At 35.9% G+C, this 57,671-nt stretch carries 53 protein-coding genes (1 of these 53 running past the window's edge); 15 read left to right on the top strand and 38 right to left on the bottom strand.

Features of this window, described 5'->3' with window-relative positions; all coding sequences use genetic code 11:
- Nucleotides 1–348 carry the 3' portion of an OsmC family protein gene (locus AQF98_RS08045; RefSeq protein WP_055132087.1) on the top strand. It extends 54 nt beyond the left edge of the window, so only the last 348 of its 402 coding nucleotides appear in the window; its start codon lies beyond the left edge, outside the window; its stop codon occupies nucleotides 346–348.
- Between the two features lie 45 nt (nucleotides 349–393).
- Here the strand turns inward: AQF98_RS08045 and AQF98_RS08040 are convergent, their stop codons facing one another.
- The 20 genes from AQF98_RS08040 to AQF98_RS07945 form a co-directional block, all read right to left on the bottom strand.
- Complete coding sequence (locus AQF98_RS08040; RefSeq protein ID WP_055131429.1) at nucleotides 394–1,404, bottom strand: LLM class flavin-dependent oxidoreductase; 1,011 nt, start codon at nucleotides 1,402–1,404, stop codon at nucleotides 394–396.
- Nucleotides 1,405–1,415: 11 nt separating this feature from the next.
- Nucleotides 1,416–1,715, bottom strand: coding sequence for a helix-turn-helix transcriptional regulator (locus AQF98_RS08035; RefSeq protein WP_055131428.1), 300 nt, complete (start codon nucleotides 1,713–1,715; stop codon nucleotides 1,416–1,418).
- Nucleotides 1,716–1,790: 75 nt separating this feature from the next.
- Entirely contained in the window at nucleotides 1,791–2,492 is a 702-nt protein-coding gene (locus AQF98_RS08030) for a sulfite exporter TauE/SafE family protein (protein WP_152969669.1), read from the bottom strand.
- A complete protein-coding gene (locus tag AQF98_RS08025) occupies nucleotides 2,489–2,917 on the bottom strand; it encodes a FixH family protein (protein WP_055131426.1) in 429 nt (142 codons plus the stop codon). The genes AQF98_RS08030 and AQF98_RS08025 overlap by 4 nt, the downstream gene beginning before the upstream one ends.
- A 32-nt stretch (nucleotides 2,918–2,949) precedes the next feature.
- Nucleotides 2,950–4,320, bottom strand: coding sequence for a cytochrome c oxidase accessory protein CcoG (ccoG, locus tag AQF98_RS08020; protein ID WP_055131425.1), 1,371 nt, complete (start codon nucleotides 4,318–4,320; stop codon nucleotides 2,950–2,952).
- Nucleotides 4,298–5,233 carry a cbb3-type cytochrome c oxidase N-terminal domain-containing protein gene (locus tag AQF98_RS08015; RefSeq protein ID WP_235524196.1) on the bottom strand — a complete coding sequence of 312 codons (936 nt, stop codon included), beginning with the start codon at nucleotides 5,231–5,233 and terminating at the stop codon, nucleotides 4,298–4,300. Before AQF98_RS08015 ends, ccoG begins: the two co-directional genes overlap by 23 nt.
- Nucleotides 5,220–5,402, bottom strand: a complete 183-nt coding sequence (locus AQF98_RS08010) for a hypothetical protein (RefSeq protein WP_055131424.1) — start codon at nucleotides 5,400–5,402, stop codon at nucleotides 5,220–5,222. The genes AQF98_RS08015 and AQF98_RS08010 overlap by 14 nt, the downstream gene beginning before the upstream one ends.
- Before the next feature lie 3 nt (nucleotides 5,403–5,405).
- Nucleotides 5,406–7,547: a cytochrome-c oxidase, cbb3-type subunit I gene (gene ccoN, locus AQF98_RS08005; RefSeq protein ID WP_055131423.1), complete on the bottom strand. Its 2,142-nt coding sequence runs from the start codon at nucleotides 7,545–7,547 to the stop codon at nucleotides 5,406–5,408.
- A gap of 61 nt (nucleotides 7,548–7,608) precedes the next feature.
- Nucleotides 7,609–7,788: a cbb3-type cytochrome oxidase assembly protein CcoS gene (gene ccoS, locus AQF98_RS08000; RefSeq protein WP_055131422.1), complete on the bottom strand. Its 180-nt coding sequence runs from the start codon at nucleotides 7,786–7,788 to the stop codon at nucleotides 7,609–7,611.
- On the bottom strand, nucleotides 7,785–10,226 hold the full coding sequence (locus AQF98_RS07995) for a heavy metal translocating P-type ATPase metal-binding domain-containing protein (RefSeq protein WP_235524195.1): 2,442 nt from the start codon (nucleotides 10,224–10,226) through the stop codon (nucleotides 7,785–7,787). Before AQF98_RS07995 ends, ccoS begins: the two co-directional genes overlap by 4 nt.
- The gene (hemN, locus tag AQF98_RS07990) at nucleotides 10,181–11,518 is read right to left on the bottom strand and encodes an oxygen-independent coproporphyrinogen III oxidase (protein WP_055131421.1); all 1,338 of its coding nucleotides are present in this window, start codon (nucleotides 11,516–11,518) and stop codon (nucleotides 10,181–10,183) included. Before hemN ends, AQF98_RS07995 begins: the two co-directional genes overlap by 46 nt.
- Nucleotides 11,518–11,943, bottom strand: coding sequence for a lactate dehydrogenase (locus tag AQF98_RS07985; RefSeq protein ID WP_161805855.1), 426 nt, complete (start codon nucleotides 11,941–11,943; stop codon nucleotides 11,518–11,520). The genes hemN and AQF98_RS07985 overlap by 1 nt, the downstream gene beginning before the upstream one ends.
- Before the next feature lie 106 nt (nucleotides 11,944–12,049).
- Nucleotides 12,050–13,078, bottom strand: coding sequence for a response regulator (locus AQF98_RS07980; RefSeq protein WP_055131419.1), 1,029 nt, complete (start codon nucleotides 13,076–13,078; stop codon nucleotides 12,050–12,052).
- A 23-nt stretch (nucleotides 13,079–13,101) separates the two neighbouring features.
- On the bottom strand, nucleotides 13,102–14,286 hold the full coding sequence (locus AQF98_RS07975; RefSeq protein WP_055131418.1) for a PAS domain-containing sensor histidine kinase: 1,185 nt from the start codon (nucleotides 14,284–14,286) through the stop codon (nucleotides 13,102–13,104).
- A 50-nt stretch (nucleotides 14,287–14,336) separates the two neighbouring features.
- Nucleotides 14,337–16,109 carry a hypothetical protein gene (locus AQF98_RS07970; protein ID WP_055131417.1) on the bottom strand — a complete coding sequence of 591 codons (1,773 nt, stop codon included), beginning with the start codon at nucleotides 16,107–16,109 and terminating at the stop codon, nucleotides 14,337–14,339.
- A gap of 168 nt (nucleotides 16,110–16,277) precedes the next feature.
- Complete coding sequence (locus AQF98_RS07965) at nucleotides 16,278–16,481, bottom strand: hypothetical protein (RefSeq protein ID WP_055131416.1); 204 nt, start codon at nucleotides 16,479–16,481, stop codon at nucleotides 16,278–16,280.
- A gap of 169 nt (nucleotides 16,482–16,650) precedes the next feature.
- Entirely contained in the window at nucleotides 16,651–17,502 is an 852-nt protein-coding gene (locus AQF98_RS07960) for an NAD(P)-dependent oxidoreductase (RefSeq protein WP_055131415.1), read from the bottom strand.
- Nucleotides 17,503–17,628: 126 nt separating this feature from the next.
- Nucleotides 17,629–20,076 carry an outer membrane beta-barrel protein gene (locus AQF98_RS07955; RefSeq protein ID WP_055131414.1) on the bottom strand — a complete coding sequence of 816 codons (2,448 nt, stop codon included), beginning with the start codon at nucleotides 20,074–20,076 and terminating at the stop codon, nucleotides 17,629–17,631.
- A 156-nt stretch (nucleotides 20,077–20,232) separates the two neighbouring features.
- The gene (locus tag AQF98_RS07950) at nucleotides 20,233–22,230 is read right to left on the bottom strand and encodes a M56 family metallopeptidase (protein WP_055131413.1); all 1,998 of its coding nucleotides are present in this window, start codon (nucleotides 22,228–22,230) and stop codon (nucleotides 20,233–20,235) included.
- Between the two features lie 27 nt (nucleotides 22,231–22,257).
- Complete coding sequence (locus tag AQF98_RS07945) at nucleotides 22,258–22,644, bottom strand: BlaI/MecI/CopY family transcriptional regulator (RefSeq protein ID WP_055131412.1); 387 nt, start codon at nucleotides 22,642–22,644, stop codon at nucleotides 22,258–22,260.
- 155 nt (nucleotides 22,645–22,799) lie between these two features.
- Here AQF98_RS07945 and AQF98_RS07940 point away from each other — a divergent pair, with 155 nt between their 5' ends.
- Together AQF98_RS07940 and AQF98_RS07935 are read left to right on the top strand one after the other, a co-directional pair.
- Nucleotides 22,800–23,609, top strand: a complete 810-nt coding sequence (locus AQF98_RS07940; protein ID WP_055131411.1) for a helix-turn-helix domain-containing protein — start codon at nucleotides 22,800–22,802, stop codon at nucleotides 23,607–23,609.
- A gap of 60 nt (nucleotides 23,610–23,669) precedes the next feature.
- The gene (locus tag AQF98_RS07935; protein ID WP_200911858.1) at nucleotides 23,670–25,112 is read left to right on the top strand and encodes an alpha/beta fold hydrolase; all 1,443 of its coding nucleotides are present in this window, start codon (nucleotides 23,670–23,672) and stop codon (nucleotides 25,110–25,112) included.
- A gap of 9 nt (nucleotides 25,113–25,121) precedes the next feature.
- Here AQF98_RS07935 and AQF98_RS07930 read toward each other — a convergent pair whose 3' ends face one another.
- The 3 genes from AQF98_RS07930 to AQF98_RS07920 all read right to left on the bottom strand — a co-directional run bounded on the left by AQF98_RS07930 (nucleotide 25,122) and on the right by AQF98_RS07920 (nucleotide 26,908).
- Nucleotides 25,122–25,844: an isoprenylcysteine carboxylmethyltransferase family protein gene (locus AQF98_RS07930; RefSeq protein ID WP_055131410.1), complete on the bottom strand. Its 723-nt coding sequence runs from the start codon at nucleotides 25,842–25,844 to the stop codon at nucleotides 25,122–25,124.
- Nucleotide 25,845: 1 nt separating this feature from the next.
- Complete coding sequence (gene cmoA, locus AQF98_RS07925; RefSeq protein ID WP_055131409.1) at nucleotides 25,846–26,586, bottom strand: carboxy-S-adenosyl-L-methionine synthase CmoA; 741 nt, start codon at nucleotides 26,584–26,586, stop codon at nucleotides 25,846–25,848.
- A 103-nt stretch (nucleotides 26,587–26,689) separates the two neighbouring features.
- A complete protein-coding gene (locus AQF98_RS07920; RefSeq protein WP_055131408.1) occupies nucleotides 26,690–26,908 on the bottom strand; it encodes a hypothetical protein in 219 nt (72 codons plus the stop codon).
- 109 nt (nucleotides 26,909–27,017) lie between these two features.
- Here AQF98_RS07920 and AQF98_RS07915 point away from each other — a divergent pair, with 109 nt between their 5' ends.
- Nucleotides 27,018–27,383, top strand: a complete 366-nt coding sequence (locus AQF98_RS07915; RefSeq protein WP_055131407.1) for a hypothetical protein — start codon at nucleotides 27,018–27,020, stop codon at nucleotides 27,381–27,383.
- Nucleotides 27,384–27,435: 52 nt separating this feature from the next.
- Here the strand turns inward: AQF98_RS07915 and AQF98_RS07910 are convergent, their stop codons facing one another.
- Nucleotides 27,436–28,185, bottom strand: coding sequence for a LytTR family DNA-binding domain-containing protein (locus tag AQF98_RS07910; protein WP_055131406.1), 750 nt, complete (start codon nucleotides 28,183–28,185; stop codon nucleotides 27,436–27,438).
- A gap of 284 nt (nucleotides 28,186–28,469) precedes the next feature.
- On the opposite strand from AQF98_RS07910, the gene AQF98_RS07905 reads away from it, so the two are divergent.
- The 6 genes from AQF98_RS07905 (at nucleotide 28,470) to AQF98_RS07880 (ending at nucleotide 35,144) form a co-directional block, all read left to right on the top strand.
- Nucleotides 28,470–28,724, top strand: coding sequence for a hypothetical protein (locus tag AQF98_RS07905; RefSeq protein ID WP_055131405.1), 255 nt, complete (start codon nucleotides 28,470–28,472; stop codon nucleotides 28,722–28,724).
- Between the two features lie 188 nt (nucleotides 28,725–28,912).
- Nucleotides 28,913–30,508, top strand: a complete 1,596-nt coding sequence (locus tag AQF98_RS07900) for a cysteine peptidase family C39 domain-containing protein (RefSeq protein ID WP_055131404.1) — start codon at nucleotides 28,913–28,915, stop codon at nucleotides 30,506–30,508.
- 221 nt (nucleotides 30,509–30,729) lie between these two features.
- Entirely contained in the window at nucleotides 30,730–32,913 is a 2,184-nt protein-coding gene (locus AQF98_RS07895; protein WP_082434944.1) for a peptidase domain-containing ABC transporter, read from the top strand.
- A gap of 38 nt (nucleotides 32,914–32,951) precedes the next feature.
- Nucleotides 32,952–34,271 (top strand): HlyD family secretion protein, encoded by a 1,320-nt coding sequence (locus AQF98_RS07890; RefSeq protein ID WP_055131402.1) that lies wholly within the window; start codon nucleotides 32,952–32,954, stop codon nucleotides 34,269–34,271.
- 377 nt (nucleotides 34,272–34,648) lie between these two features.
- A complete protein-coding gene (locus AQF98_RS07885) occupies nucleotides 34,649–34,897 on the top strand; it encodes a hypothetical protein (protein ID WP_152969668.1) in 249 nt (82 codons plus the stop codon).
- 34 nt (nucleotides 34,898–34,931) lie between these two features.
- The gene (locus tag AQF98_RS07880; RefSeq protein ID WP_055131400.1) at nucleotides 34,932–35,144 is read left to right on the top strand and encodes a hypothetical protein; all 213 of its coding nucleotides are present in this window, start codon (nucleotides 34,932–34,934) and stop codon (nucleotides 35,142–35,144) included.
- Between the two features lie 98 nt (nucleotides 35,145–35,242).
- Here AQF98_RS07880 and AQF98_RS07875 read toward each other — a convergent pair whose 3' ends face one another.
- On the bottom strand, nucleotides 35,243–36,046 hold the full coding sequence (locus AQF98_RS07875) for a LytTR family transcriptional regulator DNA-binding domain-containing protein (protein WP_235524193.1): 804 nt from the start codon (nucleotides 36,044–36,046) through the stop codon (nucleotides 35,243–35,245).
- A gap of 496 nt (nucleotides 36,047–36,542) precedes the next feature.
- Here AQF98_RS07875 and AQF98_RS07870 point away from each other — a divergent pair, with 496 nt between their 5' ends.
- Nucleotides 36,543–36,860, top strand: a complete 318-nt coding sequence (locus tag AQF98_RS07870) for a hypothetical protein (RefSeq protein WP_055131398.1) — start codon at nucleotides 36,543–36,545, stop codon at nucleotides 36,858–36,860.
- Nucleotides 36,861–36,901: 41 nt separating this feature from the next.
- Here AQF98_RS07870 and AQF98_RS07865 read toward each other — a convergent pair whose 3' ends face one another.
- Genes AQF98_RS07865 through AQF98_RS07855 form a run of 3 tightly spaced genes read right to left on the bottom strand, consistent with a single transcriptional unit; the run spans nucleotide 36,902 to nucleotide 42,044 of the window.
- The gene (locus AQF98_RS07865) at nucleotides 36,902–38,266 is read right to left on the bottom strand and encodes a RagB/SusD family nutrient uptake outer membrane protein (RefSeq protein ID WP_152969667.1); all 1,365 of its coding nucleotides are present in this window, start codon (nucleotides 38,264–38,266) and stop codon (nucleotides 36,902–36,904) included.
- Nucleotides 38,267–38,277: 11 nt separating this feature from the next.
- On the bottom strand, nucleotides 38,278–41,460 hold the full coding sequence (locus tag AQF98_RS07860; protein WP_055131396.1) for a SusC/RagA family TonB-linked outer membrane protein: 3,183 nt from the start codon (nucleotides 41,458–41,460) through the stop codon (nucleotides 38,278–38,280).
- Nucleotides 41,457–42,044, bottom strand: a complete 588-nt coding sequence (locus AQF98_RS07855; protein ID WP_082434943.1) for a TlpA disulfide reductase family protein — start codon at nucleotides 42,042–42,044, stop codon at nucleotides 41,457–41,459. Before AQF98_RS07855 ends, AQF98_RS07860 begins: the two co-directional genes overlap by 4 nt.
- 572 nt (nucleotides 42,045–42,616) lie before the next feature.
- Here AQF98_RS07855 and AQF98_RS07850 point away from each other — a divergent pair.
- Together AQF98_RS07850 and AQF98_RS07845 are read left to right on the top strand one after the other, a co-directional pair.
- The gene (locus tag AQF98_RS07850) at nucleotides 42,617–42,841 is read left to right on the top strand and encodes a helix-turn-helix domain-containing protein (RefSeq protein WP_055131394.1); all 225 of its coding nucleotides are present in this window, start codon (nucleotides 42,617–42,619) and stop codon (nucleotides 42,839–42,841) included.
- Between the two features lie 152 nt (nucleotides 42,842–42,993).
- Nucleotides 42,994–43,431: a DUF1579 family protein gene (locus AQF98_RS07845; protein ID WP_055131393.1), complete on the top strand. Its 438-nt coding sequence runs from the start codon at nucleotides 42,994–42,996 to the stop codon at nucleotides 43,429–43,431.
- Nucleotides 43,432–43,434: 3 nt separating this feature from the next.
- Here AQF98_RS07845 and AQF98_RS07840 read toward each other — a convergent pair whose 3' ends face one another.
- The gene (locus AQF98_RS07840) at nucleotides 43,435–43,746 is read right to left on the bottom strand and encodes a hypothetical protein (RefSeq protein WP_055131392.1); all 312 of its coding nucleotides are present in this window, start codon (nucleotides 43,744–43,746) and stop codon (nucleotides 43,435–43,437) included.
- A gap of 224 nt (nucleotides 43,747–43,970) precedes the next feature.
- Nucleotides 43,971–44,411: a GNAT family N-acetyltransferase gene (locus AQF98_RS07835; RefSeq protein ID WP_055131391.1), complete on the bottom strand. Its 441-nt coding sequence runs from the start codon at nucleotides 44,409–44,411 to the stop codon at nucleotides 43,971–43,973.
- A gap of 145 nt (nucleotides 44,412–44,556) precedes the next feature.
- Here AQF98_RS07835 and AQF98_RS07830 point away from each other — a divergent pair, with 145 nt between their 5' ends.
- The gene (locus AQF98_RS07830; protein ID WP_161805854.1) at nucleotides 44,557–47,379 is read left to right on the top strand and encodes a lantibiotic dehydratase; all 2,823 of its coding nucleotides are present in this window, start codon (nucleotides 44,557–44,559) and stop codon (nucleotides 47,377–47,379) included.
- Here the strand turns inward: AQF98_RS07830 and AQF98_RS07825 are convergent.
- The 3 genes from AQF98_RS07825 to AQF98_RS22330 are packed head-to-tail and all read right to left on the bottom strand — an operon-like array spanning nucleotide 47,351 to nucleotide 48,543.
- The gene (locus AQF98_RS07825) at nucleotides 47,351–47,686 is read right to left on the bottom strand and encodes a hypothetical protein (protein ID WP_055131389.1); all 336 of its coding nucleotides are present in this window, start codon (nucleotides 47,684–47,686) and stop codon (nucleotides 47,351–47,353) included. The two genes, AQF98_RS07830 and AQF98_RS07825, sit on opposite strands and share 29 nt — an antisense overlap.
- Nucleotides 47,687–47,699: 13 nt before the next feature.
- Nucleotides 47,700–48,434 carry a histidine kinase gene (locus tag AQF98_RS07820; protein WP_055131388.1) on the bottom strand — a complete coding sequence of 245 codons (735 nt, stop codon included), beginning with the start codon at nucleotides 48,432–48,434 and terminating at the stop codon, nucleotides 47,700–47,702.
- Nucleotides 48,412–48,543, bottom strand: a complete 132-nt coding sequence (locus tag AQF98_RS22330; protein WP_255352922.1) for a hypothetical protein — start codon at nucleotides 48,541–48,543, stop codon at nucleotides 48,412–48,414. Before AQF98_RS22330 ends, AQF98_RS07820 begins: the two co-directional genes overlap by 23 nt.
- A gap of 16 nt (nucleotides 48,544–48,559) precedes the next feature.
- On the opposite strand from AQF98_RS22330, the gene AQF98_RS22140 reads away from it, so the two are divergent.
- The gene (locus tag AQF98_RS22140) at nucleotides 48,560–48,733 is read left to right on the top strand and encodes a hypothetical protein (RefSeq protein WP_161805853.1); all 174 of its coding nucleotides are present in this window, start codon (nucleotides 48,560–48,562) and stop codon (nucleotides 48,731–48,733) included.
- A 24-nt stretch (nucleotides 48,734–48,757) separates the two neighbouring features.
- On the opposite strand, the gene AQF98_RS07815 is transcribed toward AQF98_RS22140, so the two are convergent.
- The 5 genes from AQF98_RS07815 to AQF98_RS07795 all read right to left on the bottom strand — a co-directional run.
- Entirely contained in the window at nucleotides 48,758–49,504 is a 747-nt protein-coding gene (locus tag AQF98_RS07815) for a LytTR family DNA-binding domain-containing protein (RefSeq protein ID WP_055131387.1), read from the bottom strand.
- A gap of 214 nt (nucleotides 49,505–49,718) precedes the next feature.
- Nucleotides 49,719–50,501 (bottom strand): helix-turn-helix domain-containing protein, encoded by a 783-nt coding sequence (locus tag AQF98_RS07810; protein ID WP_055131386.1) that lies wholly within the window; start codon nucleotides 50,499–50,501, stop codon nucleotides 49,719–49,721.
- 533 nt (nucleotides 50,502–51,034) lie between these two features.
- A complete protein-coding gene (locus tag AQF98_RS07805; protein ID WP_055131385.1) occupies nucleotides 51,035–53,134 on the bottom strand; it encodes an OmpA family protein in 2,100 nt (699 codons plus the stop codon).
- Nucleotides 53,135–53,145: 11 nt separating this feature from the next.
- On the bottom strand, nucleotides 53,146–54,075 hold the full coding sequence (locus tag AQF98_RS07800; protein WP_055131384.1) for a type IX secretion system membrane protein PorP/SprF: 930 nt from the start codon (nucleotides 54,073–54,075) through the stop codon (nucleotides 53,146–53,148).
- Nucleotides 54,076–54,077: 2 nt separating this feature from the next.
- The coding region (locus AQF98_RS07795) for an Ig-like domain-containing protein (RefSeq protein ID WP_152969666.1) at nucleotides 54,078–57,671 on the bottom strand (3,594 nt) is incomplete at its 5' end.

The following is a 57,671-nucleotide window of genomic DNA, read 5'->3' as shown; positions in this document are numbered from 1 at the left end:
ACCAAGGTTTATGCGGGCGGACATTTAATTTATGCTGATGAACCAACAGAATTAGGTGGAACTGACGAAGGAATGTCGCCCGGAGCCCTACTTTTGGCCAGCTTAGGCAGTTGTACGGCCATCACCATCAGAATGTATGCTGATAGAAAAGAAATGCCCTTAGAATCTATTAAAATTGACTTGGCCATTTGCAAAGAGGAAGAAATGAGCAAAACGACCACCATTACCAGAAAAATAGAATTTACGGGCGCCATAAGCGACGAACAAAGGGCACGTTTAATGCAAATTGCAGACAAATGCCCTATTCATAAATTATTAACCAACCCGATTCAAATTTTAACGAGCTAAAAGCGAACGCTGGTTTGTGTCTGCACAAACCAGCGTTCGCTTTTTTTATCCTTTTTTTACAATTTCTGCAAAAAGTTGATGTGAGTACAATTTGGCTTCATGATCATAAATATTAGAAGTGATCATCATTTCATCAATTTGGGTTTGTGCCAAAAATGAGCTCAATTGGGTACTTAGTTTTTCTGGTCCACCAATAAAAGAAATGGCCAGCATTTGGTTAACCGCCTCTTCTTCCATCACATCCCAAACCTCATCCATATTGTCAACCGGTGGTTGCAACAATTTACGTTTATTGGTTACGATGCCTAAAAAAGCTTGTTTTAAAGAGCTCGACAATCTTTCTGCTTCTTCATCTGTGTCTGCTGCAATTACATTTACACAGGCCATTACATAAGGTTCTTTCAAGTAGGCCGAAGGACGGAAGTTCTGTCTATAGATGGTAATCGCTTCGAGAAAATAAGCAGGTGCAAAATGACTGGCAAAAGCATAAGGCAAGCCATAAGATGCCGCTAAATGTGCACTTTCGCTACTTGAACCCAAAATCCAGATGGGTACTTCTGTTCCTTCGCCTGGAATGGCTCTTACTTTGCTTTCGCTATTGGTGCTGGAAAGGTATTTTTGCAATTTCAACACATCTTGTGGGAAGTGATGTGGTGCTGCAAAACGCTCTCCTCTAATTTCCATAGCGGTTAACTGATCCGATCCGGGTGCTCTGCCCAAACCTAAATCAATGCGATCGGGATATAAAGTAGCCAAGGTACCAAATTGCTCTGCTACGATTAATGGCGAATGGTTAGGCAGCATAATGCCTCCAGAGCCTACCCTAATTGTTTTAGTTTTGCCAGCAATATGACCAATTAATACAGCCGTGGCAGAACTGGCCACACTGATCATGTTATGGTGTTCGGCCAACCAATACCTTTTAAAACCCAATTGCTCGGTATGTTGCGCTAATATGGCGCTATTTTTAAAGGTATCTGCAGGTGTTTTACCTTCTATTACTGTAGCTAGATCTAGCACCGAATAAGGCAGTGCCGATAGTTGTTTTGTGCTCATAAATTAAATCATTATAACTCGGATGCAACGAGGTTACTCAAAGCCTCAAAGGCGGCTTCGTTTCGTTTATAGTAGGTCCACTGCCCCATTCGGGTTGCTGTAACCAAACCCGCCCTTTGTAAAATAGACAGATATTCTGATACGGTAGATTGTGTTAAACCCGACTTTTTTTGAATAAGCCCAACACAAACCCCATTAAATGCGCAATTGGTTTTGTGTTCCGGAAAATGTTTTTCAGGTTCTTTTAACCAGCCTAAAATCTGTAACCTGGTTTTATTAGAAAGCGCTTTGAATAACTCTACTTGATCCATGCGGCAAATATATATCGACTTTTCCCGATATACCAATTAAATCAAAATAGATGACAGGAATGTGAAGAATGCTCGTTACTTACATACTTCTACCTTACCATGCACATGATGAGTAGTGTTTGGCGATAAAAAGGGAATACCCAATGCCGCAGCACGTAAAATAAACAAGGTGCCGACAAAAAGCATCAACCATGGCACCAATTTTTGGGTGTTGAAACGAATATATTTTTTCAGGTAGATGCCACCCAACGAGATCAGCATCATTAAGGGTGTTGTACCTAAACCAAACAAGAACATAAATATTGCTCCCCCTTGCAAGCTTGCTGTATTTAAAGCTGTTGAAAGTGCCAAATAAACCATCCCACAGGGGATCAATCCATTTAACATGCCTGCAAAAAATCCCCAAAAAGGTTTTCCAAAGAGCTTGCCCATTAAGCTACTAATCGGGCTAACCATTTTCAACTGGATTAGGCTTAATCTTTTGTGGTAACGGCCACTGAGCTGCAAAACTGTAAATAAAATGAGAACGATACCAATTGTGAGGCTTAAAGTTTCTTGACTGGCAAAAACACTGAAACTACTCCCTACCCAACCTACCAATAGACCCAATAAGGTATAAATCATGATCCTGCCTAATTGATAAGCCAATAATTGCCCAGCCGAATGCCAATAACTTGCCTTTTGCAGGGGTAAGCTCAACATTAATGGACCACACATTACGGCACAATGTAAGCTCCCTAATAAACCCATTAAAAATGCGAGTGGTAAATCGTTCACAAGGTGATGTTCTTTTTAAATAGATAAGCTTTTTGGTTGCTGTTCCATTTCAGTTCTAAAAACCACAAACCAGTATGTTGATGCTTACGGTCTAATAAAATTAGATTGGCTTGCCCAATTGTAGTCCCTTTGATTCGAATATCGTCTTTTGCCGAGGCCGGACGCATCAATTTCAACTCGTAAGTGGCACTGTCTTTTAGTTGGATAATGATTTGGTTTTCATTGACTGTAATGATAGGCTCTGCTTTGTCATCAATCACCTGCTGCTTGGCATTGTATTCTTGATTATAATTGATCCCTTTTTCGTAATAATCTTCTTCAACCAAAGCATCATTGCCATGTACATTAAACATGTAAATTACCATTGCGATGATGAAGAGCATAAAAGCTACCATTCCTAATACAATTTTTGTTCCCCAGTTCATATGATAAGTATTAAATTCTATAATCAACCGCTTTATGGTTGTGAAAAGAAAGTTGTTGTAGTGGTACTAATGATTTGATTATTGGCCTTTACTTCAAACACCACATCTGTTTTATATTTTTTAATTGATGCTGCCTTTTTAACCAGAAAGAAAGTAAGGTGTACAGTCCCTTCTTTTGGCAATACAGTTGGCACTTGGATAAATTCAATTTGATCTTCAGGGTTTTGAGATTTGAACTGAAATTTAATCGCTTTATTGGTCTTATTGATCAGTTCTGCATTGTACAGGTTACTCACCGTACCATCATTTCTGGTTTGGTATAAAGTTCCACTCGCTCTCAATACAGTTGTTTCTACATCCTGCCTTTTATAAATCAGGCTAGAAAAAACAAACAGTACTACCACCAGAACCGCAGCATAACCATAAGCTTTAAAACTCAATTTAAAAGGCTTTTGATGCTGGATAAAGTCTTGATTGTAAAAACCGATTAGGTTAGAAGGTCGATTAATCTTCAACATCACCTCATTACAACTATCAATACAGGCGGTACAGTTTACACATTCCAACTGTGTTCCTTTACGGATATCAATCCCGGTAGGACAAACCTGTACACATAAACCGCAATCAATACAATCGCCTTTTTCAGCATTAAGCACATTTCTTTGAAGATGTCCTCGAGGTTCGCCACGTTGTTCGTTATAGGCTACAATTAAACTTTGATTATCTAATAAAACTCCCTGCAACCTTCCATAAGGACAAATGACCGTACAAACTACTTCGCGTACATAAGCAAAAACCCCGTAAAAAATAAAGGTGAATAACCAGATGGACAAAAAGCCTGTAACATGCTCACTTACTGGCTCGGTAATAATTTTATATAAAGTATCAGAACCAATCAAATAGGCTAAAAAGGTATTGGCAATACCGAAGGAAATGAGCAAGAATAAAAAGTGCTTACTTCCTTTTTTTAAAACTTTTGTGGTATCCCATTCTTGTGCATCCAGTTTTTTCTGTTGATTGGCATCACCTTCAATCCAATATTCAATTCTCCTGAAAACCATTTCCATAAAAATGGTTTGTGGACAGGCCCAACCACACCAAAGCCGACCTAAAATAACCGTAAAACAGACAATAAAAATGATAAATATCAGCATTGCCAATGCAAAGAGATAAAAATCTTGCGGAGTGAAAATCAATCCGAAAAATACAAACTTGCGCTCTATAAAGTTCAACAACACTAACTGTTCGCCATTGAACTTTATAAAGGGACAGGCAAATAGCAATAACAGCAATACATAACTTACCCATTTGCGATAGGTATATAATTTACCTGAAGGCTTTTTAGGGTAGATAAAATTTCTGCCTTTTGCTTTTGTGGTGTTATTTTTTAGGGCTGCTTTCATTTTTCACGTTATCCTCCACACCTTTAGGTTCATATTTTTCGCCTTGTGGGGCTTTTGCATTAGCAGGCTTGGTTCCCTGTATGGATAAAATATAGTTTGTTACCTCACTGATATTTTTAGGACTCATGCTTTTCTCCCAACTCACCATGCCCTTTTCTGGCACTCCATATTTAATGGTTTTAAATATGTCATTGATACTGCCACCATGCAACCAAAACTCGTCGGTTAAATTTGGTCCAACCAAGCCCTGTCCATGTTCTCCATGACAAGCAATACAATTGCCATTAAATACAGCTTTACCAGTTTCAATTTGAGCAGGATCAATTTTTACAGAATTCTCGTCGATATTACCTACCGATTGTGCCAAAAAATTTCTTTTATCTTCGGCCGCTTTAACCATTTCTGTTTCATACTCTGCATCTTGTCGTTCTCCATATTCGCCAATGTGGTAGTAGTAGAGATAACCCACTGCAAAAATCATGGTGCCATAGAACAGAAAGTTGAACCATGCTGGCACCGGATTGTTCAGTTCCTTAATCCCATCATATGCATGTGGAATTTCCATGTTCTTTTCTTCTTCAATTGGCTTTAGGCTTAATAATTTAGTCCAAATGTTTGGTTTGGTCTTTTTTTGCGCCAACCATTCCTCATAATCCAATGGTTCTTCAGCCACATATTTTTGGTAAGGCGTTGGCTGAAGCTTTTCCTTGTACATTACCTTAAATGCCCTAAAAAGCGTGGTAGATACAAAGAGCAATACCACTGCAAACACCAACAAAGCAATGATCAATAATTCTGTAGTACTTAAACCTATACTCGGTTTGTGAGCAATTGGTGCAACAGCTTCTTCTGTCTTGGCAAAAACACTCATGCTAAAAAATAGCATCAACATACTTAAGTTAATCTTCTTCATTTTGTTCTGTTTGATTGTCTTCTATAGGTAGGTTACTCATCAAGCTGATGTAGTGTTTATTTAACTTGAGCAGGTAAATCGTTACCAGAATAAAGAATACCATGAATATAATGAGCGAGCTGATCAAGAAAAATTCGCCTCCAGCTAAGTCTTTTATTTGTTTAAACATGATTTATTGGTTTGAAGGAATTGGAGTTGTATTTGCTTTAATGTCTGTGCCTAAACGCTGTAAATAGGCAATAATGGCAATGATCTCTCGATCACTTTTTACCTTAATATTGTTCTGTTTGAGATCGCTGGCAATGGTTGTTGCTTGCTCCATGAGTTTAGCATTTGCCTCCTTATCAAAATCAACACGGTAAGGTACCCCTAAGGTCTGCATGGCCCTTATTTTACTTGGAGTTGTAGTGATATCCAGTTTCTGTTCAATTAACCAAGGGTACGAGGGCATAATGCTTCCGGGCGACATAGATGTAGGGTCTAACAAGTGGTTAAAATGCCATGCATTAGAATATTTGCCACCCTCACGATGCAAGTCTGGACCAGTACGTTTACTTCCCCATAAAAACGGATGGTCGTATACAAACTCTCCCGCTTTACTGTATTCGCCGTAACGTTCAGTCTCCGAACGGAAAGGACGAACAGTTTGGGTATGGCAGTTTACACAGCCTTCTCTAATGTATAAGTCTCTTCCTTGTAGCTCTAGTGGTGTGTAAGGTTTTACACTGGCAATGGTAGGCACATTAGATTGGATAGTAAAAGTTGGCATCATCTCAATCATCCCGCCAATTAAAATCACAATTAAAGAGAATACCATAAATTTCATTGGTTTACGTTCTAAAACACGGTGCCATTTTCGGTCTGATGGATCGGTTTCTACAATGGTTTTAGCCAAAGGCATTGCTTCTGCAGGTTCGTTAGCAACCAATTTTGCCCTCAACATGGTTTTGGCAAGGTTAATGGTCATTACAATTACCCCAGCTAAGTATAAAGCCCCCCCTATGGCACGTAATACATGCATCGGAATAATTTGTAGGGTGGTGGTTAAAAAGTTAGGGTATTTCAGCAATCCCTCTTGGGTAAACTCTTTCCACATTAAGCCTTGTGTAAAACCTGCCCAATACATTGGCACCGCATAAAATAAGATACCTAGTGTACCGATCCAGAAATGGAAAGAGGCCATCTTTTTAGAGTACAGTTCGGTTTTATACAATCGAGGGATTAACCAATACAATACACCAAAGGTTAAAAATCCGTTCCAACCTAGGGCACCCACATGTACGTGTGCCACAATCCAATCGGTAAAGTGGGCTACACCATTAATTTGTTTCAAAGAGAGCATTGGCCCCTCAAACGTAGCCATACCATAAGCGGTTAAGGCTACCACCATAAATTTAAGTGTCACATCTTCACGCACTTTATCCCAAGCGCCACGCAAGGTGAGCAGACCATTGATCATTCCGCCCCAACTTGGTGCAATGAGCATGATAGAAAAAGCTACCCCTAAAGATTGGGCCCAACCAGGTAAAGAGGTGTATAATAAATGGTGCGGGCCAGCCCAGATGTAGATAAAAATCAACGACCAAAAATGCAGAATGCTCAATTTATAAGAGTAAACAGGCCTATTGGCCATTTTAGGCAAGAAATAGTACATCATGCCCAAGTAAGGTGTAGTTAAGAAAAATGCCACCGCATTGTGTCCATACCACCATTGTACCAGTGCATCTTGTACCCCTGCAAACACATAATAGCTTTTAAGAAAAGAGATGGGCAATTGGAACGAATTGACAATATGCAGTACGGCAATGGTTACAAACGTGGCAATGTAAAACCATATGGCCACATACAAATGGCGCTCTCTGCGTTTAAAGATGGTACCGAACATGTTGATGCCAAAGACTACCCAGATTAAGGTTATGGCAATATCAATTGGCCATTCGAGCTCTGCATATTCATGCGATGAGGTAAAACCAAGTGGAAGCGTAATTACTGCCGAAACGATGATGAGCTGCCAGCCCCAAAAGTGGATTTTACTGAGCACATCGCTAAACATGCGGGCCTTTAGCAAACGTTGTAAAGAGTAATAAACGCCCATAAAAATGGCGTTGCCCACAAAGGCAAAAATTACAGCATTGGTGTGTAATGGCCTAATGCGACCAAATGTAGTGTACTGGTTGCCCATATTTAAGCTAGGCTTAAACAACTGCATGGCAACAAGCAAACCTACTGTCATTCCGATAATGCCCCAAACTATAGTGGCAAGCCCAAAATTGCGAACAATCTTGTTGTCGTAGGTAAATTTTTCTAACTGCATATATTGTGTTTTGTTATAGACCAAAGGTATTTAGGTCTGCTCGCTAAGCTGATGATAGCGGTTACTCCGAAAAGTGATCTTTATCAGATTCTTTCGTTTCTACTTCATCGTCAAAAAGGATACGGATCCCGGGAGTATGCACATCGTCATGCTGTCCGTTTTTTAGCGCCCAGAAAAAGGCACCCAAAAAAATCAGGGCCATTAAAACGCTGCAAGCAATTAAAAAGTAAAGGATGTTCATGTCAATTTATTTTTTCTGGCAAAAAATCGGGTAGCCAGTGTAGTAAAACTGATAATGGTAATGGTACTGATGGGCATTAGCACTGCAGCAACCAAAGGATAAAGTGTGCCCTGTACTGCATAATACAGCCCAATACAATTGTAAGCGATGGCAATAGCAAAGCTGATTTTGATGATTTTCAGGCCATCTTTACTCAATTGATAAAATTTGGGTAAGTAATTTAACGAACTCCCTTTCAATATGGCATCACAGCCTGGGGTAAAATTATTGATGTTATCGGTTATGGCAATGCCAAAATTGGCCTGTTTTAAGGCTCCTGCGTCATTTAATCCATCACCGAGCATCATTACCCGCTCTCCATTACTTTGTTGATTGGTGATTGCCTCTAGCTTTTGGCGGGGACTTTGTTCAAACCTGATATCAGTTGTAGGTTCAAAAATGGTTCTCAAAGCCTTTTCATCTTTATTGGTATCGCCTGAGAGCACTTTTAAGCTAAATCTCTTTTCCAGTTTTGAAACCAGATGTTGCAGGTCTTTACGCCACTCTTGTTCTACCACAAAACAGCCCTTATACGTACTATCGATAACCAAATGAACCCCGCTTTGCTTATTTGTTGTAATATGGAAAGGTAAAATCCTTTCGCTCCCAGCATAAACCATCCGGTTGTTTACCACCCCTCTTATCCCCTTGCCCGCAATTTCTTTATATTTAGAGATGGGATAAAATTTTCCAGTGGTTAAACTCTTTAAAATCTGACGGCTTAAAGGATGTGAAGAATGATGTAATAAAGAAACCACCAACATCTCCTCTTCCTGATTCAATACCCCAGTAAAATAGATCTTCGCATTTTCGCTACTGGTTAAGGTTCCCGTTTTATCGAACACAATGGCATTACAATGGGCCAATTGTTCTACCGCATCTGTATTTTTCACATAAAAACCTTTTTGATCAAATACCGATAAAATGGCTGATAAAGTAAAAGGTGTACTTAAAGCCAATACACAAGGACAAGCTACAATAATCACTGCAGTAAAAGCTGCCCATGCTTTGTTAGTATCTGCTTGAAAAAACCAATATCCTGCTGCTGCAAAAGCAATAATAAATACAGCAACACTGAAATATTTGGCTACACTATCGTTAAAGTTTTGCTTTAAATTATCTTGATAATGTTCTTTATTCCAAAGACCTGTTAAATAACTTTGCGATGGCAGTTTAACCACTTCAACCTCTATGGCTTCTCCCAGTTGTTTTCCTCCAGCGTAAATGATCTCTCCCAGTACTTTCTGTTGAGGTTCTGTTTCTCCTGTTACAAAGCTCATGTTCATCCAGGCATCACCTTTCATTAAAATTGCATCTGCAGGAACCAATTCCCCATTTCTGATCCATAACCGATCGCCTACCTTCAATTCATTAATGGCCACTGGTTTTTCCTTCCCTTCTTTTAAGGTAGTAATGGCAATAGGAAAATAAGAACGGTAATCTCTATCAAAGGAGATGTGATGATAGGTACGTTGTTTAACCCACTTACCCATCAATAAAAGGAATACCAATCCTGTTAAGGTATCTGCAAAACCAGGACCATCATTTAATAAAGCCGATAGTGCTGTTCTAATGAATAACACGGCAATGATAATGGCCAACGGCGTATCTAAATTAATATGTTTGTGCTTGAGGCTCGTAATAGCCGAAACAAAGTACTCTTTACCACAATAAAAGGTAACTGGAATTGAAAATGCCAGATTTAACCAAGCAAACAAGTATTGAAATTGTTGCTCTATGCCCGATAAACCAAAGTACTCTGGAAAGCTGAACAGCATTACATTACCCATGCAAAAACCTGCAATGGCTATCTTTAAAATCAAAGCCTTGTTTACCGAACTGCTTTTTTCTTTCACCACATCTTGTAGGCTAATTGCAGGCTCATAACCTATATTGGCCAAAACCTCAACTACTTTTCTTAATGAAACCTCTTGGTGTTTATAGCTAATGGTGACTTCTTTTTTAAGGAAATCTATTCTTGAGCTATAGATAGCAGGGTTAATCTTATACAAATGCTCTAAGAGCCAAATACACGAGCTACAGTGAATAGCTGGGATATAAAAAGTGACAATGGTATAATTTCGATCTTTGTAATCGATAAGTTGGGTAATGATCGACTCTTCATCCAGATATTCGTAATGTTTGCTTTCGTTTAGTCTTTGCCCTGGCGTATCGTTATAGGCATAATAATTACACATTTTGTTTTCGGCCAAAATCTGATAAACACTTTTACAACCTACGCAACAAAAATGCTTATCGTCAAAATTCAAATCAATTCCTGATACGGCCTCACCACAATGGTAACATACCAAATCTGTTAATGTGCTTTTTTCATCCCTCATTACCGTCAATTTTATACTGTTGTACTGAACAGACAAGTTGTGGGCTGTTTTTGCCATAACCTGTCATCAAATGCCATACAGATGTTTCTTAGAAAAGATTTCCCTAATGCCGAAACCACCACTTCTTGATCACCTAACTCTACGAGTTGATCTTTGAGCAAAGGCTGTAAACGTTCTTTAATTACTGCTGGAATTTCATGATCAAATTGTGTTGCATTTTTACACATCAGGTTAAGGATGTGTTGGCTAATTACTCGATCGTCGGCATTTAAAATATGTCCCTTTTCAATCGCAAATGAGCCATTAGCAATCTGTTGGCTGTATCCTTCTACTGTTTTGGCATTTTGTGCAAAGGCTCCACCGCAATCACTAATAGACGAAACACCCAGGCCCAACAAAATCTGGGTATGCTGATGGGTGTAACCCATAAAATTTCGATGTAACTGCCCTTTCTCACTCACTTGATATAATGAATCTGTTTTTAAAGCAAAATGATCCATCCCAATTTCTTGGTAGCCTGCTTCCATCAATAATGTTCTACCCAATTGATAAAGCGCAAACTTTTCGTCGCCCTGTGGAATGTCTTTTTCTGTATAATAACGTTGACCAGGTTTTAACCATGGCACATGGGCATAGCTGTAAAATGCAATCCGATCTGGTTCCATTTGAATTACTGCTGCAATGGTTTTGGCTAATCCCTCGGGCGTTTGACCCGGTAAACCGTAGATCAGATCAAAATTAACCGAATGGTAACCAATATCCCTTGCCTGATCAGTTAGCGTAGCCACTTGCATTGGCGTTTGAAAACGGTTGATCAAGTGCTGTACCTTCTGATCGAAATCTTGAATGCCCAAACTCACTCTTTTAAAACCCAATTGATATAAAGTTTGCAAGTGATTGAGCGTAGTATTGGCTGGATGACCCTCAAAAGAGCATTCGATCTCATCTGCCCCTTCTTTTACAATCGCCGAAATCAGGGATTGTAAGTTCTCTGGACTGAAAAATGTAGGTGTTCCACCACCTAAATGTAATTCTTTAATCTTAGGCCGTTCGCCAAGCAAAGTACAATACATCTCCCATTCCTTGATCACAGAAGTGATATAGGGACTTTCTACCGCATGATTTTTAGTGATCCGCGTATTACAGCCACAATAAGTACAAAGACTTTCGCAAAAAGGTAAATGAATGTAAAGGCTAATGCCTTCTGCTTTGCTTTGATGGTAAGCTAGGGTCAGCGACTTGAACCATTTCTCTTGGTTAAAATTTTCATTTTCCCAATAAGGTACCGTTGGATAACTGGTATACCTTGGTGCAGCAACATTATATTTTTTTAATAGAGCCGTTTCCATTACCCTTCTTTTAAAGGTTTAATAGCACAACTATTTTGACAGCAACAGGCTTTACCTACACATTTACCTTCGGCCCAATTGTCGAGGTTTTTAATCACCTGATGCATGGTCTTCAGTTCATTATCGGCCATAAAAGGTACATTGGCAATTTTTAAACCAGCTACCGCAGCAGCATTCAAGTCTATATGATCTATTGCATAAGATGAAGTTGCTATATATTTGATTCCTAATAACTTTAAACCATCAATTAAAGCTTTATCTAAAGGATCTTCATTAAAAATAATCAGGGCTTCTTTGCCATTTGCAAAAGCCAAAGTGTCTAAGTTTAGGCTATTTGCAATAATGGTGATATCGTGTTTTTTGTAGTTAGCTACAATTAACCACTCTTTCTCTTTTGGTTGAATGTTATAAGCTATCGCTTTCATTTGCATAATATTGATATGCAAAACTAAAGCAGTGGCCTAATGTTTCTGATGAGAATAGTTAGGCTAAAAAGTGATCTTCATCATAATAATTGACGAAATGACCAGCTTATTGTTTGATGTTTTTTAGTTTCTGAATTGAAACTATATGGATGGCATTACCTGTTTTTTCAATTAGTTTTTCATCTTTGAAATCTGCCAACATTCTACTTACCGTTTCACTGGCTGTGCCTACCAAAGCAGCTAAATCGTCTCTGGATATTTTTAAGGTACAGGTATCAGATTTTCCATCACCAAATTTACCGGCCACCTGCACCAAAGCCTCTGCCACACGTTTTCTAACAGAGAAATAAGCCAATTTGAGCATCTGCTCTTCTTTTTCCTGTACGCTTCCAGACAATAAGCCAATAAATGCTCCAGCAATTTCCTGATGGTTGTGCAAATAGTCCATGAAATCTGCTTTGGCAATCAACAACAATTCGCTATCGGCCATGGTTGCTGAGTTATCGGCGTAATTAGTGCCGTTGCAAAGACTTTCGTAGCCAAAGAAATCGCCATCTTTGTACAGTGTTGATGAGAGCTCTCTTCCATCTTTTGATCGCTTGTAGGTCTTTATTTGCCCCTTGTTGATGAAATAAAGATAAGCTGGTTCATCATCTTCTACATAAATGAGTTGTTTATTGGCAAAAGATCGGTTTTTACCTTTAGCTTTAAGCTCGGCAAATAATGTTTCTTTATCAGTAGCAGCTGATCTGAAGCCTGAGGGCTTGCTTCTTTTTTTTAAACGGCTTTCAATAGCGCTAAAGAGCTCTACATCATCAAATGGTTTGGTCAGGTAATCATCGGCTCCCATTTCCATTCCTTTACGCATATCAGCACGTTCTGCTTTGGCTGTCATAAAGATAAAAGGGATGGTAGCGGTAGTTGGGTTTTTCTGTAAAAGATAAAGTACGCCATAACCATCAAGTTCTGGCATCATAATGTCGCACAAAATCACATCTGGAATATGTTTTAGCGCCAGATCAACCCCTATACGACCATTCTTAGCTGTAAATGTTTGGTAGCCTGCCAAATCTAAAATTTCAGCAGTACCTTCTCTAATATCGTCACTATCTTCAATAATTAAAGCCTTTTTCATAGCATGATAATTTAACCCTTGATCTAAAATTTAAAATGGAGCCTAAAAGTAGTACCCACGTTCTGTGCACTCTCGCAACTCACCGTCCCATTCATTAAGCCTACATAACGTTTTACAATATTCAAGCCCAAACCTGTACCGGGGATATCGCCTGTATTGTGCGCTCTAAAAAATGGTTCAAACAAGCTATTGATGTCCATTGCCGGAATGCCAATGCCATTGTCCTTTACCTCAATGATTAGCTCATTGTTATTGATCACACTATTGAACTGGATCATTGTATCTTCTCCAGAGTATTTGATGGCATTAGAGATGAGGTTAATGATACAGTTTTTAAGCAGGTGCTGATCTAACAAAACCTGACCAGTTGTTCCCTTGTGTTCGTAAACAATCAATTGGTTCTGTTTGCTAATCAACTGCATCTCTTCTGCTATTTCTTCAGCAAAAGGAAAAATATCAAACCAATGTATGTTAGCTTCTACCTTACCTGCTTCCAACTTCTCTAAAGACAGGAAATCGTTTAAAATAGTGGTGAGGTTATTGATTGCATTTTTAATTTTAGCGGTATGTTTCTCTACACTTGTTGCATCTTGCTTTAAAGTATACTTATCTATTAATGAAGCAGATAATTGTATTGAGCTTAAGGGTGTCCTGAACTCATGTGAGGCCATAGAAACAAAACGTGTTTTAAGCTGATTAAGTTCTTTTTCTTTTTCGAACATGGCACTTACATGTTCTTTTGCAGTTTCTAATTCGTTGATAGACCTGATCAATTCTTGGGTACGTTCTTTGATTTTGCTCTCTAACTCTTCTGTATAACTTTTGATTCTTAACTCATCATCCTTCTGTCTACTCAAGTCGTGTATAAAACCTGTAAAGATTTTGCGGTCGCTAAATTTCACTTCGCTTACGCCAAGTCTAAACGGAAACATCGTTCCGTCTTTTCGTTTTCCAGTTACTTCTCTACCAATACCAATAATATGTCTTTCGCCAGTATGGTTGTAATTGGAGATGTAACCATCGTGCCTAGCCTTGTCTGGCTCAGGCATTAATACCGAAACATTTTTACCTACAAGCTCAGCTCTATCAAAACCAAATAAGGTCAATGCAGCTGGGTTAATATGCTCAATAATACCTTTATCATCAATGGTAATAATTCCATCAATGGCATTTTCTATAATTGCATTTAATAGTTTTGCTCTTTCCATGTACCTGTATATGGTCCAAATATAATCAAGTTTTTATTGCTGATTAGCTATTAAATCACCGTATTGTTCAATACATTTTCCGAAACCAAAAGCTCCTTATAAAACTGATCTTTGATCAATTGTGCCTGTTGATTGAAAAGCGTTTTATAATAATCAATTCCATCTAACAGCTGTGTTTTAAACTTAGAGAGCTGTTTTTGCTTTTTATCATTTAAGTCTTTTAAATGCAACTGAATTTCAGTTTGCAGGTAATCGATGTACAGATTGAGTTCTTTGATCAAAAAATGAGGTCGTTGCACCTTTGCCAACAAATCGGCTTTGCCATAAATATGGTTAACCATTTGATCTAAGGAATAGATGTTTGAGAAATAGGCCAAATTTGGGCCGGGACAAATGGCTACTGCTTTACTTTCCTTAGGCTTTACAATGCCTGCTTTAATATAGGTTGATGTACAAAGGCCTTCGCATAAACAGATCTTTTCTGTAATAATCTCAAATTGTTGTTTAAACTCTTGTTCTGGCAAAGCTAAAGTTTCCAATTGCTTGAGCTTTAGATTTTGATATTCCCTAGATGCTGTACAAATTGGCTGGGTGGTAAACTCCGTATTGGTGCACAAATATTTTTTGGTACAGGGGCTACCAGGCCTACCCTTTGCCATTCTTTCTAAGCGCTGTTCTTCTATGCCACTGCCCTTAAAATTATTGAACAATACACCCAATGGAGATGAATTGCTCAAATAAAAATCATTTTCAGTAGCTTTTGTTAATTTTCCTAGCGTATGGTCATCAACATTGGTTACTTCTGGCACTAGTAAAAACGGGCTTCCCCAACCTGTAGAATTGACTTGATACTGTTTAAACAAAAATTCGTTTTCTGTAGCAGTTCCAATACCACCTTGTACACTTAAACGCTGTTTTGGTAAATCTATCTTAAGGTTTCCTCTCTCCGTTAATGCCGTTGTATATAGTTGATATAACTCTGTTATCATAATGGCTTTCTTTTGCTTAAACTCTTCCAAAATTGGCCCTAACAGGTAACCTTCGGTCGCAAAAGCATGTCCACCACAATTCAAGCCCGACTCTATCCTAAACTCAGAAACCCATAATCCTTTCTTTGCTAAAAATTTCGATTGGATAAATGCAGAGCGAAAATCGCTCACTTTTAAAATGATCTTCTTTTTTAACTCCCCATTTTCATCGGGATAAAAATCTTCAAATTCAGTTAAGTAACCATACAGACGTGGGTTCATTCCGGCAGACAAGATCACCGAAGATTGGACATTGCTTTTTGCAAAACCTCTTAAAGCAGCTAGTGCATCTGTATTTTCATCGCCCAAATAGGTGTCATCCTTGCCAAAATTGAGTTTATCAACCTTCGCCATGATATTGACATCAATGGTTCCAACTTGCATCTGTTGACGTAAAATCTGCTGAAAAATGCGTTTACCTTCTCCTTCTGGATATTCCATCATCAGATCATAACCCTGTTTCAATTGGCTATGTTCTGGCAATAGTTCAAAGTATCTACAAATGTCACTTCCGAGGCTAAAATCTTGCTGTTTAAGCAATTCAAATTGCGCAGTGATCAAGTTGTTTAAAAGATCTAAATAGGCTGTAATTCTTTTACTACGGTAATCTGCAGCGCCTTTTGGAATAACAACATACGTTAACTGATGCTGTTCAAGATGGTATTTCCTCATTCTTTCAATCAGTTCATCATCAACAATGGAAACAACCGAAGAAATGCCGTAACGTGCTACTTTTAAAGGGGTATCTATTGAATATCCTAAACCTAAAACGGGGATATGAAATTGGTGTGCCATATAAAGAATTGAGCTGTATGTATTAGTTCTGCCAAAATTATTTTAAAAGCCAAGTAGCTTACCGTGTGCTTGTCATCTTAAATAATGATTGATATCACTTTTTAGGCCCAGAAAAAACAAAAAAGCCAACTGTATGTAAACAATTGGCTTTCTTATCTGCTATAACAATCAGCGTTTAGCAGCACTTTGGTTCTTACTACTTTCATCATACGCTATATCTGCTAATAATTCGTTGGGGTCGTTAATGGTATACTTGGAATGATTAATAAGATGGTGTGCTTTTAAATTAGGATTGTGGGCTCCCCATTCTAATCTATTTGCACCCGATTGTTTGGTTTGTTGCACTTCTGCTCTGAAATTTTGATTTCTCATCGTAGATTAATTTTAAATGTTGAAACAATAGTTAAAAATTACGATATCTAACTGATTATCAGATACACAAAACTAGAAACAAGACAACAATTAAAAAGTTTTAACCAAATAAAAATGAACAGAAAATGAACAAAATATTTTAAAAAGATGAGGTGACGTTAATGAACGTTTACTTCACTTTTTTAATAATAGCAATGATGTCTTCTTCACCTAAATCGGTTTCTGCCTGCTGAAAACTATTAAACAAGGTATCGGCCAATGGCGAATTTAAACCCTCTGCTTTTGCCAAGCGTAAATCTTTAGCAATGTGTTTTAAGGCAAAAGCTGCTTGATATTGATCATTTAAAATAGCTTCTCCTTTAATTTTCATAAATACATTTCCTAAAGCGCTATTGTTAATCAGTTCCATCAAATCATTGGTTTTAACGCCTTGATTTTGTGCAAACACCACGGCTTCGGCCAAACCCTGTGCATGGAAGCCCAATAATGTATTGATGGCTAGTTTCGCTGAATTTCCAATGCCATTTTCACCAATATGTAAGGCTAGTTTACCTAAGGTATCAAATATAGGTTTCACACTTTCGAAAGCAGTTTGTGCACCCCCAGCCATAATTACCAAACTCCCATCGGTAGCTTGTTTCACACTCCCAGAAACTGGAGCATCGATATACTGGTTTCCCTTCTGAACACATAGCGCAGCCATCTCTTTACTAATAGCCGGAGATACGGTACTCATATTGATGATGATTTTTCCGCTGGCCGATGAACTGAATAATCCAGCTTCACCGTTAAAAACATCCTTTACTGCTTGATCGTCTGCAATCATCAAAATCACAACATCAGTTGTATCTAGTAAAGTTGCTGGCGACTCTGCCATTTCTACTCCTTCGGCTAAAAATGCGGCTGCTTTAGCCTTATTTCTGTTGTAAACAATTACCGGAAAAGTTGCATTTATTAAGTTTTGAACCATTGGAATACCCATTTTGCCAAGGCCAATCCAACCAATTTTAGGATGTTTCATCTAGCAAAGGTATTATAAAATGGGCAATGAAAATGTAAAATGGGCGGTGGAGATGGGGAAAAACTAATAACTAATCTAAAATCTATTCCTTTTTCTCGCACCAACCCTTTTACATTGCTGTATCTTTTAATTCTTTACCCTACTTTTCTCGCTTTCTGCACCCGATTGTTCGGCTCTTGCCTTGGTAGAAAATGTTTTACCAAAACGATAGCTAAAGCTCAAAACAGCAGTTCTAGAATCACTCTTATTTTTCCAATTTGCTTCGGTTAAAGCAAGGTTATTGATTACTCCATTGATGATACGACCTCTAAACATATCATTCAAAGCCAGCTTTAAAGTTGTTTTTGGACTTAGTTTCTTCTGTACTGCCAAACCAGCCTCACTATACGCACCAATAATGAATTGCACATTTTTTAACCTACTTTGATATCTATAATTGAGCTCTCCGCTCCAAGTAGGGCTAAAGGTCAATTGGAGGTTTGGAGTAGTACGGAAAAAGCTTCCATTGGTTTCTAAATAACCTGTATAAAAGTCGGTACTAGACCTCATGTTTACAAACTCTGCATAAAGATGTAGGGTCAACCATTTTGTAGGATTGAAATTTCCATCTACCGAAATATTTAGAACGGTTGTTTTACCTACGTTACCTGGTCTGCTGTAATAAGTTCCATTTACAATTTCAATCGTTTCATTCACATCGTCTTTAACCCTACTGTAACCAAATGTGGTGGTGATTTTATTTTTGTAAGTATGCGACAATTCAATACTCTGTGTAAATGCTGGTCTTAAAAATGGGTTACCAACATAATAGGTAAACTTATCTAAAGGTGAGAAGAATGGGTTTAGATCTTGATAATATGGTCTATCTATTCTTCTGCCATAGTTAAGGCCCAATTGATTATCGCCTAAAGTATCTAATTTATAGGTTACATAAAATGTAGGGAACAAACTGGTGTAGGTTCTTTTAAAACTAGAGTCTGGTTTCATTGCGTTACCCAACTGATGGCCGTTAGAAATGGTATTTTCTAACCTCAAACCTGCTTGAAAAGAAAAGTGTTTGCCCTCTCTGCTTAAATTTAAGTACGCAGCATTGATATGTTCTTTATAAATAAAGTGATTGCTCTTATCGTAATCTATTGAGGTTTGGTTATTTGCTGTATTTCTGTAATCGGCAATATTATCAGTTTTAGTAAAACTCGACTTCAAGCCCGTTTCTAACTTAATGCTCTTAGCTAAAGGATGCGTATAATCAGTTTTTAAAGAGTAGATATCAATATTTGAAGGGAGGTTACCACTCAGGATATCCTGATACTTTAATCTTCGATCTGGAAAGTAACTGTAATTGTAATACATCTGATCGGTTTGGTTATCGTACTTGATATAATCTGCATCAAAAGTCAGTTCCTTTCCCTGCCCATCAAATTTATGCCTCATATTAAGGTTAACACTTCCATTTTTAAAATTGATTTCATCTTCATTACGAGCCACAATGATAGAGTCTGGTTGCATGGCAGGATTAAAAAGATTACTGGTATTGTTATTTACCTGGGTAGAAATTCGGTTCATTGCCCCTACTACTACACCCCAAGTAGTTTGATCAGACTGGTAATAATCTACTCCGGTTTTAAGGAAGAAGGTATTGCCATGTCTCTTGAAATAGCTATTCTGGTTGAAATAAGATTTTACACTTCCATTTTGATTTTTGTAGGTCCTATTCAAATCTAAATCTGTAAAGCTATTGTTTAGGTTATAGCTGAAATTTCCAAATACATTGATCTTATTTTTTCTGTAATTGAAATTGAAACTGTTGTTAGATCTACTGAGTTCTCCTTGATTTAAAGCGAGATTTATTCCCCCGTTAAACCCTACAATCTTGCTCTTTTTTGTTTTAATGTTAATTACCCCAGCATTACCAGCAGCATCATACTTTGCCGGAGGATTAGTCATGATCTCAATCTGATCTAAAGCAGAAGAAGGTAAAGAACGAAGATAGTTTTCTAAATCGGCACCAGATAGGTAAGCAGGTTTATCATCAATAAAAATATTAACGCCATTTTTTCCTTTTAAACTAATGGCTCCATTCTGATCAACGTTTACACCTGGCGATTTAGATAGTACATCTAATGCTGTACTTCCTGCATTAGAGATCAATGCATCAACATTTACTACAGTACGGTCTATTTTTCGTTCAACAAAAGCCTTAGCCTTTGTTACACTTACTTCTTTCAGCATATTAGGTGAAGCCACCAACTTAATGGTACCAAGATCGATCGTATTTGTATTGGCATTGAATTCGAATATGGCCGTACGGTAATTGTTGTAGCCCATGGCAGAAATACGGATCTGGTAGCTTCCATATGCCTGTTGGTCAAAGCTAAATTTCCCATCTGTTTCAGTTAATGTAGTTTTAATCAATACTGAGTCTTTCGCTTTAAAAATGGCTACTGTTGCATATTCAATTGCCTTATCGTTGTTGTCTTTTAGCTGACCAGAAACTTTACTTGTTTGTTGTGCATTCGCAAAATTTAGGGTAAAGATGGTACAAACTATGAATGTAAATAATTTAAGTTTCATTTAGGGAAATTGAGTTATAGTGCTGTTTATTTGGTTGGTTTTCTATTATTTACACCTAGGCATTGCTAAAACTAGGGCAATAGTTATCCATTCGACTAAAAAGTAGACGATTTGTTTCAGCAATAAAAAAATAGATTTAAAAGGTGATTGGCCTATTTATTTAGTATTAACTTCGTAATTATACAAAAGTGCTGATGTTGAAGCTTTTAAATATTTTAATTTATATTTAGACGATATCTCTTCTGATTGTTTTTTGCCATTTACACATAAACCATCTTTATCTAATTTATAAGACAATTGTTTGGTTTGGCTAATGATACCATCTTTCAATAGTTCATTATTAATTCGATCACTTAGCTCATCCGAATCAACATCGCCTCCATCTGTAATAGATATGCTCTTTCTACTACTTGTAGCAGCTTTACTTGTACCTTTAATAGGCGCTATTGTTGTAGATGGCGTAGCAGGAGTAGTAGGTGATATTGGATTGATTTCACTTAAGGGTGCAGGCCTAGTAGCAGGTAATGGTTTTGCTTTTGCATTAACAGGAGATAGTGGTGAAATAGGACTAACAATTGGCTGAATTGGTGCTGGTGAAGCCATTCCATGTGCTAAAGGTTGTGGTGTAGCAGGAGTTTGAGGGTAAATATCTTTTTTATACTTTTCGTATCTCAATGAATCTTGACTATATCGTTTGGCATCTCTCTTGTGTTGATCTTCTGCAGCCTGATGACGTTGCTCATTTTGTTGATAAGCAACTTCATCTTTGGCATATTTATCCTGATGAGCCTTATACTTTAGCTGATTTTTAACATATTCTTTTTCGGCTAGTGCATATTTAGCTTCATTCTTGGCATACTCTTTTTCATTTAACTTATACTTTTGCTCATTTGCTTCATATTCTTTTTGCGCTGCAGCAAATTTCGCCTCTGCTTCATCCATCTCTGCTTGTTCTTTAGCCGAAAGTTGTGCTTTGATAATGGTTACATTTTTTGCTTGGGTAGTTGTACTAGACTGAGATGGAACTATTTTTTGTAATTTCTTTTTGGCAGTATCTTGGTTCAAGATCTGTTTTTTTACAGGGGCAACTTGTTTATTCTCAGCATTGCTAAAAGCAGCAGAAAATAAGAACACAAATACCATTGCAAGGGTCAATACTGTTTTTTCCATTTTATTTAAGGTTGATTTGGTGTTGAATAACATTCTGCTTACTCGATTAAGCAAGTCACTTTTTCGGCCAGTTAAAGCCATTGCATATTCTGGTGTATTCATTTGAAATTCTTGACAGGAAAGTAGTGCTTTCACATAACTCTTTTTATCTGCTACACAGGTCAATGCAATATCATCACAACAATTCTCTCTTTCTGTTCTAATTAATTTAGAAAGCCATAAAATTGCTGGATTGAAGAAGAATATAATTTCTATAAAAGATTGTAACAGATTAACCAAATAGTCTCTTCTCTTAATGTGCGCCAACTCATGGCACAGAATGGCTTCTACCTCTGCCATAGATAAGCCGTTTAACAAACCAAGGGGAATTAGAATTAGTGGTTTAAAATGACCAACCACCATAGGCACTTCTGCAATGCCAGACTGAACAATCTTAACTTTTTGACGGATTTCTAATTGATCAGCCAATGCTATCAATTTATTCTCCCATAACTTACCTGCTTCAAATATTTTGTTCCTTTTCAAGTAAAATATGGTATTTAAACCTAGCAGTAAGTGCACACTTTTGGCACAGATAATTAAAAACCAGATCAATACAATTTGTGCGGCATAACTGTTCCAAAGGTTCAATAATTGATCAACTTTACCTGAAATATCAATTGGGGCCTTGGTAATTTGTTGTTGCAAAGTCTGAATGGTTACCTCACTATTTTTTTTGAGATGAATGGTAGTAGCAGCAGCCGATGAACTGATCGAAGTGCGGTTTAACTCCATATACAATGTGATACCAATGGCCAATACAAAAAGACATAAACAGCCTGTAAGTAATTGATACCTTAAAGCAGCGCTTGATTTTCTGGTCAGCAACATCATTACTGCAGTAATTACAGACAATACCACACCAATCCAAAGTGAATGGAAAAGTGTAACACCTATGGCCTGTAGCCAATTTTCTGATACGAAGTGAAAGAGTTTAAAATCCATTGTGGTTCTATTTAGATTTTTAAATTATTATTGATCGTTAAGCATTTTTTTGATGGCTTCAATATCTGCTTTAGAGGTTTTTTCATTCCCCAATAATTGCATCATCAATTGAGAAGCAGAGCCCTTGTATAAAGTATTTACAAAACGATCTAACAATTGGTCTTTCGTTTTTGATTCTGCTTCAACAGGAATATAAATGTGTTTCATCTGACTTTCGTCGCGTTTCAATATCCCCTTCTCTGTCATAATCTGCATCTGTTTTAATGTAGATGTATAATTTACTTCACGCTGTACATTCAATTTATCATTAATGAAACGAACAGTAGAAGGACCGAACTCCCAAAGCACCTGCAAAATCTCTAGCTCTGCTTTAGTAGGTTCTGGCAAATTATTTTCAACTTTATTACTTTCCATATCTCAAAGGTACGATGTTTTTCGTACGAAGCAAGAGGTAAGATAAAAATCATGCAATAAAAAATATAAAATACTGATAATCAATGATTTTAATTTATTTTATTTTTAAACGCAACTATTTTTTAAATCGAGCGTCAAATAGAAAGAGTTAACTTATGACGGAAATCTTTGAGAACATCAAAAAACTGTACCTATTTGAACTGCGTTGTGCAGCACTAGCTCCCTATATCGAATTTTTCTCAGAAACCTCAATCGAAGCCACACAGACTCATATTCAAACCGAAGAGTTTACGGTTAAGCTTTTCCCAAGCTATACCCCTACCATTTGGATTAATCTTGGAAGCCCTTATCATTTAAAAAATGGAGACCATTGGCAATGTATCAATGAGACTACAGATGTTTTGGTATTAAGAAATGAGATAATTGAAAGAAGAAATTTACCACTGGATAATATTTTCACGATTAAATTCTTCCCCGGTGGCTTAGAAGCCATATTTGGTATCAGTCAAGCTAAAATTGGAAGTGATACTGTTAATTTAAATGAACTTATTCCTAATTCATCAATCAAAAAGTTAAAAAACCTAAGTTCAATAAACGATCGCATTTCCCTTCTTCAGGAGCTCTTTTTAGCCAAACTCCATACCAATAAAAAAACGAATCATTATTTCACGTGCATCCAACAAGCAATTGACACCTTCCATTTGTCTGGCTTGGAACTAAAAAATAAAGAAATAGTACAGCAATTGGCCATAAGTGATAAAAGCATGTACCGTTATTTTACAAAAATGGTAGGCACAAATCCTAAGAATTTTATGGCAATGAATAGAGCCAGAATTGCCTTAACAGCGTATGTAGATAAGCGTATTTCTTTTTCTCCCTACATTTATGGATATTATGACATGAGCCATTTCTACAAAGATGTAGTAAAGTTTACGGGCCAAAAGCTTTCTATGCAAATGGTGTAAATTGTCCGATTTTTACTTTCTATTCTTTTTGTTTTGACCTTAATTTGCCTAAAAAGAAATATGAGAGCAATTGCATTTACCATTATTAGCTATTTCGTTACCCTTTCTATTGCTAGTGCACAAAATTACCAGCCTAAAATAGAATCTTTTGCCTGCACTATTAAAATTGGCCCAGGTGTAATTGCTAGATGTGGTTATTTAGTGGTACCCGAGAATAGACAGCAAGTAAATGGTCGTCAGATTAAAATTCCTTTTCTTTTTGTCAGAAAAACAGCAGCAGATTCTACACAAAATATTTCTCTTTACACCACAGGTGGCCCAGGATATAGTACCATTGCCAATATCGACCAGATTTCTGAATCTTCTGGATTTTTAAAGTATGGTGGTTTTATTGCCTTTGATCAAAGGGGTACAAAAAAATCAATCCCTTCCTTGGATCTTCCTGAAGTGGGTGAAGCCATTAAACAAGCCTATAGAGATAATCTACCACCAGAAAAGTTGGTTTTAGCTGCTGTTAAAACCGGCCGAAAGAAATTTACAGACCAAGACATTGACCTTTCTGCTTATAATACCATAGAAAGTGCTGCAGATATTGCTGATCTTAAAAAAGTATTGAAAATTGAATCGATTACCTTGGTAGGGATTTCATACAGTGGTGGTTTAATGTTAACCGTTGCCAGAAATCATCCCGAGGGGATTAAGGCACTTGTACTTAACTCTCCCCTACCTAGCTATGTCAATTATGAGGAAAATGGTTTGTTCAACATCAATGAAGCTTTAAATCAGGTATTCGATAACTGTGAAGCCGATTCTAGCCATCAAGTTCAATATCAAAATCTTCGCAGTAGATTTCAGGAATATTTCAAGGAATTTGGAACAAAAAAAATCAAATTGGATTACACTGAAAAAGGCACAAACAAAGTCATTCCGATCTTCTATGGCAAACAAGAACTATTAGATGCCATCATTGGTAGAATGGATAATTCTCAACTAAAGTCGGTTCCTTTTGTTATTCAAGAAATTATCAGTGGTAAACATGAACCTTACGTTAAACAAGTTTTAGATGATGTATTTAGTGGCAACCCGAGCTTGTCTTTAGGTATGCGCTACTCCATCTATTGTTCGGAGCAGATCGCTTATGCAGATCCTTTGCTTATTCAAAAACAAGAAGAAGTTTTACCATGGCTTAAAGGTTACCGTTTCAACAATGTTAACCATCCAATTTGCGAGTGCTGGAAAGTAAAACCTGAACCTCAGCTTGCCAAAACACCTGTTTATAGCCGCATACCCGTATTACTTTCGGCTGGCGATGCAGATCCATGGTGTAGACCTTTTTACAATAAACTCATTAAAAGAACAATGCCAAATAGTCAATTGTTACTCATCCATAACCGGGCACACTCTTCTGGTTTTACGGTAAATGGGGTTGATTATTTAGAAATGTTTATGCGCAATCCTTATCAAAAAATAGTTAGTCAGTCTAAAGATTTAAAAGTAGAATAAGCATCTATTTTAACCTTTCCAGGTGCTGCTCTTTTTCAAATATCTAATGGTTAGATAGTAAGTAGCTAATATAACTGCAGCAACAATGCCAAGGGTATTTCTTAGGCTTTCGTTACCATTGGTAAGTTGTGGGTGATAGAAAAGTAAAATCACTACAATTCCTAACATCCAAATTGTTTGGGTATTGTATTCCTTAATCAACCAGCGTTTTCCATTAAAATACATGCTCGAAATCGTTTGGGTTAATCCACTAAAATTAATCAACCATCTGTTTACCCGATTACAATAAGCCTCAAATTGAGCACCAAATTTATTTCTAAGAAAGTTTTCCTCAGCCAAAACGATAGCTTGGTAAATGAACAAGAACAAAGGCATAAAAACGATCAAAAACAATAACGAGTTGATCAGTATACCTACACCTAGCAACATTAAAATATTACCTACATATAAAGGGTTACGGCAATGGTTAAAAAAGCCTTCTGTTACAAGATCATCTGCATATACATTTTTGTTCTTGCCCCCACGCACAATGTAAGCCAAAGAAATGGCTACACCACGGATAAGTTGGCCCAAAATAGTAATCAACAAACCAATAAACAATGGGAATAAATAATAATAAGGGCCGAAAACACTTGCGGTAAAAATTTGTGGCGACGGAATAAACAGTGCCAAGTACAAGAAAATAAACAAAAAGTTTCTGTACTTAAAAAAGAAGTTGCCTATGGTGATCATATTAGTTTTTTACTGCAATAAAACCTGAAAAATTATACCATTTAAAAAAAGTTTCTGTTTGTGGGAAACCAGCTTCTCTAAGCATTTTAAAGTTTTCGCTTAGCTTATAAGGAATTAAAACATTTTCTAATGCCTCTCTTTTTTGCGAAATTTCCATTTCGCTATAATTGTTGCGACGCTTGTAGTCGTAATAATATTTAATGAAATTTCGATTAAACAAACTATCCTCTGCCAGTATTTTTTCTGAAATGATCAATACACCACCTGGTACCAGTCCATCGTATATCTTCTTTAATAGCTTTTCTCGATAAATGGGTCTAACAAATTGCAAGGTTAAACAAAGGATCACAACAGAAGCATTTTCAATTTTAATATCTTCATGCAAATCTGCAATCACCAATTCATAATTGCGTTTAAAATGAGCTTGTTTCAATTTAACATCACATTTTTTTAACATTTCTGCAGAATCATCTATCCCTATAAACTTAATTGTTTCATCTACATAAGGGTTCAGGCCAATCATTGTTGTTCCTGTAGAACAGCCTAAATCTACCACATTGGTATGGGGTAATGCATGTTCAATGGCCAACTCAATAATCATTCTTTGAATCTCATTGTAGTAGGGTACTGAACGTTCAACCATGTCGTCAAAAGCATTAGCTACCGTTGCACCGAACTTAAAATCGGACGGTTTTTTGATCTCGTCTTTGAAAACATGATCTAAATTATCTTTCTTACCCATAAATCACGCTTAACTGTAGAATATTGGACTATCAAATCTCCAAATGGTTTAGTCGTTGGCTTTACATGGGCACAAGCTTCAAAATTGATTTAAAAGCCTGATCTTATTTATCTTCCAATCTCCTAAAGGGCTCATTATTGTTGTTTTCAATCTTACTTAAATCTTCAGCAATACGCTCATCATCCAGTCGAACTATGGTTTGTTCTTCATATCGTTCAGTTCTACTTTGATAATGCCCTTCTCCATCCTCTTCTATTTCTTCGTTACTAGGCCTCGAAACTATTTTAAATTCTTCCTTTTTAGGCAGTTGTTGATTTTTCATATCCTTTTATTTGATATAAAGCAATTGATCTGATAAAAAGTTTTAAAAAGAGCACAAAACATAATTAGGCTATTATGGGTTATTAACCTGTTTGTGATCTACTTAGCTTATGGAAAACATATTTATACTTGCCATACCTGTTGCCTGCATTGCCTGGACGTTCACCAAAGAAGAGGTTTTTAGAGAATTAAGGGAGTTTTGTGTCAGTAAATCTACCAATTGCACTAAGCTATACCAACGCAAGTTCTTTTATCTTTTTACTTGCGAATATTGCTTTAGCCATTATGTTACCGTACTGCTCTTGATCATTACCAAATACACCTTGTTGTATGATGGATGGCGAGGTTACTTCATTGCAGGCTTTTCTATAATTTGGATTGCCAATGTTTATATGAGCATTTATAACCTTATCCGTATCGACCTTAAAAAGAATAAATTGATCGCTAAAAAAGAAGAACAAGAATTGGGAGAATAACTCAATAAAAAGTCTAACTAGGTATGCAATGAATCTTATTAAAACAATTTGCTTATGGCATTAGCATGCTAGCATTCATAAATGCTAAAAAAGCAGTGCGATAGGCACCTCCTACTTGAAAATCAATATCGCAATTTTTCAATTTGATATTACTGCCATCTATTTTCTTAATGGCATTTTTAGCAATAAGATATGATTTAGAGATTCTAATAAAATCGTCTTTACTAAGCGCCGCATCGATGTGGTTTAGCCCCATGTGCGTTACAAACTGTTCTTTAGCGGTATGGATCACCACATAATTTTTAGCTGCAGCTACATATACGATCTCATTTGGATCAATATAATGGTAGGCATATTTTTGATCTGCTTTAATAAACTGTAAGCGATCTTTTTTGACAGGTGTAATTTGTTCTTCTTTTACTTCTGGTTTAACTTTTAAACTATCTTGATTATTCTTCAATAAATAATTAATAGCTAAAGCAAATTTGGAAAAACTAATCGGTTTCAATAAATATTGGTCGGCATGTAAATCAAAGGCCTTTAAAGCATAACTAGGATGACTAGTGGTAAAGATTAGAAATTTCGTTTTTGACCTTAAACTCTCCGCTAGCTCCAATCCAGAGATTTCTGGCATTTCAATATCTAAAAATATAAAATCAACTTGGTCATTAGTCGAGATCAGTGCTTCTAAAGGCTTTTGAAATGTTTGATGCACAGAAAGTCCAGGCATTTCATTAATGTATTTAACAAGTGCATCAATGGCATATTGATCATCGTCTATAATTATACATTTCAAATCCATATTGTCTCCTTTTTGGTCATTGCAATTTATGTTTTTTAATTGAAACCAGAAACCACTTCATACTCTGTAACAGGGCTTTTATACTCGCTAGAGCGGCTTTGGTACAATATTCTTTTTTGATTGAGAATAAATAACTAGCTTTTAAGGAATTAAATATTTTTACTGAATGGATTCCGGTTGCAAACGAAAATCCAACAAACGAATACCGACGTTTATCGGTATCGCCATAAGCAGGTCAGCGTGGAAGACTTGTATTAAAATTCAATCAATTATTATTCAAGAAAATGAAAAAAGTAAACCTGTTGAGCAAAGCCGAATTAAAGAAAATAATGGGTGGCGGAGTTCCACCAGAAACTCCAGGTGGCGATCCTAGCTATTGTGCACCAAAAGGCTATGTGATTTGTATAGCAAACGGTGGTAGTGGTGAAGCTAATTCTTATTTTTATGCTTGTTGCACAAGCATGGCACAAGCGCAGGCCTTCTGCCCATCTGGTTCAGCATATGGCTGTAATCTGAATGAACCTGTACTAATTGACTAAATAAAAGGGAGGGCAATAGCTCTCCTTTTTACTTTGTAACAATACCATCACAATTACGAGTATAATTTCTGCCCTAAAAGCAACAATATACTCCCACAAAGACAATTCATACATCGGTGAAGCTATTTCGTATAATAAATTTTTTTATATGAAATTGCTTAACTAATCTTATAGGAAATTTCATACATATGCTCAATCTTTTACAACCTAAACAAAGTAACGCATCGGCTGTAGTTAACCTACTACTTAAAGCCCTAAATGTTAAAGTAAATTCTACAACTGTTGATGATAACCTACAAGATCATCCAGAATACCCAAGTTTATTAGCTATAAATGATTGTTTAACAGAATGGCATGTGCCTAACCAAGCCTACCAAATTTCTAAACAAGAATATGATCCTGCTGATTTAGAATTTCCATTTATTGCCCATAGTAAAATTAATGGGGGCTATTTTATGTTAATACACGAAATAACCAATGGTAAAGTAATCTATAGTGATGAGAAAAAACAAAAAGCTGAACTTCCTGAAGAGGAATTTTTAAAACTATGGAGCGGTGTAGCTTTACATGCTACGGCCAGCTCAAAAAGTGGCGAAATTGATTATCAGACAAAATCTGTAGCACAAACATTTAATGCTTTGAAAATTCCTGCATTATTATTGGTCATTTTAGCTGCAATACTGTTAACCATCAATTACCAAACTTCCAGCATTTCTTATGGATTATTATTGTTCTTTAAAATTACCGGTATTGCTGTAAGTGTATTGCTCCTTATGCACAGCATAGACGCCAATAATCCATTGGTACAAAATCTATGTAGCTTGGGCAATAAAAACAACTGTAATGCAATTCTTAAATCTGATGCAGCTAAAGTTACTTCTTGGCTAAGTTGGAGTGAAGTAGGCTTTTTCTATTTTACAGGTTCATTTTTAACCTTATTGATCAGTCCTGCCTCACTACCGCTAATTGTTTGGCTAAATGTACTTGCCTTACCTTATACCGTATATTCTATTAGCTATCAATACAAGCAAAAAAATTGGTGCGTATTGTGCTGTACGGTACAAGCTATCCTTTGGTTAGAATTTTTAACTAATGTTTTTTATCCTTCTAATTTTGAAATCTCTACAACTAACTTACAGTTCCAATATATCTTACCTTTAGTAATTAGTTTTGCACTCCCAATTTTAACCTGGGCTTTTCTTAAACCACTATTGTTAAAAACGGCTCAATTTAAACCGTTAAAACAACAACTTAAAAAATTCAAATATAACAGCGATTTATTTAATCAAGTGTTAACCAACCAACCTCGTTATGCTGTACCAGACGATTTAATGCCAATCATACTAGGAAATCCTAATGCCGAAACTGTAATTACCATGGTAAGTAATCCTTTTTGTGGCCCTTGTGCAAAGGCTCATGAAACATTAGACCAATGGTTAAATGTGCGTGATGATATTCAATTGAAAATCATTTTCACTACCGCTAACCATGATGATGATGAAAAAACAAAGGTTTCTAGACATGTAACAGCACTTAGCTTACTAAACGACACCAAGTTATTAGAAAATGCGCTAAACGACTGGTATAAACAAGGCAGCAAAAAATATGAGTCTTGGGCTATTCAATACCCAATTACCTTTGATAAGGATATGAGCATGGTAACCGAAAAACAAAAGGCTTGGTGCGATTTAACCGAAATTGCCTTTACACCAACCATATTGGTAAATGGCTACAAACTGCCTGAACCTTATCGTTTAGAAGACATTAAATATTTATTGACCTAATATTACTTTAGTTCAGGAAATAAAGGAAATCTAATTGTTCAGCTGATTTTTATTTTACAGCTTGACTTTTTGTGGCTACTGATTTTTTTGGTAGCCCAATTCATTTTACTTTAAATAAGCGAATTAAAAAACTACCATAACTTGTATCATTCAGGTATTAATTGATATATTAGAAAACATAAAACACAGTTTGATCAACAACCAAAGTAAGCCCTATACATTTGAAAAAATTTCCATTCTTTAAACAACCTGATCAAATGGACTGCGGCCCTACCTGTCTTAGGATGGTTGCAAAACATTATGGTAAAAATTTCAACCTACAACGTTTAAGAGATATCTCTGGTATTAACCGAGAAGGGGTTTCTCTATTAGGTATTAGCGAAGCCGCTGAAAAAATTGGCTTTCGTACCACTGGGAACAGAGTTAATTTAGCTCAGCTAGCAGAAATAAATTTACCAGCAATTCTGCATTGGAACCAGAACCATTTTGTGGTACTCTATAAAATTAAAAGAGGAATTTATTATATCGCCGATCCCGGCAAAGGATTAATAGAATTTACAGAGAAAGAGTTTTTACAACGTTGGAGTAGCATCCACAACAATACCGAAAGCCAAGGTATTGTATTGATCTTATCTCCTACTCCAGACTTATACGCACAGGAAGGCGACAAGAACAATGGATTAAACTGGGCATATTTGCTCCGCTATCTTTACCAATATAAACAGTTGGTTGCACAACTCTTTGTGGGCCTTGGTGTAGGCAGTTTGTTACAGCTCATTGTTCCATTTCTTACACAGTCAATTGTAGATATCGGGATCAATACCCGAAATCTCAACTTTATCTACATTATCCTCATTGCTCAAACCATGTTGTTCTTAGGAAGGATGAGTGTAGATTTTATCCGTTCATGGATTTTGTTACACATTAGTACAAGGGTTAACATCTCCATTTTAACAGACTTCCTGATCAAGCTGATGAAATTGCCGATGAGCTTCTTCGACACCAAAATGACGGGAGACATCATGCAACGAATGAATGACCAACGAAGAATTGAGAGCTTTTTAACAGGATCAACTTTGAGCACCATATTCTCGATGTTCAACCTGATCATTTTTACTGGGGTTCTTGCTTATTATAACATCAATATTTTTATTATCTTTTTAGTCAGTAGTGTACTTTATTCTTTATGGGTAATTGCCTTTTTAAAGAAGAGAAGAGACTTAGATTTTAAACGTTTTGATATTTCTTCAAAGAACCAGAGCAGTATTGTGCAGCTTATTGGCGGTATGCAAGAAATAAAACTCAATAACTGCGAGCAGCAAAAACGTTGGGAATGGGAAAGGTTACAAGCGGGTTTATTTAAGTTCAGCATCAAAAGTCTTTCGTTGGGGCAAATTCAACAGGCGGGTGCCTTCTTTATCAATGAAGGTAAAAATATCATCATCACTTTCTTGGTGGCTAAATCTGTAATTGATGGCCAATTGACATTGGGTGGAATGATGGCCATTCAATATATTGTTGGGCAAGTAAATAGCCCTATCGAACAGCTGTTGGGTTTTATCCAGTCTTTACAAGATGCTAAAATCAGTTTAGAGCGTTTGAATGAGATCCACCAGATGGACGATGAAGAACCTTTAGAAAAAACCTTCCTCAAAGAGTTACCTATGAATAAGAGCATAGGCATACAAGATTTGAGTTTTACCTACCCTGGAGCTGGTAATGAGCCTGTACTAAAAAGTATTTCCATGAATATACCTGAAGGCAAAACCACAGCAATTGTGGGCATGAGCGGTAGTGGAAAAACAACCATACTCAAACTCCTACTCCGTTTTTATACCCCTCAAAGAGGAGAAATTAAGATTGGAGCTACACACATAGACCAAATTGGCTATCGTTATTGGCGTGGACAATGCGGTATTGTAATGCAAGATGGTTTTATCTTTTCGGACAGCATTGCTAAGAATATTGCCGTTGCCGACGAAATTCCTGATATGGCAAAACTACAGCACGCCATCAAGGTAGCCAATATCACAGACCTAATTGAAGGCTTACCACTAGGATTGAATACAAAAATAGGTGCAGAAGGAAATGGAATTAGCCAAGGTCAAAAACAGAGGATTTTGATTGCGAGAGCCGTTTATAAGGACCCCGAGTATATCTTTTTTGATGAAGCAACCAATGCACTTGATGCCAACAACGAAAGTATCATTATGCAAAACCTAGAAGAATTCTTTAAGGGAAGAACAGTAATTGTGGTTGCCCACCGATTGAGCACTGTTAAAAATGCAGACAACATTGTAGTACTTGATAAAGGAATTATTATTGAGCAGGGTACACATGCCGAACTCACCAAAAACAAAGGAGAATATTACCAACTGGTAAAAAACCAATTAGAACTGAACTAATGTAAGGTCAAAATAGGTGTTACAACTTTTATAAAAATATGCCAACAGAAGAACAACATAAAGAACAAGATAACGCTTCAGTAACTGATTGGGCAGTAAGTGAAGAAGTTAATGAAATTATTACTGCGGTACCCTCATGGATTTTAAGGAGAGGTATTACTTTAATTCTGCTTGTTTTATTGACCATTATTTTAATGTCTGCATTTATCAGATATCCAGATGTGGTAAAAACTTCAATGAAGGTAAACTCACTAAACTCACCTAAGGGAGTAATATCTCATCAATCTGGCAAGCTTATCAAAATCTTAGTAAAAGATAATGAGCAGGTTATAAACAAACAACCCTTGGCTTTTATAGAAAGTACAGCTAGTCATAACGATGTAATTACATTAGCGAATAAACTCAAAACCTTAAATCAACAATTAACAAATTCTCCAACATTAAATGATAAGGATTTCTTAGGCAATAATTTGAACCTTGGCGAACTACAGGGCAATTACCAATCCTTTTATCAGGAATATCTGCAATTTATCAATACACAAAATGGCGGTTTTTATTTAACCCAAAAGGCATACCTGCAAAAAGACTTGGTAGAGATTAAAAAATTGCAAGAACAGATTAACCAACAAAAAAAGATACAAGAACAAGAATATGCCAATGCACAAGAAGAATATGAAGCTTACAAAGTACTAAAAAACAACAAGGCAATTTCTAACAATGAGTTTAAACAACAAGAAAACAAGTATCTGTCTAGCAAATACCCTTTACAACAAAGTGCTACTGCCCTATTAAACAACAATTCAAGTTATTTGGCCAAACAAAAAGAAATTGAAACCTTAGACAATACCATTAAAGAACAAAAGGCAAAATTTAATCAGGCCTTAAATAGTATGATTAATGAAACTGAGGCTTGGTTAATGAAATACGTTGTATTTGCCCCTCTTGCTGGTAAAGTAGGTTATGCAGGCATTTTACAAGAAAATCAAAATGTAAATGTTAATCAAGAACTGTTTATTGTAAACCCAGGCAATACAGATTTTTTTGGTGAAGTTCAGATCCCTCAATACAACATGGGAAAAGTTCACCTTGGTCAACGTACCTTAGTTAAATTAAGAAGCTATCCATTTGAAGAATATGGCATTATTAATGGAAAAATAAGCTTTATTACAGATGTTGCCCTAAAAGACAGTGTATTTATTGCCAAAGTAGATTTTGGAAAATTTGAGCAGAAAAATCCAGAACACCCCATTATCTTAAAACCAGGTATGGTAGCAGATGCTGAAATTATTACCAGAGAAAGCTCACTATTACAGCGCTTTTTAAGAAACATGACAAAAATGTTGAACAGTAGCAATTGATAAAGTAGCTGATCAAAATAAATATAGTCAAACAACCTCCATCAAAATCTTGAATTTTCTCGATTCTCTTTGCGAAAAATTAGATATTATCTGATCGTTTTAATGCGCATCAAAAATCACTTTCCTCAAAAAGCAAAAATAAAGTTATATACGGTGGAAGCTATTTCATACTAATGTAAGGCCATTTGGTACAATATTTTTGTTTAAACAACATTTACAGTTTAACTTAAGATTAATCAATTCTATTTCAAAGAAAAAGGGCAGTCCGGTTGCAACGAAACTGCCCATTAACGAGTATCGACGTTTATCGATATCGCCTAAGTAAGCCAGGCGTGACTGGATTACAAAATCTTATACAACCAAAGTTAAAAATTTAAATGATGAGAAAAGTAAATTTACTTAGTAAAGCTGAACTAAAGAAAATTATTGGTGGTGGCCTTCCTCCAGGCGATCCCGGAAATCCACCTTGCACAGCAGCCTATGTAGTTTGTGGCGTAGAAGATGGAGGACTTGAACTGATCAATTTCCCTACTGTATGCTGCACTTCACTTAGCGATGCTGAAAGCTTCTGCAGAGGTCAGTTATACAAGGGGACTTACCAGTGTCTTTCTATTCTTGAAAGTTAACAGTCCGCTATTCTATAAATAAAAATAAGAGCTCATGAAAAAAGTAAACTTACTCAGCAAAGCTGAAATGAAAAAAATTGTTGGCGGTATTACCCCAGAAATGGCCAATTGCGAAGAAGCCGCTTGGTTACCTATTGTAATTGACCAAGACGGAAATTGTAGATTCACAGGCTATAATTTCTGTTTAAGATGGTGTTCGCCAGAACTGTGTGATTTTGGTGGCAAATGCACCTTAACAGCAGTTTAAAATAATGCCCTAAAATAGAACCTATTCCAAAACTATAATTCTAGCACCCAGAGGTCGGCTTATCAAGTCGACCTCATTTATTAGGTACTTACCTAAAGCTATTTTTTCGCAAACCACTTTTTAAAGCCAGCATTTTCTCGTTGACTAATTTCGATTTCCATATCAATTGGTGGTTTCAATAAAATTTTAGTCTTTTTAGCATTGATTATTCTCATTTCTAAAATGGCTAATCTATTTACAATAAAAGAACGTTTAATAGGATAAAAATCTACCGATGGAAGAAAAAGCATGCTTTCTGACAAAGTATTGTTCCAGCCCATTTTTTCGCCTTTAAAACTTAGTGAGAAATAATTCTTTTCCTCAATATAAATACAGGCAATGTCTTTATATAATTCAAAATCAAAGTTTTTAATCGGTTTTATAGTAAGCTTTGGAGTATCTTCTTTTTTCTTATCCTCTTTGCTCCAGCAATAGAATAAATAAATATTTACAACCAATAAGGAGAAGGTAATTTGATACAAATAGGTATTGAAAAAAGACTTGTCCACATCTCTTTCATGTAGTAAAACATAAAATAGCTGTAGAGGCACTACAAGTAATATGGGCATACAAACACCTAATAAAATTTGTTTTTGTATCCTTTTCTGATTGTTTTTATGCCAAGGGTATTGACTATCTAAATAAGCAGTGACATTAACCACTATATGGATTAATATAAACACGATGCAGGTATCAAACAAAAATTCGATGCCATAAAATTCAGCTGTATAAATAGCTACGCAAAAACAACTACCCTTATTGATGACAATCAAATTGGCGGTAAACATTGCAAATAACCACCTCCATAAATAACCTGGATATCTAACATGGCGATTTACTTTATGCCCAATTGATCCTTTCATTCTATCGATATTAAAATCCATATTGACTAAAAATGAGTTAAGATATATGCCTTAATTCTATTTAAGTCTAATAATTTAAAATTTTAAAAAGAAAGAATTAGTACCAAAGCCATTCTTGCGTATATCAAAAGACCTGTAGTGTATACATTGTCTATTTTAGAATTCAAGAATCTCATTTATAAGTATTTAAACAAAATCAATCTAACTTTAACTATAAATTACACGATTTTCTAAAAACATCGTTCGTCCAAAATTCTGGTATCGTCTGTCAAATCATACCCCAAGCCAATCCATTAAATAACCGGTGCATTCTAATTTTGAAAGATAACTGTAAATCATAATCAGCATCGCAAAAAATACAAAGCACAAACAGAAGCAATTTGGGTTCTAGGAATCTTCTTTTCTTGGTTAACTACCTACCAAAATGGTAGAAAAATTATCAATTTAAACCAACTTTTTCGACTGTTTTTTCAAATGCAATAAAGCAGTAACATCTATGAAAAATTTAAAAAATTCGGTGGCATTGTTTATTTTATTTTTAGGAATGACCTTAGCATTTACCCTTAGTGCTTTTAAGGTTAAGCACAATACACCCAAATATCAATACATTATCAACTCTACAGCAGCGGTTGATATTAAAGACATTGATAATTGGAGATTAGTTGATGATGAAAGTCCGGATTGCGGATTAGCGGGCACTTTAGTTTGTCAATATGCTTTTAATGGTGACATCAACGAGTTCCAAGATTTTCTGGAATTGCCTTCAACAACTGCTGTAATGATCAATAACAATGCGGTAACTACGAAGTTATAAATCATTAGGCGGGAATTAAAAACCCGCCTAATTTTTTTCAGTTATGGATTTTGTTGCATCCCTGTTAACTCAATGATGCTTCTAGGCAATGGCATAGCATATCTGCTATCATTTGGAGCCAAAGCGGATTTATTTAAATTGTATTTTCTGGAAATGGTAAGCTCGTAACCCAGCTTATTTAACCGTTTCAGGTCGCTCCATCTTATGCCACGCATTAACAATTCCTTTCTGCGTTCAGTCAAAATCCAATCTAATACTGTTGCCTGATTTGTACTTACATAAGTGGGAAAAGGTTTTGTTTTATCCCATCTTTTGATCATCAACTTATTTAAATCGTTTAATGCCTCGGTTAATTTGTGATTACGGGCAAAACTTTCGGCTCGGTTCAAATACATTTCGTCAACTGCCGGCCCTGCAAAAAGCAAAGGTGTACCTGAATAGTTTCCCTTAAATGAATAAAGCCCAGAACCAGCATTTTTAAAGAAAATCTTCTTCCTTAAATCGTTCGCTTCATATTGCTGGTAAAGTTCGTCTACAACATAGGCATTAGCTTCATCTATTATAGGTGGATTGACCATGGTAAGGTTAAATAACACTTCACCTTTGTAAGATGGAAATGGATTTACCGATGTAGCATTGATCTCATTATAATCTAACAATTGATCATTTAATTGAAGTACAGAATCAGCATATAAACCTGCTTCTGTATACATATTCATTGCTAAATAGGTACGAGATAGCATTGCATAAGCTGCTGTTTTTGATGGACGCATGGTATGCACTTGGCCAACAGGAAGTAATGCTGTTGCTTTTTTAAGGTCATCAATCAATTGGGCATAGGTTTGCGCCAGTGTCGATCTTGTACTTTTGACATTAAAATCAGTACTTGCTCTTATGGGCAAACCCAGACTTGTTGAAGCCGTTTGTTCATCATAAACAGGTGTCCATACAAATGCAGCATGTAACATGGAACTACCTTTGTAAAAATAAGCCTGTCCTTTGATGTTATCCCAATCTCTATAATTGCTGGTGTTCCTATCAATCTTATCGATATTCTCAATTACCGAGTTGCCATAATAAACTGCCAAATAGCTATAATACCAATTGTCATTTACTCCTTCAAACATGTCATCACTCTTTTCCCAATTGTATATTTTCTTATCCCCTTCTGATATAATAGCAACTAGTGCATTATCTGTAAGATAGTAATTATCAGAAGCCACTTCAGCAGCGTAATTAGCGCGTATATTTAAACGTACATGATCATCCAAGATAGCTTGAAGACTTGTTAATGAGGAAAGGGTATTTAATTTTTTATCTGGTTTTGCCTCTAAATAATCTTTACAAGACACCAGACTTATTGTTATCATGAGCAATAAAGTGCTCATAAATAATATCTTTTTCATATTTAATTTTCTTAAAATGTACAATTCACACCTAGAGAGAAGTATTTGCTTGGTAAAATCACATTATCACGATAATCTGGATCAATACCATCATTATTTGCCCGCCAAAGTATTCCTAAATTGCTGGCACCGGCCTGTAATTGAATAGTTTTAAATGGCATACGTTTTAACCATTGCTCATTAAATGAATAGGCCAAAGAAATATAAGCAAGCCTAATATGGTCTCCTTTTTCTACCAATATTTCGGCATTATTGTAAAATTGATCTCTTCTATTTATGGCTGGATAAACCAATGAAGGTATCTCAGTATTTGTTTCATCACCTGGTTTTTGCCACCTTTTTGCATAATCTAGATGCCCCGTTCCAGAATTATAAAGACTGGTATAGTTAATACTACTTCTTCTAAAATAATAGCCAAACTTATAACTTAACCTTGCTGCCAAGCTTATGCCTTTGTACATAAATGTATTACCTAGGGTACCAAAAATGCTTGGAAAGGCCGGACCATGGTAAATTAGATCGGTAATTTTAACTGTACTGCCTGTAAGCAGGTTATAGTCACTAGAAATTTTGTTTTGATAATATCCTTGTGGATTGCCATTTGTTGGATCTAGGCCTGCCCAAGCATAAGATAACACACTATACACAGGATATCCCTCCATAGCGGTGGCAATATTTCCATTGCCTACAAAAATACTTCCTTGGTTACTACTTTGATAATTGGCCAAAACCTTGTCTTTATACACATTGAAATTAAGGTCAGTATTCCATTTCAATACTCCATTTGTATTTTGAGACCTCAGTGTTATATCAAGCCCTCTTGCCCTGATACTGGCTACATTTTTAATCAATGCTGATGTAGGGACAGCAGTAAAATCGACCGGACTAGAACCATATAAATCGATTGCTTTCTTTTGGTAAAGTTCGATGGTACCAGATAGTCTATTATTTTTGAAAGAGAAATCTATCCCTATATTAGTTGTACCTACGTTTTCCCATCTTAAATCTGGATTACTGAATTGATCAAACCTGGCAACAGGTGTATTGGTAAAAACAGAGGTTGAGGTATTCAAAATGGTAGTTACTGCAGTACGGCTAAGATCTACATTACCACTAAAACCATAACTTGCTCTTAACTTTAGTTGGGGCAACCAAGAGATTTGATAAAATGGCTCGTCGTTAATTAGCCAAGCCACACCAACAGACCAAAGTGGTTTCCATTTATCATTGGTGTTTAGGCCATAAAGATTAGATGCATCTTTTCTGGCACTTGCAGAAAGGATATACCTTTTCTTAAAGTTGTAGGCTATATTACTGTACAAAGAAACAAATCTATTCAATCGGCTACTTAATCCATTTGGGCCTGGATTGATATATCCTAAAGATTTGGTAATATAATTGGGGTATGTTGTGGCTAAATTTACCAAAACACTAGAAAGATTTTCATCATCATAACCATATACCCTATTGCCTTGTCCTTCCAGATTATTTTCATTGATTTCCAATCCACCTAAAAAATTTAATTGGTGTTTGCCCCAAGTTTGATCGTAATTCAGTTGCGCTCTTACATTGTATGACTTTAAAATATTTTCGGTCTGGTCTAAAATTTCTGCCATAGGGATAACTCTTGTGGCTACACCTGCACTATTAACTTGAGTAAACGAATTGACAATATTGCGTACGGTATAACTATTTACACCATAAATAGTCTTATTACTCGTCACCTGTCTTTCGTTCTGGTAATTCAATTGGGCAGTTAGTCCATTTACAATATTGTATTTCAGGGCTACATTTGCCAATAAGTCTCTTGAAGAACTTTTAAGCTTATTATTTAGATAATCAGTAGCTGGATAATAGTTCCAATCGTAAAAAACATTCTTATTTAAACTATTGAGATAAGAATTTGAATAAGTTTTGGGTAAGGCCAAAGGATTGCCATTTTCGTCTCTCAACTTTATATACGGATAGATTATACCCGATCCATTATCCAGATCGGTATAAGCGGCCTTACCATTTACTGATGAATTTAAAGTATAAGTGGCTCCAAAATCTAGCTGTAATCCTTTTGCAATCCGTAACGAATTTCTAGTGGTTAAACTCAATCTGGAACTTTTAGCTGCCAAGGCTGACAAATGATCATCATAGCCTACCAAAACACTCCAATCTATCCTTTTTTCAGCACCACTTACATTTAGGGCATATTGTTGCTTAATGGCCTGTTGGTAATTTGTTCTACTCAATTCGTTTCTTAGGTCGGTTGTTTTCATCTGACCCAATTTTTCATTGAAGCTTTCGGCAGTGATTGTGCCATTCTTTTTAGCCAATACCAATTCAATAAATGGAGATAGCACAGGTTTACTTGTAGCGTTTATTTTTGAATTGTAAAACCCTTTATCATATAAAAATTGTTCTACATCGATATAATCGGCAGTAGACATTTGTTTAATGGTAAACAGATCTGGTTTGTTTACAATACTCAGGTTACTGTTTAGTGCAACCATTAAAGGTTGACCTAGCTTAGCCTTTTTTGAAGTTAGAACAATTACACCATTACCTGCCCTACTGCCCCATATAGCAGTAGCTGCTGCATCTTTAAGTATGGTGATGGTTTCGATATCATTCGGATTGATATTCTCGATATTTCCCTGATAAGGAAAGTTATCTAAGACAATTAAAGGATCTCTATTCCCATTTAATGTACTCAGGCCCCTAACCATTAAGCGTCCGCTTGTGGTCGATCTACGGTCTACTGTAACCGCATTAGCTACTGCTTCTAGCCTACTCAATATATCTGTACTAAATTGTTCATTGAGCACCTTATTGCCAATGCTCTGAAACGAACCCGTAGCTTGTTGCTTTGATAGGGTTTGATAGCCTGTGTAGATCTTAACCTCTTGCAAAAAACTAACATCGGGTTGTAGGTAGAACTTAAAAACATCAACACTTGGCACCTTAATTTCTTGAAGTAATTCTTTATAACCCAAATATTTGATTTTAACCAAGTAACTACCATTAGGCAGATTGACCGTAAAACTGCCCTTACTATCGGTCTGGAGATTAATTTTAGCTGAGATATGTATACTTGCGCCAATCAAAACCGTACTATCTGGTAGACCGTAAACAATCCCTTTAAATTGTTGTGCATTAACACCTAGGCTAATCAACAAACATACAATGCATACAAGCGCTCTCATAGTTTGTTCTGCTTTAAAAGTTTGGCAGTTGCGGTTTCATCTTGTTTGTAGGCTTCTAATACAGATTTTATGGTTTGTTCATTCAACATATCGGTATTGGTAAGTGCCAGAAATTCGCCTTTTGGGCCTAGCCATACATAATGCGGTAAGTAAGCATGCGGAAACAATTTTGATAACACAGTATCATTATAAACACTGGGTAAACTGCTTTTAATAAAGGGGGCCTTTTCTCCACTTAAAATGCCATACATCCGTTGTGGCGTATCTTTTGTATATACTGCATTTATTAAAAGTATCTTGATTTGGTCTTGATACCTTTGCTGTAAGTTTTCTAGCTTAGCAAACTGATAGATACAACTGCTACACCAAGTAGCCCAAAAATCTAGAATAATAAATTTGCCTTTGTAAGTAGCTAATGTTAGGCTATCTGGTTTTAAACTATTGCCTGTTAGTTGTGGCATTGTTTGTTGTAAAATTGCCATCGGTATTTTCTGGCCGAGCTTGAGTGGTTTAATTTCTTGGCTATTGGCCTCAAAATTTAGGCATAGCATTGCCCATACGATACATATCGTTATTTTTTTCATAAGTAGTGTAGGTTGCGAGCGTTCTTTGCTTACAGTTCCCAGCTAGAAACTTGTTCTAAAACGCTCTAGGTATTTGTTCGGTTAATTTTGTAAATAGGGAGCATATGTTATTTACTCAGGACTACAGATTACCAGAGAGATTAAAATGATGAAAGAAAATCCAAAAATAGATTGGACCAATTGAGCTAAAAATGCAAGGTTAAATGCTTCTCTTGGCAAGGAAGCAACATTTCTATTAAAAGCAATTTTAATTTGTTCTTGCATAGCTCGTATCGATTATACGAGTCTTGTTGGGTTGTAGGTAATATATGTGGGGCTACAAACCATAACTACTTAAAGTATCTGACGCCTTACGTATATGGATTTACAGCAGCCCCACATCTATTTCGATATGCGAATATAGCACATCTACACATAGATATGGGCATAATTCTGCTGTCTTGCATTACGGCGTCAGATTGTGTAGTTACAAGACTCTTAAAAATACCTCTTCTAAAATCAAATATAATAAAAATCAGAATACTAAGCAAATACGTTTAGTTAATTATATAAAAATCTTTTGAGTTTGCAGCATGGCTAAAGATTTAGAACTTTTCAAGAAAGAATTAGGCAAAAGAATTGTCCATTTCCGTGTGAGCAAAGGTTTAACTCAGGCCCAATTGGCAGCATTGATCAATAAAGACTTCCAAAGTTTAAGTAGAATAGAAAATGGGCGGGTAAATGCTTCTGGATATATCTTAATGCAAATAGCTGAAGCATTAAATATAACGATGAACGATTTGTTCAGTACAAATTAAGCCCCTACTCCATCAAATTTCTTCTCTTTATTAGTTCACTAACAAATTCATCTTAAATTAATTAAAAAAACGGCACACAATTTGCCATTTAATTGGTTGTACAGGTCAAATCTCAATCTAACTTATTGTTTATTATAAATTTTTAAGATTGCATGAAACAAAACCATCACAAATTGTCGTTATTACAGCCATTTATAGGGAAATGGAGTACAACCGGAAAAATTTATGCCACTCATACAGCGCCTGAAATTAAAATCAATGGCTATGATACTTATGAATGGCTACCTGGTGGCAAAATGCTATTGCATAAAGTAAATGTATACATAGGATTAGAAAGAGTACAAAGCAGTGAGTTGATCAACTACGACAAACTAACTGGCAATTTTAAAATTCAATATATAGATACCCACGGCAAAGAAGGCTCGTTCATTGTGTTAAATGATGATAAAAATTGGACCTTTATTGGCAAAAAACTTCGGTTTAATGGCAATTTCAGTAATGACAACAACGAACTTACTGGCAACTGGGAACAATCTGAGAATGGAACAGATTGGAAAAGGTATATGGAAATTAAGCTGGTTAAAGATTAGAATTTATTCTTTTCCTTTAAAGACATTAATAGCTGCCGTTTTCCAAACAATATACCCTAAGGTAGCGCAATGCTCAGCAACTTCTTTTTCTATAGCAAGAGGCACATCGTTTACAATCCTCCAACGTACAGTAAACTTCGGGTTATATGAAATGTAAACAACCACATCTTCTGTTAAAGGCTCTATTGTAGTTAAGCTTTTCAAATGTACGTCTTGTAATTCGGCAGCTAGGCGAATTAATCTTTCTTTCATTACTTTTGCTAAAGGAGCATTCTGATTAAACTCATCAAATATAGCAAGGACAGTTACAGTCATATCAAGGGCAGTGAAATACTATTATTTTTAGCAAAAATATACAATTAAATTTAGTAACCTATTAAAAAATGTCATTTTTAGATCAAAAAGGGGATTTTTTAAATTGACAGCTCATAAAAAACGGAGATACCTCTCGATAATCTCCGCTGATTTATTTATTTAACGTCTTGGTATATAGACGCTTTATTTGAAATATTATTGTCTTGTCAAGGCAAAAAGAAAAGCTATTTTAATTCCATTGCCAATATAGGGTATGGCCTACCACTAGCATCTTCTTCAAAACGTTCTGTTATATTGAATCCCAAATGGAGATAAAAGCCAACAGCTTGCTCATTTTGCTCATTCACATCTACCTTTCTAATTCCCTTTTGTTTAATGGCAAAATCTATCAAATATTTACCTACTCCTTTACCCCTTGCAATTGGATCAATAAATAACATTTGTATAGTATCGCCGTCTAACCCTATAAAACCTAAAATATGTTTATTCTGTTTAACCCCATATAAGTCTACTTGATACAAATAATCATTATATATTAATGCTTTATACAAAACAATATCTTTTTCGTCTAAAAAATGATGTGTTGCCCGTACTGATCTTTCCCAAACGTTAATTAGTTCTAGATAATCGGTTTTTAAAGGCCTAAACAAAGTAACTTTTTTCATACAGCCACAAAGTTAAATTAATCAATTGGTTAAGATTAAAGTGTTTGATTAAAATCGCAGTGATTATCAAAATATGAGAATATTAGCGTTTCCTTATAACAAAATGGTAGCTCAATTCATTATTAGTAACAAAAAAACAAAAAACATGAAAATTACACCATTTCAATTAATTATTTGTCGCACTCCAGCTTTCCCAATTGAAAACACATTGACATCCGTTTGGGAGGAGTTAAAAGAAAAGATCAAAACCTCTTCTCCTATCTTTTATGCATTAATTGCAGATAAAAAAGTAAACGAAATAGAATTGCTCCCCCAAAAAATACAGTTTACCATTTGGAAATATTTTAATAGGGCCAGATATAGGGCAACCCCCTTTGGTTCCTTTGCGTCATTTTCTACTTTTCCGCTACACAACGACGTTACAGAACCTGCCCAACTTCAATCGCTGATGATGGAACATACATTTACAGATTGGAGTGAGAAAGATAGCGATGTAGATGTTAAAGACAGTTTAAATCATGCCACCTTTATCCTCAGTAATTCTACAGTATATGAAGTAGGAAATGAAATCAGGTATATCAGTTTTAAAGATGGGCAATTTCAATTGTCTTCGGTTATTTCTTTTGATGAATTGAAAACAATCTTAAAAATCTGTACGACCAAAACAAGTATTGTAGATTTATGTGCATATCTAAAAACCGAATTTCAAATTAATGAAACCAGTAGTAAAGATCTACTTCGCCAACTTATTGCCTTGCAACTCATTTCAACAGACTTGTTTCCTAATATCACTGGTGAAGACTATTTTAAAAGAATAAAGGCTAACCAAAGGGATAAAAGTATCGATTACATACTTTCTGAACGTAAAATACAAGGGTATTTTGACCAAAAGAAACTCCAACAAATACCTGAGCTGATCAATTGTTTACGAAATATCAAGTCTAGTCCCATCTCTAACAATCTAAGAGAATTTAAACTTGCATTTATTAAAAAATACGAACAGCGACACATTCCACTTGCTATGGCTATGGATCCAGAACTTGGCATTGGCTATGGAAATCTCGAACAGCAATACCATGCCAATGATCTGATAGAAATTTTAAAAGCAGCAAAAATTAACAGCAACTTCAAAAATCAATTTGAATACACCAAATTACATCGTTTGCTATTGAACAAAATTATCAAAGGAGAAGAGATCGATCTTCAAAATTTCGAACAACAACAGCTTCATCTTCCTCATCCTTTACCCAATACTTTTAGCCTTATTTTTCATTTATATCAAGACAATGTTGTGATGGAAAGTTTAGGAGGTTGCACGGCAAATTCACTATTAGGACGTTTTACTTTAGCCAATGATGAGCTTGGGGCTTACGGAAAAGAAATAGCTGATTTAGAAAATGAGGTAAACCCAACAGTTCTTTTTTTTGATATTGCCTACCAGGCAGAAAAAAATATTGACAACGTCAATAGAAGAAATCACATCTATACACACGAACTCCCAATTTTGAGCTGGTCTACCTCAGCCAATCCAATTGAGCTGAATGATATTATGATCGGTATTAAAAGTGACGAAATTATACTGAGCTCAAAAAAATTAGGCAAACGATTAGTTCCACGAATTTCTTCGGCATATAATTATTCGCGATCAGATCTGGCAGTATATCGTTTTCTTTGCGACCTCCAGCACCAAGGCATTCAAAGCAACCTTCAATTTACGCTCAACGAATACTTCCCAGGTCTTGAGCATTACCCAAGGGTATACTTTAAACACATCATTGTTGCTCCTGCACAATGGTTGGTCCCATCAGTTTACTGCAAACCCAAAAAGGAAGAATCAGTTGAAGAAACAATCCAACAATTTAAAAAATGGTTAGTCCTTCAAAAAATTTCTTTACCATTTAAAGCCGGAAACGGTGATCAGACCTTGACCTTTCATCCTGATCAAGATGAAGATCTATTGGCTTTTTTAAATTATTCGAGACAGCAAAATGGAGCAGATCTATATATTACCGAGGCCTTAATTGCACCTGTTGACTTTTTAAAAGACGAAAATGGAAATGGTTATGCTCCACAATATATTGTCAATTACTATCATAAAGAGAGAATTTATGCTCCATTAGAAGAGTTAAATCATGCTGCACAAAATTTTAGAAAGCCAACAGACATTAAACTACCTGGTAGCGATTGGTTATATTTTGAGATTTATTGTCATCCATATACCAGTAATACGCTATTGTTACAGCAAATTCAAACTTTCATTAAAAACTATCGATTTTTATTAGAGCAGTGGTTTTTTATTCGATACGATGATCCTTCTCCACATATCCGTTTACGATTAAAGGTTAAAAACACAGATTCTATTGCCATTCTTCTACCCTCATTTAAAAACCTATTTGAACCTTTTTTACTTTCGGAAACAGTTAAGGATATTGAGCTCAAAACCTATTACCGCGAGACAAAAAGATATGGCTCTACAAGAATAGATTTGGTTGAACATTTTTTCTATCTCGATAGCAAACTGGTCATCAATATTCTTAAAAATGCCAAAACAATAGAAGAATTATATATTTATGGTTTACAGACCATGCAGTTCTTTTGCAATTGTTATACAAACAGCATTGACCAGCAAATTGATTTTGTAAAAAAAGTGGCTGCTAATTTTGCAGAAGAAATGAAAATGGATATTGAAATTTTTAAAAAACTGAACCTCAATTTTGCCACCTTCAAAAACAACAATGAAATTTCAAAAGTGTTGGCTGTTCCTTATGTAAGCAGCAGGCAAAAGGTACTTCATAAAATTATGGCGAAGTGCATTGCTATCAACGAACCGGAAACCATGTTAGCAGATCTTATTCATATGCATGTGAACAGGCTTTTTGCCTCAGATCAACGCAAGCACGAAACTATTCTATATCATTACTTGTTAAAGTTGCTACAGACTAAGCGGGCACGCTTAAAGCAGTTATAGGAATGCTTATGCTAACCTTAAAATGATTATCCTCAATTTGGCCATAGGTAAATGTTAAATCATTACCATAAGCATAACGTAGCCTATTTTCAATATTAGAAATACCTGCGTTATTGCTTATTTTACTAATATTTCTACTGATCAGATTTTCTGTTTCCATATAAAAAACATCTTCAACCACTGTTAAGGTAATTTGAGCACCGTGCCCCTCGGTAGTAATGTTGCCATGTTTAAATATATTCTCTACAAGCGTAAGCAGTATAAGTGGAATAAATTGAATTTTCCTTACTTCTGCTGTATAATCCAAGCTAATCTCTAGCTTATTGTTTTTTTCTAATCTGATAGAGATAAATCAGGTTTTCTACCTGTACTATTTCATCTCCCAATTCTACAAACTCACCCATTTTATCTGCATCAATTGCATATCTCATCATTTGTGCTAAACTGATAATGGTCTCGCCTGCCATTGGCGAATGCTCATTTACATGGTGATAAACAAAATCTAGCGTGTTGAATAAAAAATGGGGATTAATTTGTGCTTTCAAAAAGGCATTATGTGCTTTGGCCAAAGCCTGCTCTGTCTGTTGCTGCAAAATGACATCATTCAGCCTTTGTTTTTCTAATTCTTCGGTCTTTTTTCGTTCCTTAAAGTAATTGCGTAAATAATAATATCCTGTAGAAAATCCTAAAAAATACAAACCCCGATATATATTTCTAAGAATGTAATCAGAACCAAATTTGTTATAAGCATCAGGTTTGATAATCTCCAATGCAAACAAAATGATATCGACTAAACGATGAGCCAAAATATATAAAGTAATTTGTACAATAATTATGGCTGGCAAAAGAAATATCGCCCTTGTTTTATTTTTTAGCGTATATGGTAAGGTGTAGTTGGCATGAATATAAAAAAAGACAATAATTACAGCATAATGAGCAAAATAAATGAAAAAATTAACAAATTGGTTAAATAGTAACCCCACTAGAATAGTTTCGTAAAACACGAAACCAAGCCACGCTATAAGATCATATTTATTTCTTTTTAACCACTCCATACTTTTTGACATAATAACCTTTTGTACTGTAAAAAAAGAGTTCTGTATCGGTAAACAGCCTTTCTGTATAAATTTTTTCTATTGAAGTAATTACTACACTAAGTTTCATAAAAAATTAAAACATTATGAAACGCAAAACATTCAAAATCAACCAAAACACACTTTTCATTTATCAACAAAACAGTGTACAAAACAACGATGCACCGACAGAGCCAACCACAAACATGACGGTGACAACTTCAAATTCGTCTGGTATGTTAACAATTATTTTAGGGACATCTGGCATCACTGGAAAATAATATTTATTCCATTAACAGGGAGAATCAATTGGTTTTCCCTGTTCTTAACCATTTCTCTGCAATAAATACGGCAAATTCTTTTCTGTAATTGTCGCCAACAATTAATTCAATACCATTGATAATTTTAACACTATGGCCATCTACAGATTCTATTGCCTCTTTTTTAATGATAAACCCTCTTTGCAACTGAATAAAATCAGAATGCTCTTGTAATATGTTGGCTATTTCAGTTAAAGACATGTAGGTTAAAACTTGTTTATATTTGGTATAGATCAACACATAATTTCGTTTGCTTTCGACCATTAAAATGTCAGAATAGCTAATTTTAACAAGTTTAGGGCTTTCTTCTCTACTTTTTACAAAGAAAAAATCGGCTTTATTGTCTTTGGGTTTTTCTTCAGTTTGGCGCTGCTCATGTTTTGGAAACAGTTTATTGATACAAATCAAAAACTGCCCTAACGAGTATGGTTTTAGCAAATAATCGTCAGCATCTGCTTTAAAGGCATCGTAAGCATACTTGGTATGTGCAGTGGTAAAAACTAGCTTTTTTGTTTGTCCTCTAATTTCCTTTGCCAATTCAATACCTGTAATTTTAGGCATATCAACATCTAAAAATATAAGGTCAATTGTTCCTATTGCGCCAATTTCCTTTAATGCGATTAGAGGATCGGTATAAGTGGCTACCAATTTTAATTCAGGAACATTGTCGATATATTTTTTTATACCCTCAATCGCATGAGCTTCATCATCAATTACTACGCATCTATACATATCAAATTTAGGAATTGAATAAATATAGGGTATTAGCCAATATTTTTCAAAATAAATTGAACTTTAGTCCTGAGATTTGAGCTTTTCGTATCGAAAATGAACGGTTTCGTATAAATCCATTTTTCAAAAACAGGCTGAATATGAAAAAATTAAGGCAAAAAAATAGCCATTCATTAAAGAATGACCATTTTACATAGGTAGGTAGAAAATATTGTTATTTGGTTCGGTAAGCAAATGGTGTTTTGCCTCGAAGTTTCTCAAAATAGATCGCAAAATCCCATGATTCGAAAAAGCCAAGTGTATTTGCAATAGATTTAACTGGTTTTTGTGTATTTAACAGTAGATATTCCGCTTCATGCATCAGTCTTTCCATTATTAAATCGACAACCAATTTACCTGTTGTTCTTTTGCAAATTAGATTCAAGTCTTTTGAAGACAAGCCCATTTCTTTTGCATAAAAATCTCCGGTACGCTGTGCTCTAAAATTATCTTCAATAAGGTGTGTTAATTTTTGCATAATTGCCTCTTTAAAAGAATATTGCTCATTTACCAAATGATGATATGGATATGGATTAGAGTCTATTAAGAGTAATGAAAACAATTGCGTAAGCTGTTCAAAATCGGCTCCATTATCTAATTCGGCCTCTAATTGTTTAATTGTAGGAAAAACGTTTTCCAAACTACCCCAACCCAAATCGAACATATTACCCATCTGATTAAAAAGATTAATTTGGGGGTTAAAGTGACTTTGTAAAGTAAAGGTTTGATATAACAATTGATCAATAGAAATAACATAAGCCGATGATATGAAACCTTCTATATGTAAAGCTGCATTTTTTGGAATGAAATAAACTCTGCCAGCTAAAAAATCCAATTCTTGATCATCAATTTTAACTACACCAAAACCTTTTTCCAATACAAATATGCGTAAGGGATAAGTACAAATGATCTCTTCGTTTACGAACTGTTTTCTTGTTATTTTATTAATTTGTATCATAATTACAGCAATTAGAACGGTTCAAGGTAGTTCCATCTCTAAAAGGCACCTAATTATTTATACAGAACCCCTCAGATCCGGGACGAAAGGCCCGATTCTCAGGACTAAACCTTTTCAATTTTTTAAACGGAAGATGTTTTGATAAGATCCTGAAACAGCATCAGCCTTGCCTAGCTATGCAGCCAGTAAACATATCAACATGAAAAGGTATAGGAAAGGTATGAGAGATGGTTATTTGTTTGTATTTCTTTAATCCGTTGTCTTTCCCTGTCCACAGAAGACAGGGAAGAGAAAACGGGTCTACAAACGCTCAAATATTAATAACCGAGTGAAAGATGCAAAATGTAAGGTGTTTTTTATAATTTCTTATACAGAAGGCACGATTCTCAGGACAAAACGGTCGATTCTCAGGACTAAACCCTTTTTGCATCTTTTTACAAAATTCCTTTTTGCATAAAAAAACCGCTTACAAAAATAAGCGGTTCTACATTGCGGGATGATTATAGGGATATTGACCTCGTATTAAACTAATTTTATTGTTTTACGATTTTAAATTCTGTTCTTCTGTTCAACTGATGCTCTTCTTCGGTACATTTAACACCATTTGCGCATTTGTTAACCAGCATAGTTTCGCCATAACCTTTAGCAGTAATACGCTCTTTTGCGATCCCTTTACTGATAATGTATTCAACTGCAGAATTTGCACGGTTTTGAGATAACTTTAAATTATATAAATCATTACCTCTACTGTCTGTATGAGAGCCTAACTCAATCCATATTGTTGGATTTTCTTTCAATACAGTTACCAATTTATCTAACTCTATTGCTGCATCTGGTCTGATGTTATATTTATCAAAGTCATAGAATATATTCTCGATTTTTATGGCCTTACCAATTACAATTTCGCTCATATACAAGTTTCTTTTCAGCACTTCAGATTTTGTAAGCCCATTTGTGCTTACGTAATCAGTAGCTTTCATAAAACCAGCTTTTTCACCTGTTAGGGTATAATCAGATTTTTCTGCCAACTTAAATTTAAATGCCCCATTCATATCAGTTTTTACACTTATTGGGCCAAGGTTAGGTTCTGTTAAAATAACCGTTGCCTCTTTGATCGGTAAATTTGTTTCTTTGTTTAGCACCAAACCTTCTAAAGCGAATACTGGTTTTTCAACGATCACTTTTTTCTCGCCTACAAAACTATAGATATCATCGTTTCCTCTTCTGTTTGAAGTGAAAAAGCCAGTCTTTCCATTTTCTGATCTAATCAATCCAAAATCATCAACTGAAGAGTTAATTGGTGCACCTAAATTCAATGCCACTCCTTGTGCTGTTTCGCCCTTTAAACCAATCTGAAAAATATCTAAACCTCCTAAACCTGGATGACCTGTAGACGCAAAAAACAAGATACTATCTGCACTAATTGACGGGAACATTTCATCTCCTTCGGTATTCACAGCTTTACCCATATTTACAGGCTTAGTCCATGCTTCTGTTAAGCTATTTCTTTTACTGTAATAGAGATCTACTCCACCAAAGCCTCCCGGCATATCTGATGCAAAAATAAGTACTGTACCTTGTTTGTTTACTGCCGGGTGACCAACAGAATATTCGTCATTGTTAAAAGGGAAAGCTTCAATATTGTCCCAAGTTGGACCACTTGCCGTATATAACTTTAGTTTATTGATCCCTTCTTTACTTTTTGCGGTTTTACCATTGATTACATTATTTCTGGTAAAGATTAATGATCCATCAGGTAGTGCAACTGCAGGTCCTTCATGATATTTTGTATTGACCTTACCCCCGATTAGTTTCGCTTTTTGATTGAGCACAAATAGTTGACCTAGGGTATCTTCTTTGTAAGGCAAACTTAAATTACCTAGAACTTTACTGTCATTACTTGTTGGACGGGTATCGTCGTCATTAACTTTATATAGCTTTTTTAATTTTAGAGAATCGCGACGAACTTCTTTAATCAAGCTATCTGTATTTACAGCCTTAATGTCACTTAATTGATCAACAACATATAGATCTGTAAAAGGCGTTTCATCCCAACCAAAAATGGTTCTTGTTACTTCAAAACGATTACGGTTACTGCTAAAGATCAATCCATTTTTATAAAAAGCAGGAGCATATTCAGAATTGACCGTATTCAGGTCTGTGTAGTTGATCTTAAACTGACCTTGATCTTTTGCCAAAGCAGTAATAGATGGATAGGCTTTTACAAAAGCTGCTGCTCTAGCATCTGTTGCTACCAATGTTTGGTATTTTTGATACCATTTTTCCGATTCTGCATATTTTTTTTGGTTGGCCAGCACTTCAGCATACTGCAATGCCCATTCTGGCTTTAATTCTTTGGCAACACTTAATTGTGCATACCAAATTGCCGCATTATCATACTCTTTGATCTTTCTATAACTGTTGGCCAACATTTCTTTGGCCGCAACATTCTCTGGATCTTTTTTTAAGGCCTGTGTTAGTATTTGTATGGTTGATACATATCTAAGTGAAGTATATTCCTTAGTTGCCTTGTTCATGAATGAAGCAATGTTAGATTTCTGCTGTGCCTGCATTGTAAATGGTAGCAGGAACAAACCAATCATAACAGCTAAATAATTCTTTCTAATCTGCATGTCTTAAAATATTAAAAGTATCTAGGAGATAATATTTTTCCTTTTTCGAAACCAAATTCATAGCGTAACATGATCTCGTGGCTTCCATTATTGAATTGTACCAATTTGGTTAAACTTCTATCGTAGGCATAACCTAAGCGGATCTGCGGACTGGCTTGGATCTCTACCATTGCAGAGATATCTGCTTTTGTACGATATTGCAACCCAATTGCAAATACGTCTTTAATCCATAAGGTGGCATTTAGATCGGCTTCAATTGGTGCTCCTTTTACACCTTTAACCAATACAGAAGGTTTAAGTGCAAACACATCAGAAAGTGGGAAAACATAACCTGTTGCAAAAAACAAATGGAGCGCTTGTCCATTAAATACATTGCTGGTCTCAACTGTAAAATTGGTGAGTTTGTTATTGAGCAATTGCGGAGATGACAATCCGATATAAAAACGATCGGTGTTGTAATAAATTCCGGTTCCTACGTTAACCAATACCTTATTTACATTCTGATTAAATGCAACATCGTTTGATGGATCAGGGTTCAGTGATACATTCTGGAAATCTGCTCTGTATTGACTTGCTCCGGCTTGTAAACCAAATGCAAGTGTTCCCTTTTGTAAGCGAATACGATAGGCATAACTTGCAAATGCGCCAGTAGTTTTGGTAATACCAATCTTATCATTAAATACTTGTAGCCCTAAGCCTACTTTTTTACTATTTAATGGAGCATCGATAGAAAAGGTAACGGTTTCTGGCGCACCGTTTATACCCACCCATTGGTTACGGTATAAAGCGGTTGCCGAAGTTACATTTCTACTCCCTGCGTAGGCTGGGTTAATAGCTAGCGTATTGAACATGTACTGTGAGTACATTGCTTCTTGCTGTGCATGTAATTTGCTTGCAGAAGCTGATATCAACAATAATGCTAATGTTATATATTTTTTCATAATTATCGTTTTAATGTAATAGAACCTACATATTTATCTTTTCCATCAATTATTATAATGTAGAAATATGTTCCTTCAGGTAAATCGTTACCTACACGAACTCCTTCATTACTTTGTCCGGCCCAATCATTTTTATAATCGGTACTTCTGTACACTCTATTTGCCCAACGGTTGAAAATTTCTAATGAAATACGTTTATTACCGGTGTTTCTAATTACAAATGTGTCATTCGTTCCGTCCTGATTTGGTGAGAATCCTTCTGGTATAAACTCTCCAGGTTTGGTCAGGTCTACTGGTGTTGGAATAGATGGTGTTACATCTCCTGGTATTGTTGGATCAGGTTTCAGGCCATCTGTTGATATATCTGTTGATTTTAATCCACTAGGTGAAGTACCCTCTGCAGTTGCCGAATTGTTATAAGTGCCTTTATTGTTACTTAAGGTAATGTTAACTACCATTTCAATATGCTGAACTTCTCCAACAGCAAGAGTATTTCCTGCCAACAGCATTTCTGTATTAGAACTACCGTTGTACTGAGGGTTAATTTTTAGGGCACCTAACGAAGTAATGCTTTTCACACTAAATACATCGCCTTTAAAGGTTTGTCTTAAGTCGTCTTTAATGCTTACATTATTCAGTACTGCTGTACCATAATTACCTACAACAAAGTGATACGTAATATTGTATGATCCATTTTGTTGTTTTTGAACAGCCATTACAGACTTAGCTAAGCCAATTTTAGGCAGATCGTTAAGTTTGATTTCTACTGTGGCTACATTAGAAACACATCCATTGGCATCTTTTACAGTATACTTGAAGCTGTCTGTTCCGAAGAACCCTACATTTGGTGTATACGTTACTTTACCAGTTACCGGATCGATTGCTAAAGTTCCATTGCTTGGCTGTTGTGTTATGATAACAGAACTAGGTACAATGTCTGCAGATCCTTTGATATCATTAGCTAAAATATCTAAGGTAACCGCTGTATTTGGATTAGTAGTTGCATTATCATTAACCGCAATAATTGGTTGATTAATGGCAATTTTCACATTAGCAACATTAGAAGTACCGCCGTTTTTATCTTTTACGGTATAACTAAAATCATCATTGCCAATATATCCGTTATTAGGGGTATAAGTTACTTTTCCTGTTACTGGATCTACCGTAATTCTACCATTTGATGGTTGTTTAGTGATCACTACACTTGAAGGATCAAGATCAGCAATTGATTTAAGATCGTTTGCTAAGATATCGATCACTGTAGCACTGCCACCACCACATAGCTTAACTTCATCGTTAACTGCAACTGGGGTTGCTTGTGGTACTGGTGTAATAGTTACTGTATTATTACCCGGTATTGGATCTTTTTCTGTGCCAGTAACCGTAGCTGTATTGTCATACGGACCAGTTGCTTTTACCAATGCCGTTACTTTTAAGGTAACAGAAGCACCACTGGCCAAATTACCAATTGTCCAAGTACCAGTTGTATTGTTATAAGTACCTGTTGATGCAGTTGCACTTACAAATGTATATCCGGCTTTTAACAGGTCTTTCACACTAACTCCAGTAGCATTACTTGGGCCTTTATTAGTTGCTGTTAAAGTAAATACAACATTGGTATTGATAGAAGGTGTATTACTTGACGCTGTTTTTGTAATTTGAAGATCTGCAACTGGAACAGGCACAGGAGTAACTGTAGCTGTGTTGTTACCCGTTACATGTTCAAATTGATCTCCAAATACTACGGCAGTGTTTACATATTCAGTTGCAGCCAAATCTGGATTAACTTTTACTTTGATAGCAATAGTTACTTCTTCATTAGCCTCTAAGAAACCTAACTGCCATATCCCTGTAGCAACATTATATACGCCTCTTGAAGGATTAGCGTTTACAAAAGTATAGCCAGCTTTAAGTAAGTCATTCATCATTACATTAGAAGCCCTACTTGGTCCATTATTTACAACTTTTAAGGTAAATGTAACTTCGCTACCCGCATCAGGTGTTTGGTTATCTACAATTTTGGTAATTGCTAGATCAACTACTTGTCTTGGTACAGGTGTAATTGTTGAAGTATTATTAGCAGGTGTAGGATCTGGTTGATCGCCAGTAACAGTCGCTGTATTTACATAATTAGCTGCTAATGCATCTGGTACAACTTTAGCTCGTATAGCCAATTCAACACTTTGGTTATAAATGAGGTTACCTATTGTCCAAAGGCCTGTAAGGTTATTGTAAGTACCAACCGATGGGGTTGCGCTTACAAACGTATAACCCGCTTTCAACAAGTCTGTAACTTTAACACCAGTGGCATCACTTGGTCCATCATTAACCACAGTGATTTTAAAGTTAACTGTTGATCCAGCATCTGGTGTCATGTTATCAACAATTTTTGTTACCCTAAGATCGCTGATGCTATTTTGGGTATCTGTATCTGTAGCAGAGTTATTTGCTGGGGTTGGGTCGGTTATTCCTACAGGGGTTGCAACTGTTGCAATACTGATCATATCGCCAGTGCGGCCTGATGGAATGGTCATCACCACGGTATAAGTAATTTTACCACCTATTGGTATGTTTACCGTTTCATTGATACCACCTGTTCCATTAGCTGTACCAGTTGCTCCACCAGTATATACTGCTGTCCAACTACTGGTAGAAATACCTACTGGAAGTGCATTTACAACAGTTGCTCCAACTGCATCACTTGGCCCAACATTATCTACAACTACGGTATAGGTATTTGTGGTACCTGGTACATATTGCAGTTTTCCATCGGTATTGGTGATCCTCAGATCGGCAATACTGTTTTGTGTATCGGTATCTGTTGCTGTATTATTTGCAGGCGTTGGATCGGTTACATAAGCTGGTGCTGTAACTGTTCCAGTATTTACAAAGTTACCCGTATAGCTACTTGGTACGTTTACAACAAAGGTATAGGTTGCTGTAGCTCCACTTGGCAAATTAACTGTTTCTGCAATACTATTACTACCATTGGCATTACCAGTACCTCCACCAGTATAAACTACCGTCCATGTACCAGTTACGCCTGCTGGTAATGTATTGGCCACTGTTGCACCAATTACATCACTTGGTCCATCATTGGTAACCACCATCGTATAAGTATTGGTAGTACCTGGCACATAAGGAACTTTATTATCTGTATTTGTAATTTTAAGATCGGCAGTACTATTCTGCGTATCGGTATCTGTTGCTGTATTATTTGCTGGTGTTGGATCGGTTACACCAACAGGAGCTGCAATAGTAGCTGTATTTACAAAATTACCTGTATAGCTACTTGGTACACTTACTACATAAGTATAAGTAACGGTTGTTCCGCTTGGCATATTTACCAATTCAGAAATACTACCAGTACCATTAGCAGTACCAGTTGCTGCACCACTATAAACTGCAGTCCATGTACCAGTAACTCCCGCTGGAAGTGTATTGGTAACCCTTGCTCCAGTTACATCACTTGGGCCTACATTACTTGCTACAATAGTATAAGTATTTGTGGTACCAGGAATATATTGAATTTTACCATCGGTATTGGTGATTTGTAGATCTGCAACACTATTCTGTGTATCGGTATCTGTTGCTGT

This window comes from Pedobacter sp. Hv1 (assembly GCF_001412215.1).
Taxonomy (GTDB): Bacteria; Bacteroidota; Bacteroidia; order Sphingobacteriales; family Sphingobacteriaceae; genus Pedobacter.
This window is presented reverse-complemented; position numbering and strand designations above follow the sequence as displayed.

Bases quoted from the DNA above. Each gene is read 5' to 3' on its own strand.
- AQF98_RS07995 (WP_235524195.1), bottom strand. From the start codon at position 10,226: ATGGCAAAAACAGCCCACAACTTGTCTGTTCAGTACAACAGTATAAAA.
- AQF98_RS07860 (WP_055131396.1), bottom strand. From the start codon at position 41,460: ATGAGAGCGCTTGTATGCATTGTATGTTTGTTGATTAGCCTAGGTGTT.
- AQF98_RS07910 (WP_055131406.1), bottom strand. From the start codon at position 28,185: ATGGATTTGAAATGTATAATTATAGACGATGATCAATATGCCATTGAT.
- cmoA (WP_055131409.1), bottom strand. From the start codon at position 26,586: ATGGGTAAGAAAGATAATTTAGATCATGTTTTCAAAGACGAGATCAAA.
- AQF98_RS07915 (WP_055131407.1), top strand. From the start codon at position 27,018: ATGGAAAACATATTTATACTTGCCATACCTGTTGCCTGCATTGCCTGG.
- AQF98_RS07880 (WP_055131400.1), top strand. From the start codon at position 34,932: ATGAAAAAAGTAAACTTACTCAGCAAAGCTGAAATGAAAAAAATTGTT.
- AQF98_RS07820 (WP_055131388.1), bottom strand. From the start codon at position 48,434: ATGGAGTGGTTAAAAAGAAATAAATATGATCTTATAGCGTGGCTTGGT.
- AQF98_RS07905 (WP_055131405.1), top strand. From the start codon at position 28,470: ATGAAAAAAGTAAACCTGTTGAGCAAAGCCGAATTAAAGAAAATAATG.
- AQF98_RS07940 (WP_055131411.1), top strand. From the start codon at position 22,800: ATGACGGAAATCTTTGAGAACATCAAAAAACTGTACCTATTTGAACTG.
- ccoG (WP_055131425.1), bottom strand. From the start codon at position 4,320: ATGAAAGCAGCCCTAAAAAATAACACCACAAAAGCAAAAGGCAGAAAT.
- AQF98_RS07975 (WP_055131418.1), bottom strand. From the start codon at position 14,286: ATGGAAAGAGCAAAACTATTAAATGCAATTATAGAAAATGCCATTGAT.
- AQF98_RS07960 (WP_055131415.1), bottom strand. From the start codon at position 17,502: ATGAAACATCCTAAAATTGGTTGGATTGGCCTTGGCAAAATGGGTATT.
- AQF98_RS07835 (WP_055131391.1), bottom strand. From the start codon at position 44,411: ATGAAAAAAGTTACTTTGTTTAGGCCTTTAAAAACCGATTATCTAGAA.
- AQF98_RS07965 (WP_055131416.1), bottom strand. From the start codon at position 16,481: ATGAGAAATCAAAATTTCAGAGCAGAAGTGCAACAAACCAAACAATCG.
- AQF98_RS07840 (WP_055131392.1), bottom strand. From the start codon at position 43,746: ATGACTGTAACTGTCCTTGCTATATTTGATGAGTTTAATCAGAATGCT.
- hemN (WP_055131421.1), bottom strand. From the start codon at position 11,518: ATGGAAACGGCTCTATTAAAAAAATATAATGTTGCTGCACCAAGGTAT.
- AQF98_RS07845 (WP_055131393.1), top strand. From the start codon at position 42,994: ATGAAACAAAACCATCACAAATTGTCGTTATTACAGCCATTTATAGGG.
- AQF98_RS07950 (WP_055131413.1), bottom strand. From the start codon at position 22,230: ATGGATTTTAAACTCTTTCACTTCGTATCAGAAAATTGGCTACAGGCC.
- AQF98_RS22140 (WP_161805853.1), top strand. From the start codon at position 48,560: ATGAAACGCAAAACATTCAAAATCAACCAAAACACACTTTTCATTTAT.
- AQF98_RS07985 (WP_161805855.1), bottom strand. From the start codon at position 11,943: ATGAAAGCGATAGCTTATAACATTCAACCAAAAGAGAAAGAGTGGTTA.
- AQF98_RS22330 (WP_255352922.1), bottom strand. From the start codon at position 48,543: ATGAAACTTAGTGTAGTAATTACTTCAATAGAAAAAATTTATACAGAA.
- AQF98_RS07815 (WP_055131387.1), bottom strand. From the start codon at position 49,504: ATGTATAGATGCGTAGTAATTGATGATGAAGCTCATGCGATTGAGGGT.
- AQF98_RS07890 (WP_055131402.1), top strand. From the start codon at position 32,952: ATGCCAACAGAAGAACAACATAAAGAACAAGATAACGCTTCAGTAACT.
- AQF98_RS07930 (WP_055131410.1), bottom strand. From the start codon at position 25,844: ATGATCACCATAGGCAACTTCTTTTTTAAGTACAGAAACTTTTTGTTT.
- ccoS (WP_055131422.1), bottom strand. From the start codon at position 7,788: ATGAACATCCTTTACTTTTTAATTGCTTGCAGCGTTTTAATGGCCCTG.
- AQF98_RS07955 (WP_055131414.1), bottom strand. From the start codon at position 20,076: ATGAAACTTAAATTATTTACATTCATAGTTTGTACCATCTTTACCCTA.
- AQF98_RS07875 (WP_235524193.1), bottom strand. From the start codon at position 36,046: ATGAAAGGATCAATTGGGCATAAAGTAAATCGCCATGTTAGATATCCA.
- AQF98_RS08010 (WP_055131424.1), bottom strand. From the start codon at position 5,402: ATGTTTAAACAAATAAAAGACTTAGCTGGAGGCGAATTTTTCTTGATC.
- AQF98_RS07805 (WP_055131385.1), bottom strand. From the start codon at position 53,134: ATGCAGATTAGAAAGAATTATTTAGCTGTTATGATTGGTTTGTTCCTG.
- AQF98_RS07885 (WP_152969668.1), top strand. From the start codon at position 34,649: ATGATGAGAAAAGTAAATTTACTTAGTAAAGCTGAACTAAAGAAAATT.
- ccoN (WP_055131423.1), bottom strand. From the start codon at position 7,547: ATGCAGTTAGAAAAATTTACCTACGACAACAAGATTGTTCGCAATTTT.
- AQF98_RS07865 (WP_152969667.1), bottom strand. From the start codon at position 38,266: ATGAAAAAGATATTATTTATGAGCACTTTATTGCTCATGATAACAATA.
- AQF98_RS07810 (WP_055131386.1), bottom strand. From the start codon at position 50,501: ATGATACAAATTAATAAAATAACAAGAAAACAGTTCGTAAACGAAGAG.
- AQF98_RS08025 (WP_055131426.1), bottom strand. From the start codon at position 2,917: ATGAACTGGGGAACAAAAATTGTATTAGGAATGGTAGCTTTTATGCTC.
- AQF98_RS07920 (WP_055131408.1), bottom strand. From the start codon at position 26,908: ATGAAAAATCAACAACTGCCTAAAAAGGAAGAATTTAAAATAGTTTCG.
- AQF98_RS07830 (WP_161805854.1), top strand. From the start codon at position 44,557: ATGAAAATTACACCATTTCAATTAATTATTTGTCGCACTCCAGCTTTC.
- AQF98_RS07945 (WP_055131412.1), bottom strand. From the start codon at position 22,644: ATGGAAAGTAATAAAGTTGAAAATAATTTGCCAGAACCTACTAAAGCA.
- AQF98_RS07870 (WP_055131398.1), top strand. From the start codon at position 36,543: ATGAAAAATTTAAAAAATTCGGTGGCATTGTTTATTTTATTTTTAGGA.
- AQF98_RS07980 (WP_055131419.1), bottom strand. From the start codon at position 13,078: ATGAAAAAGGCTTTAATTATTGAAGATAGTGACGATATTAGAGAAGGT.
- AQF98_RS07850 (WP_055131394.1), top strand. From the start codon at position 42,617: ATGGCTAAAGATTTAGAACTTTTCAAGAAAGAATTAGGCAAAAGAATT.
- AQF98_RS07900 (WP_055131404.1), top strand. From the start codon at position 28,913: ATGCTCAATCTTTTACAACCTAAACAAAGTAACGCATCGGCTGTAGTT.
- AQF98_RS07935 (WP_200911858.1), top strand. From the start codon at position 23,670: ATGAGAGCAATTGCATTTACCATTATTAGCTATTTCGTTACCCTTTCT.
- AQF98_RS07800 (WP_055131384.1), bottom strand. From the start codon at position 54,075: ATGAAAAAATATATAACATTAGCATTATTGTTGATATCAGCTTCTGCA.
- AQF98_RS08015 (WP_235524196.1), bottom strand. From the start codon at position 5,233: ATGAAGAAGATTAACTTAAGTATGTTGATGCTATTTTTTAGCATGAGT.
- AQF98_RS08035 (WP_055131428.1), bottom strand. From the start codon at position 1,715: ATGGATCAAGTAGAGTTATTCAAAGCGCTTTCTAATAAAACCAGGTTA.
- AQF98_RS08040 (WP_055131429.1), bottom strand. From the start codon at position 1,404: ATGAGCACAAAACAACTATCGGCACTGCCTTATTCGGTGCTAGATCTA.
- AQF98_RS07855 (WP_082434943.1), bottom strand. From the start codon at position 42,044: ATGAAAAAAATAACGATATGTATCGTATGGGCAATGCTATGCCTAAAT.
- AQF98_RS07970 (WP_055131417.1), bottom strand. From the start codon at position 16,109: ATGGCACACCAATTTCATATCCCCGTTTTAGGTTTAGGATATTCAATA.